Raw genomic sequence first — 57,671 nt, forward strand, 5'->3', positions numbered from 1 at the left:
CGTCGCGCTCGCTCCCTTCCTGCCGTTCAGCTCCGAGCGTCTGGCGGCCGTGCTGGGCGTCGATCTGGGTGTCTGGCGGCGCCAGCCGGTCCCGGCCGGCCGCCGCCTTGAGTGGTCGGGCGCCCTGTTCACCAAGCTGGACCCCAAGGCCCTGGACGTGCCAGCGGCCTGAGCTCCCGATTCGCGAGAACGGCGTGGCTGCCCCTCGAGGGGCAGCCACGCCGTTCTCGTTTCGGGCTGGACGCGTCGCACCCGGGATACCCGGGACGCCCACGGAACCGTCACAATTCCCGACGACCGTCACCCAGGGTCTCCGGTAAAGCCGCCGAACGTAGCGATGGCGAGTACGGGCGGCCATGAGCGGGTACGTTGAGCAGCAACATGTGTTCGGAGGGTATCTACCTGCCCGTGTAATCACCCGGGCGGGGGTGGGAGGTGCTGGCACGGTGACCGAAGCACCGCCCAAACCCCCCATAGACGTTTCTCTTGGTCTTCCCCCCGACCTCAACCCACGCGGCCGGCCACCGGCGCGCCGCGCCGACGCCGCCCGTGGGCGGGCGCGCCGCGCGCTGGTGGTACTGGCCACGACGCTGTCCTGCCTGATCTTCGTCGCCGCCACCGGCGGATACACGGTCTATCGCTACTTCGACGGGCAGATCTCCCGCATCAAGCTCAACCTCGGCGGCGACCGCCCCACGGAGAACGCCGGCGGCGCCGTGAACTTCCTGCTCGTCGGCTCGGACAGCCGGGCCGGCACGGGCAACCAGTTCGAGAGTGAGGGCGCGGTCGACGGCGAGCGGTCCGACACGACCATGATCGCCAACCTGGCCCCGGACGGGACGACCACGCTGGTCTCCTTCCCCAGGGACACGCTGGTCGCCATCCCTGGCCACGGCAGGGGCAAGCTGAACTCGGCGATCACGACCGGCGGCCCGTCGCTGCTGATCAGGACGATCGAGCGGATGACCGGGATACGCATCGACCACTACGTCTCGGTCGACCTCGACGGCTTCCGCCGGATGACGAACGCGATAGGCGGGGTGACGGTCTGCCTGCGGCAGCTGCCCGACGGCTCGACGGCGAACCTGCGCGACCCGTGGTCGCAGTGGCGCGGGGTGGTCGGCGCCAACCATCTCGACGGCGAGCAGGCACTGGCGTTCGTCCGCCAGCGCCATGGGCTACCCAATGGCGACTTTGACCGGATCCACCGCCAGCAACAGTTCATCGGCGCGGTGTTCGAGAAGGCGACGAGCACCGGCGTACTGGCCAACCCGGCCCGCCTGGAAGGCCTGCTGCAGGCGGCGCTCAGCTCGTTGACCGTCGACGACTCCACCAAGATCGATGATCTGCAGCGGCTCGCGACCAGGCTGCGCGGCCTGAGCGCCGACCAGATCCGCTTCGAGACGATCCCGGTCCGGCCGCCGACGCCGGCGGAGGGCGCGAACGCCCTCGGCGAACTACCGGTGTACGGGTCGGTGCAGATCTACGACCAGAGCGCCCTGGCCGCCTTCCTCGCCCCGTTGCGCGGCGACCGAGCCCAGGGCGGCTCCCCCACCGCGACCGCCGGCCCCGGCGGCGCCCCCGCGGGGCCCGTCTCGCCGCGCTCCGGCGTGCGGGTGAACGTGTACAACGGCACCGGCGTCGCGGGGACGGGCGAGACGACGGCGACCTCGCTGGCCCGCGCCGGCTTCGAGACCAGCGCCGCGCGCACCTGGACCGGCGGGTCCCTGGCCGCGAGCGAGATCCGGTACGCGCCGGGGCGGGAGGCGGACGCGCGGGCGGTCGCCGCGGTCGTCCCCGGAGCACGCCTGGCCGTGGACTCGGCGCTGCGCGCCGGGACCGTCACGCTGATCCTCGGCACCGGTTTCACCGGCCTCGACCGCGCGGCCATCGTCGCGAACGCGGGTTCCGGGGCGTCATCCACGGCGCCGGGCGCCGCTGGCGCGGGCGGCACCGGCTCCCCGGCGCCGGCCGCCCCGCCGCGGACAGCCTCCGACCTCACCACGAGCTGCACGTACTGACCCCCGCCGGCGGGGCCGCGGCCGCGAGGGGGTTGGGGCGCCGTCGCCAGGCCGAGGCGCCTCGGCCTGGCTTGCAGCGCCGACGCTCGCCATCCCGGTGTCCGCCATCCCGGTGTCCGGCCTCGAGCGGCCCCGCTTTGTCAGCGCCTCCGCGCGGTGGCCCTCCGGAGGCCGCTCGCGGCCGTTACCACCGCCACGAGACCAGGTAGACGCCACAGAAACACCAAAGGAACAACAGACTCGGCAGCCAGCCAGTGGACACCAACGGGAGCCAGAGCGCGCTCCCACCAGCCATGGGCCAGCGCAAGGCCGCCCGTACGAGTCTGTGATGGACCTCACGACGAGTCAGCCCGGCCACACTCGGCACCCGCCCGGCCGACCTGCGCACCAGCGCGCCACGGCGCGATACCGCCTGCGCCCCGGCGCCGAAGCACCAATGTTGTCGCGGTGTGTAGCAACAACGTCACATCTGTCCGTTGTCTTTCTGCTCGCACGGCCGGACGGCAACGCCCAAGCGGAGCGACGCGTCCTAACTCGGGACAACGACACTGGTCTGGGGTCGCTCCGCCCACGGCGCGCCGGAGCGATGGCCGCCCCGCGCATGGGGGACGCGGGCAGCCCGCGGACATGTCCCGTCGGCCCAGCCGACGGGGCCGTCCCAGCCATCTGGTCTGTCCGGTCTGTCTGGTTGTCCGACCCGCCAAGGAGGGCCGCACCGCCGGTGAGCCACGCAATCCTGCCGCGCCCGGCCCTGCCGCCGGAGCTCGACCCCCGGGCCCCCCGCCGCCGCCGCTCCTCCCTGCGGCGGCTCTCCCTGGTCAGCTGCTCGTTGCTGTCGACCCTCGTGCTCGCGCTGAGCGGGGTCGGCTGGTTCCTCTATAACCAGTTCGACAGCAACATCACCCGCAACAGCGGCTGGAACGTCGGCGGGAACAGGCCCGCGGAGGTGCCGGGCAGCCTCAACATCCTGCTGCTCGGCGACGACAGCCGCGATGGCACGGGCAACGAGTACGGCGGCGAGGCCGTCGAGGGTAACCGGTCGGACACGACGATCATTGCCCACTTCGACAAGGACGGCACCGCGACGCTGCTGTCGTTCCCCCGTGACGAGCTGATCAAAGTGGTCGTCCCGGCATCCGCGGCGAAGGAGGTGCCGCGGGACGGCAAGGACAAGCTCACCAACGTCATGACCTACGGCGGCGTGCCCGGCCTGATCACCACCCTCGAGGCGCTGACGGACCTGCACATCGACCACACCGTCAAAATCGACCTGGCCGGCTTCAAGCAGATAACGGATGCGATCGGTGGTGTTACTGTCTGTGTCACGCGGATGCCTAACGGCAGCACCACCAATCTGAATGACAACTATTCGCAGTGGCACGGCCAGCTGGGGGAGAACCACCTGAACGGGGATCAGGCGTTGGCCTTCGTGCGGACCAGGCACGCCCTCGGTGACGAGCGGCTGCGGATCCTGCGGCAGCAGCAGTTCCTGTCCAAGCTGCTGACACAGGCGACCAGCACCGGCGTGCTCACCAACCCGGCGAAGATCACCTCGCTGCTCGGCGCCGTGGGTGGCGCGATCGAGATGGACTCGAGCCTCGACCAGACAGAGCTGATCAAACTCGCCGACCGGGTCAGCAAGCTCGGCTCCGGCAAGGTCAAGTTCGTCACCGTGCCGACCCACATCCCGGTCGACGGCGAGGGCGGCGCTACCGGCGGCAACGGCACGGTCAGCTACCACGGCGCCGTTCTGTTCATCAACACCGAAGAGTTCGAGCAGATCCTCGCACCGCTGCGCCCCGCGTCGCCGCAGGACGCGGCGGTCGCCAGTGCCGCGCCCGTGGCGCCCGCCCAGGTCGTCGTCGCCTCGATCGCCAACGCGTCGGGCCGCCAGGGGCTCGCCGCCGCCACGGCGGCCGACCTGCGCAAGCTCGGGTTCGGCGGCTTCATGGCCGCCAAGACGGCCACGGCCGACCAGAGCGCGACCGAGGTCCACTACGCGCCGGGCCAGGAGAGTGCCGCCAAGACCCTCGTCGCCCGCATCCCGGGCGCGCGGGCGGTGGCCGATGCCACGCTCACCGGCAGCGGCCTCGAGCTCGTGCTCGGCTCGTCGTTCACCGGTGTCACGGGCGCCGCCGGGCCGACGGCCGCCAGCGCCGCTACCGGCGCGGCTCCCGCGGCCGGCGCGGCGGGGACGGCCGCGCCGACGACCACCGCGCCGCTGGGGTCCGGAGGCATCCCGGCCGACACGTCGTGCACGCCGTGACGAACGGCGCGCCGCGACTCACCACGGTCGAGGAGCTGCTCGGCCCGCCGGGGCCGGGCGGCGCGGGCGGCGCGGCGCCGTTCCCGGGGGTGGCTGCGGCGCTGGCGGCCCGGCTGCGCGCCGACGGGGCGAGCCCGATGGTCACGTTCTATGACGACGCCACCGGCGAGCGGGTCGAACTGTCGGGGGTGACCCTCGACAACTGGGTGGCCAAGACGGCGAACCTGCTCGTCGACACCCTCGGCCTCGGCCCGGGCGACCGAGTCGGCGTGGACCTGCCGGCCCACTGGCTCGCCGTCGTCATCCTGCTGGCCGCCTGGTCGGCCGGTCTCGAAGTGCTCGTCGCCCCCAGCTCCGAGGACCGGGCGGACGGGGGCGACGAGGCGGACGGGCCTGACGACGACGAGCCGGCCGGCGACGTCCAGGCGGTCTTCGTCGCCGAGAGCCGGATCGACGCGGCGCTGGCGCTCGGCGCCGACGAGGTCGTCGCGCTGTCGCTGCGCCCGTTCGGCGCCCGGATGGCCCACCCGGTGGCCGGGGTGCTCGACTTCGCCGCGGAGGTGCCCGCGCACGGCGACCGGTTCGCCGCGCCCGCGCCGCCCGCCGCGCAGACCTCCCTGCTCGCCCGCGCCGCCGGCGCCGCCGAGGCGGCCGGCCTCGGCCCCGGCGACCGGCTGCTGTCCACCGCCGGGCCTGGCGGCGCCGAAGGCCTGCTGGCCACGGTGCTCGCGCCGCTGGTGACCGGCGCGTCGGTGGTCGTGTGCCGCCACCTCGACACTCACCTCGACGACGGTGCGCTCGCCCGCCGGATCGCGGCGGAACGGGTGACGGCTGTCTGCGGCACGAGCCGCCCGCTGCCCGCGGGTGTGCGTCGGCTGTTCCTCGCGGACGCCGCGGCGGTCCAGGGGCACGTGCCGGAAGCGGGCTGAGCGACGGCCCGGGAAGGTGGGCGGGCACTCCCGAGTGGGTATTTCACAGCGTGACCGCCGGCCCGCCTCCGCGCCCGGATCATCCCGTTTCGGGCGGCGAGGTTCGTCCTGGGCGAATGATTCCGTAACACGGGGTTACTACCAGCGGACAGGATGACGGACGGCGCAAACCAGTCCGGCCAGGCCCGGCGGCTCCGGCTACCGTCGACGGACGGACGGGTGCACCTGCCGGATTGACGACGATCCGGAACTGTCCGGCATGACTGGCGGACAGGCCCGCGGCGGGCCCGCCTGGTCCCGGGAGGCGGGCCTGGCGGCGCGGCAGCTCGGCGGCCCGGCGGCCGGCACGGCGGCACCACGGCCCGGGGCGGTTGACGGGCGAGCCGAGCGGGCCCGCCAGGCGCGGCGGGCACGTCGATGACACAGAGAGGCAGCGAACCGTGAGCAGGTCCAGGGTGGGCAGGTCGAGCACATCCGAGCGGCCCACGACGCCGCCTGGGGATCCTGCCGGCGCGGCAGGCGAGACCGGGCCACGGATCGCCGTTCTCGGCACCGGCTACCTCGGCGCGACACACGCCGTGTGCATGGCCGAGCTCGGCTTCACCGTGATCGGCTACGACGTCGACGCGACGAAGGTGGCCCGGCTGTCGGTTGGTGAGGTGCCGTTCTTCGAGCCCGGTCTCGAGGAGCTGCTGCGCAAGAACCTCGAGTCGGGGCGCCTGTCGTTCACCGCCGAGATCGATGACGTCGCGACCTGGGCCGACGTGCACTTCATCTGCGTCGGCACCCCGCAGCGCCCCAGCGACGGCGGCGCCGACCTCACCTACGTCGACGGGGTCGTGGACACGCTGATCGACACGGGTCTCGCGCCCGGTGCGCTGGTCGTCGGCAAGTCGACCGTGCCAACGGGCACGGCGGCGGCGCTGGCGGCCAGGATCCACGCCGCCGCGCCCGACGTCGAGCTCGCCTGGAACCCGGAGTTCCTGCGGGAGGGCTTCGCCGTCAACGACACGCTGCGCCCCGACCGGCTGGTTTTCGGTGTCATGCCGGATGGCGCCGCCGAGGCCCGTCTGCGTGCGGTGTACGCGCAGACGATCGAGGCGGGCACCCCGGTCGTGGTCACCGACTACGCCACCGCCGAGCTGGTCAAGGTCGCCGCGAACGCCTTCCTCGCCACCAAGATCTCGTTCATCAACGCGATGGCGGAGATCTGCGACGTGGCCGGCGCCGACGTGCTGCAGCTGGCCACCAGCATCGGCTACGACGCCCGGATCGGCAGCCGGTTCCTGCGCCCCGGCATCGGATTCGGCGGCGGTTGCCTGCCCAAGGACATCCGCGCGTTCCAGGCCAGGGCGACCGAGCTGGGCGCGTCGGACTCGCTGGCCTTCCTGGCCGAGGTCGACGCGGTGAACCTGCGGGCGCGCGGGCGGGCGGTGACGCTGACCCGGTCGGCGCTCGGCGGCAGGGTCGACGGCCGGCGGCTGGGTGTGCTCGGCGCCGCGTTCAAACCGAACTCCGACGACATCCGCGACTCGCCGGCGCTCGACATCGCCGCGGCGCTCGCGGCCGACGGCGCGCTGGTGACCGTGTACGACCCGGCGGCCGTGCCGAACGCGCGCCCGCGCTACCCGTCGCTGAACTACGCGTCCTCGGTGCGCGAGGCGGTCACCGGTGCCGACGCGGTGCTGGTGCTCACCGAGTGGGGCGAGTTCCGCGAGCTCGACCCGGCGGCGTTGCTGTCCTACGTCGCCGGCGCGGTGGTGGTCGACGGCAGGCACGCCCTCGACGCGGCGCGCTGGCGTGCCGCGGGCTGGGCGTACCACAGCCTCGGCCGCCCCAGCGACGCCGGAGCGCCGGCGGCCGAGAAGCCGGCGGGCCAGGAACCCGTATGGTAGCCCGCCGCGGTGACCGCCGGTTAGCGCCCAGTCACGACCTCACGCGGGGCGCCGGTGGCGATGTCGTCGACGAAGCCGCGGACCGACGTCGACCGGCGCAGGTAGGGCGAGGCGGCCAGGGCCTCGACCGAGGCGCGGACGTTCCCGTCCAGATCGCTGAACGCCAGCACCGGCCACCAGCGGTGGCGGTGCGCCAATGCGCTGTCACTACTGATGGCTGGGTTGTGCTGGCGGCTCACCAGAACGGGGCACGTCCGACCGCGTGGCCTGACAGTTAGGTGGGATGTCCATGGGGACATGCGGCGCCCGGTTCGGGACGAAGGACCGGGTCCGACGGGCGGCGCGGGAGCTTGGTCCTGGGGGCAGGCCCGGCCGCCGCGGGCTCCCTCTACAGTGAAGAGACCGACGAGATGCCGGCCCACAAGGACATCTGGCCGTCCGCTGGTAGGGGACAAGGGGAACGGTGTCACCGACAGCAAACGAGGGCAGACCGTCTGTCGACACAGTCCCCCCGTGGCTCCTAGGAGGATCTTTGCCTTCCGTCGTCGATCCGACCGCCTCCGCGTCGGCCCCCCACCGTGCCCGGCGACGCGGGCGGGGGCGGTCGAAGGCCCGCCGGATGGCGTCGGTAGTCTCAGCGGGTGACAGAAATCAACCAGGGTCGCCTGTCATGAAGCATCGGGCACGGCCTTCACGGCTGACGCTGCTCATCCACGAGCTGGGCAAGTTCGGCGTCGTCGGTGCCCTCGCCTATGTGGTCGACGTACTCGTCTCGAATCTGTGCCACTCACAGTTCCACATGGAGCAACTGACCGCGAAGACCGTTTCCACGATCGTGGCGGCGACGATCGCCTACATCGGGAACCGGAAGTGGTCGTTCACCCACCGTGCACGTACCGGTGTGCGACGCGAGTACACGCTGTTCATCATTTTGAACGCGATTGGCCTTGGTATCGCCCTTGCCTGTCTGGGCTTCGGCAAGTATGTGCTGGGGCTGCAGGGCGCGCTTGCGTTCAACCTGTTCGGTAACGTGCTCGGCACTGGCTTTGGCACGGTCTTCCGTTTCTGGGCCTACAAGCGCTGGGTGTTCCTGCACCCGGATCACCCCCGAGCCGTCTCCAGCCCCGCCAACCAGCGGTCGGCCCGCGTGCCCGAGCCAGCCGGGCGCTGACAGGGACATCCAGACGGCTCGGATACTCGGCGACTCGGGTACCCGGCGACTCGAGAACCAGGGCACGATTGCCGACCGATCGAGTATCGGGAGCAAGGGCTTACGTTCCGTCGCCTCCTGGTAATCCCCTGACGGAAGATGGCCGGCGCGGCCCCAACCACGGCCCGCGGCCGCAGCGCCACTTCCGGAGTTCGCCCCCTCCCGCCTTCACGGCCACCATCCCCGCGTCACCCGCGGCGCTGGGACAACCAGGCCGGGCCCCGGCCGGCCCGCCTCCTCCGCTGCCCGGCGATACCAGCCCAGGCGCGGCACGACGCAACAGACGCCCAAGAGGGTCACTCGACTATCAACTTCCGGCTGGTCGCGGGCGCCGCGGCCCGCCCGGTCGGGATGAATCCATAACTGGCTCCATACGCCGGTCGACCGTCATTTTTCGTCGGTGCCGACCGGCCATGGCATGCCGGCGTGACGGGCTAGCCGGCCCGGTTCCACCCGCCGCCACCACACCGTAATGTCATACGCACGACGTCCGATGTCCGACAACCGACCGCGAGATGCCGCAAGACGGCACGACCTCCTAACATCGGACACCGGCCCCGGGGATGGAGAGTGGGGCACCCGGGGACCCTTTGGGAGGGAAAGTCATGCAGCCAACAGGCCACGAGCCGGACAACTCGGACGACGAGACCCAGCTCGTCGGTGGGTCCGGGGCGGCGCCGGGCCGGTCGCCATACGGGCAGGGCCCATCCACGCCCGCCGCGGGCGGCCCGCCGGCGGACGACGCGGACGCGGTGACCCGGCTGGTTGGCGGTGGCACCGCCGACCCCTACCGGGCAGGCACGCCAGGGGCCACGCCGCCAGGCGGCGCGCCCGGCTACCAGCCGACCACGCCCTACCCGCAGCAGGGCGGCTACGGCACGCCGGCCGGTTACCCCCCGCCGCCGCAGGCGCCCGCGCCGAGTGGATACCCGAGCCAGACGCCCGCGCCGAGTGGATACCCAAGCCAGACGCCCGCGCCGAGTGGATACCCAAGCCAGACGCCCGCGCCGAGTGGGTACCCGAGCCAGACTCCGGCGCCGACGCCGGGCTACGAACAGCAGGGATATACCCAGCCGGGTTATGGAACCCCGCAGGGCTACCAGCAGCCGGACTACAGCGCGCAGCCAGGCTATGACTACGGCCAGCAGACCCAACAGGCCCAACAGGCCCAGCAGGGCTACGGCGGTTACCAGCAGCCCGGGTACGGCCAGCAGCCCGGCTACGACTACGGCCAGCAGGGCTACGCGCAGCAGCAGGGCTATGGCGGCACCGGCTATCCCGGCGGCGGCCAGCCGCAGCCGCCGCGCAACAACAACCGCCGCAACCTGATCATCGGCGGGGTGGCGGCCGGTGTCGTGCTGATCATCCTCATCGTCGTGCTGGGAGTGACCCTGGCCGGCGGCGACGACAAGCCGAAGCCGGTGGCGTCGGGCACGCCAAGCGTGACGCCGACGGTCTCCGCATCCGCGACGACGACCCCATCACCGCTGCCGACCAGCTCGTCGCCGTCGCCGTCGCCCACGGCTTCTGGCGCGCTCAGCCTGGCCGAGCAGGCACTGGTGGGACGGCTGGACCCGGACGAGGTCTCGGACTGCGAGTCCGCGGCCGACCAGGAGGACAGTGATGTCCAGGCCGCGGTGCTGTGCACGGCGACCGGTGACGGCCGCGGCATCTTCGCGTTCAGCTACTTCGACGCGGACGCGCTGAAGCGCGATACGGACGCGCGCAGCAAGACGATCACGGACAAGGGCGACTGCAAGGACGGCAAGGACCAGGTCGGCACGTGGAACTTCACGGACAGCGAGGTCGACGAGGGCGCGCTGCTCTGCGGCCACCTCGACGACGGCTCGTTCTACATGCACTGGACCTACGACGACGACCTCCTTGCCTTCTTCGCCACCGACAACGACGGGGTCACCCTCTACCAGTGGTGGGTGGACTTCGACCCGCTGGCCTGACCCGTCAACACCCTCTGGCTGGCCGAGGGGCCGACCCGCGCCCGCGCTGATCGGCCCCTCCCGCACCCATCGGCCAGTCGGGACCTGGGGACCGTCACGGGCGGGTCGGCCTGAAAGAGGGGCCGGGGCGGGTCTCGGCGCCGATCGGCCCGTTCCACCCATAGGGCACCAGTGGTTGAAAATCGACGGCCGCGCGACAATGGGCAAACCCGTGGCGGAGGCCTGCCCGTGGAAATGCGATCAGGCCGGCCCGGCCGGGCCTGATGTCAGTTTCATCAAGACCGCGCGTGGCCGCGGCCGCAACCGGGGGAGGAACGGTGGCAGGCCCATCCGACGATCGGCCGCCGCGGCCCGAGGGCCTGACCTCGGCCGCCAGCGCCACCGGTCCCCCGGCGGTCCGCGCCGCGCCCGCCGAGCCAGCCTCACTTCCCGGCAAGGCGGTGCCCGCGCGGGCCGAGGCCCCCGACGAGGAAGCCCGCTGGACGTCGCTCGCCGGCTGGGCCGATATCACCCCGACCAACCTGCGTCCCGAGGACATCGACCCCGACACCACGCCGCGGGGCGGCCTGCGCCTGGCCCCGCTCACCCCGCTGGCGCCGTTCGGCCCATCGGCACCGCCAGTGGGCGCTGCCCCTCCCGTGCCCATGGCGCCGCCAGCGGCCGCGCGCCGGCCATTCGTGCCTCCGGCGCCAACCGCTACTCCTCTGTCCGCCAGGTTGCCGCCCCGGCGATTCGTGCCTTCGACGCCAGTCGCCACTCCCCTGTCAGGCCGGTCCGCGATGCCGGCGGGCCAAGCCGGCCCGCCGCCCGCCGGAGCGGGACCGGGGCCGTGGCGCTGGCCAGCGCCCCAGCCCGGCGCACCCGTCGGGACGACGCACGGCGCCTGGGCGGCGGCCGCCGGCCCGCTGACGCCCGCTGTGCCGTTCTGGCGGCGCCGGCCCGCCCTGAGCGCGGCGTTGCTGAGCCTGGTCATGCTGCTCGTAGCCGTCGGGATCGCCTGGGTCGCGGTCGCGCCAAGCTGCTGCACGGACGGCGCCGCGGCGCCTCTGGCCGGGGCCACGCCCGCCGCCGCTGTCCCGTCACCCACGGCTGGCGGGGGCTGGACGCCCGCGCAGCGCGCCCTCGCCGACCGGCTCGACCCGGCGGTGATGCTCGGTTGCCGGCCCAACACCAGCCCCGCCGGCACCGGCGTGACGGCGTCGCTGTTCTGCGCGACGCCGGAGGGCCGGCAGGTGGCGGTGTACGCCTACCAGGACGCGGACGCGCTGCGCTCCGACGTCACCGAGCGCGCCAACGGCGTGCCCAGCGAGGGCCGGTGTGAGCGCGGCGAGAACGAGGTCTTCTCCTGGGATACCGGCCCCGGCACACCAGCCGGTGGGACGGTGGTCTGCCATCATCGCGATGGCAGGGCCTTCCTGTTCTGGAGCTCGGACGCCGACGTCGTCTCCTTCCTCGCCTACGACACCGACCCTCGGGCCCTGGTCAACTGGTGGGAGTCGTTCGAGCCCTTCCCGGACCGCGCCGGCCCCACCGCCGCGCCCCGGCCGGCCTGAGCCACCGGCCGCCGCGGGCGAGGACCGGCCGGCTCACTCGCCGCGCCCGTAGGCCGGCGGCCTGGCACAACGAACCGCGCACAGCGGGCGTCGCACACCACGCGCACTGGGCATGGGGAAGTCCGGACACGGGGAAGGGGACCGCGATGCGGCGTGGGCAGGTCGCGGCGCTGGCGGCCGGCGGGACGGTTGTGGTGGCGGCCGGCGTCACGGCCTTGCTGCTCACCACGGGCGGCGGCGGGCCGACGCCGGCAGTGGGCACGTCCCCCGCGGCGGTGACCACCCAGGGGGCGCCGCCGCCGGCCGCGAGCTCCCCGGCCGACAACCTGACGCCGGCGCAGCGGGCGCTCGCCTCCACGCTCGGGCCGCTGCGGGTGCGCGACTGCGTGCCGGCGCCGCCCGACCGGGTCACCGAGCCGCCAGGCCAAGGGCTGAGCCCGGACCAGGGCGTCGACGCCGCGATCCTGTGCCAGACCAACGTCATCGCCGGTGAGCCCGGCCCGGCCGAGGTCGTCGCGCGGCACTACCGCGACGCCGCCGCCCTCAAGGCCGACGCCGACCGGCGCGCCGGCGCCGTCAACGACGTCGGCAGCTGCGCCGCCGGCGAGCCGAGCACCGAGACCTGGGGCCGCTCGACGCGCCAGCTCGGCACCTTCCTCTGCGACCGTGTCGCCCCCGGCGCACCGGATGCTCGCTTCGCGGTCTTCTGGACGGTCACCGCCGACCAGACGGCCCTGTCCGCGGCGTCCCCCGACTCCGCCGGCCTGATCGCCTGGTGGCGCGACTTCACGAAGCCATAGCCGCTTTCTCGGGGGGATCACCGCGGTCGTCGGCCAGGCTGTCCTCGCGTCTGAGTGGACGGCCCGGCGGCCGGCGTAGGACGGTGGCGTCGGGCAAGGCGCGCACGGGCGTCGGCGTGAGCGTGGGCGAACCGGCGCCGCGGTGCGGTCCGGGGAGCGCGGAGCCTGGCGAGCCACGCGACGATCACGGGCGAACGGTGCAGGAGGCGGCCATGGGCATCCAGCAGACCCTCACCGAGCAGGAGCGGCTCGCCCGGCTGGATCCGGAGCAGCTGCGACGGCTGGTCGGGCTGGTGGAGCATGACGCCGCCGACGACCCGTTTCCGGTGACCGGATGGGACGCGCTGGTCTGGGTCGTGGGAAACGCGACCCAGGCGGCCGTCTACTACCAGCTGGTGTACGGAATGGAGCTGGTCGCCTATTCCGGCCCGGAGACCGGCAACCGCGACCATGTCGGCTACGTGCTGCGCTCGGGGGCGGCGCGGTTCGTGCTGACGGGCGGCGTGGACCCGGCCAGCCCGCTGCTGGAGCATCATCGCCGCCACGGCGACGGCGTCCGGGACATCGCCCTGGAGGTGCCGGACGTCGACCGGTGCGTCGCCCATGCCCGCGCGCAGGGCGCCGTCGTGCTGGACGAGCCGCGCGACGTCAGCGACGAGCACGGCACCGTGCGCCTGGCCGCCGTCGCCGCCTACGGCGACACCCGGCACAGCCTGGTGGACCGTTCCCGCTACACCGGCCCCTACCTGCCCGGATACCGCGCGCTCCAGCCCTCGGAGGCGACGCCACCGGCGGCTCCGACCCCGGCGCCGCTGTTCCAGGCCCTCGACCACGTCGTCGGCAACGTGGAGCTGGGCCGGATGGACCGCTGGGTCGACTTCTACAACCGGGTCATGGGTTTCACGAACCTTGCCGAGTTCATCGGCGACGACATCGCCACGCGGTACTCGGCGCTGATGAGCAAGGTGGTGGCCAGCCTCGACCACCGGGTGAAGTTCCCGCTCAACGAGCCGGCGGCCGGTCAGAAGCGGTCACAGATCGACGAATACCTGCAGTACTACGACGGCCCGGGCGTTCAGCACCTGGCGCTGGCGACCGACGACATCGTCCGCGCGGTGGACGTGCTGCGCGCACGCGGCGTCGGGTTCCTGGCCACGCCCGACTCGTACTACACCGACCCGGCGCTGCGGGCGCGGATCGGCGAGGTACGGGTGCCGATCGACGAGCTGCGCGCCCGCGGCATCCTGGTCGACCGCGACGAGGACGGTTACCTGCTGCAGATCTTCACCAGGCCCACAGGCGACCGGCCGACGGTGTTCTTCGAGCTGATCGAGCGGCACGGCTCGCTCGGGTTCGGCAAGGGCAACTTCCAGGCCCTGTTCGAGGCGATCGAACGGGAGCAGGCCAGGCGGGGCAACTTCTAGGGACGGGTGTCCCAGGGACCGGGTGTTCCGGGGACCGGGCCCCGCGTGCCGGGCGCGCGCGGAAGCCGGGCGCCCGCGAAAGGGGTGACAGGACATGGCGTACTACCGGGCAGTCGGCTCGATCCCGCCCAAGCGTCATACCCAGCACCGCTCACCCGGCGGCGGTCTCTACTACGAGGAGCTCATGGGAGCCGACGGGTTCTCGTCGGACTCGTCGCTGCTCTACCACCGCGGCATCCCATCGGCGATCGTCGACGCGACGCCCTGGGAGCCGCCGGACCAGACGCTCGCCGAGAACCGACCGCTGCTTCCCCGGCACCTGCGGCTACACGCGCTCTTCCCGGAGGAGAGCTGGAAGGATGCCGACCCGGTCACCGGGCGGCGGCTGGTGCTCGGCAACACCGACGTCCGGATCTCCTACGTCGCGGCCGGCGTTTCCTCGCCGCTCTACCGCAATGTCGCCGGAGACGAGTGTGTGTACGTCGAGTCCGGCACCGCGACGGTTGAGACCGTCTTCGGAGCACTGACCGTCCGGCAGGGCGACTACGTGCTGCTGCCCCAGTCGACGACGCACCGCTGGGTACCCACCGGCGAAGGGGCGGCCAAGCCGTTGCGGCTCTATGTGATCGAGGCGAACTCGCATATCGCGCCGCCCCCGCGCTATCTCTCCCCCCGAGGGCAGTTGCTGGAGCACGCGCCGTACTGCGAGCGGGACCTGCACGGCCCGACCGAACCGCTCCTGGCCGACGGCGGCGACGTCGAGGTGCTGGTCAGACACCGCGGCGCCCAGGCAGCCACCGGCACCCGGTACGTCTACCAGACACATCCGTTCGACGTCGTCGGCTGGGACGGCTGCGTCTACCCGTACACGTTCAACATCGCCGACTTCGAGCCGCTGACCGGCCGGGTGCACCAGCCACCGCCGGCCCACCAGGTGTTCGCCGGGGACGGGTTCGTCGTCTGCAACTTCGTGCCGCGCAAGGTCGACTACCACCCGCTGGCCGTGCCGCTGCCCTATTACCACTCCAACGTCGACTCGGACGAGGTGATGTTCTACTGCGGCGGCGACTACGCCGCCCGCCGGGGAGCCGGCATCGGCCAGGGCTCGGTCAGCCTGCACCCGGCCGGCTACTGCCACGGCCCGCAGCCCGGCGCCGTCGAGCGCTCGCTCGGCACGGAGTTCGTCGACGAGCTCGCCGTCATGGTCGACACGTTCCGCCCGCTCCAGCTCGGCGAGGACGGGCGCGCGGCCGAGGACCCGGCCTATGCCTGGACCTGGTCCGGCCGCGGCCCCACCCGCCGGACCGGGCCCACCGGGCCCACCGGGAGCGAGCTCCGATGACGTCCGGTCCGGTATGCGGAGGTAGCCAGGAGTGAGCGTGGTCGAGGTCCCGGCGGGTTCGCCGTTCGGCCTGGAAAACCTTCCGTACGGCGTCTTCTCCACGGCGGGGACCGGCCAGCGGGTGGGCGTGCGGCTCGGCGACACCGTCATCGACCTCGCGCTCCTGCTGAGCGGCGACCCGCCGCGTGACCACGCGGACGACGACAACGACGACAACGACGACAACGACGACAACGTGTTCGCGGCGCCCACGCTGAACCCGTTCCTGGCCCAGGGCCCGGCGCGCTGGGCGGCCGTGCGCCGGCGAGTCTCGGAGCTTCTCGCCGGGGACGTCCCGGACGCGGTGTGCCACCCCGTCGACGCGGTCACGACGCACCTGCCAGTCCAGGTCGGCGATTTCGTGGATTTCTACGCCTCCGAGCACCATGCGTCGAACGTCGGCCAGATCTTCCGGCCGGGCGCTCCGCCGCTGATGCCGAACTGGAAGCATCTGCCGGTCGCCTACCATGGCCGGGCCGGCACGGTCGTCGTCTCCGGAACCGACATCGTCCGTCCCGGCGGGCAGCGCAGGCGGCCGGGCGAGGATGCGCCCGCCTACGGCCCGAGCCTCCGGCTGGACGTCGAGGCCGAGCTCGGGTTCGTGATCGGCGCCGGCTCACGCCTGGGCGACCGGGTCGGCGTAGACGAGTTCGACGAGCACGTCTTCGGCGTCGTCCTGGTCAACGACTGGTCCGCGCGCGACCTGCAGGACTGGGAGTCCAGGCCGCTCGGCCCCCACCAGGGCAAGAGCTTCGCCACGTCCGTCTCACCGTGGGTCGTGCCGATGGCCGCGCTGCGCGCCGCCCGTATCCCGCTGCCGGCCCAGGTTCCCGAGCCGCTGCCGTACCTGCGCGGGCGCGCGCCGGGCTGGGAGCCGTGGGGCCTCGACGTCGACCTGGCCGTCGGCTGGAACGGCGAGACGGTCTCCCGCCCGGCTGCCCGCGAGCTGTACTGGTCCCCGGCCCAGCTGCTGGCCCACCTGACGGCGAACGGCGCGTCCACCCGCACCGGTGACTTGTTCGCCTCCGGCACGGTCTCCGGCCCGGAACGGGGCCAGCGCGCCTGCCTCCTCGAGCTGACCTGGAACGGCACCGAACCGATCACGGTCAACGGCGAGCAGCGCACCTTCCTGCTCGACGGCGACCGGGTCACGATCTCCGCCACCGCCCCGGGCCCGGACGGCGCCCGCGTCGGCTTCGGCGAGGTGACCGGCGCGATCCTGCCCGCCCGCCCCTGAGCGGCGCGCAGTGCCAGCCCAGGCCCGAGGTGCCAGCCCTATCAGCCGGAGTAACCGCGGAGGGCCTCGCTGAGCTCGTAGAGGCGCAGGTGGACGTGCTCGACGTGGGGGACGCTGGTCAGGACGACCTGACCGCGTTCCCCCGCGCTCTCGATCGTCAGCGTGCCCGAGCCGACCATCCGCTCGAAGAGCGTGTGCTCGAAGGTGACGTCGTTGAGCCGGACCAGCGGGATGTCGCGGCCCGACCGGGTGAGCACACCGGTGCGCAGCAGCACCCGCTCGTTGGTGATCACGTAGCGCGTCGTGATCCACCGCACCCAGGGCCTGATGGTCAGGTAGACCAGCAGGACCACCGCGACGATCAGCACCAGGTACTGCAGCGGTTTCTGCAGTACGCCGTTCGGCGCGAAGAAGACCGCCAGCACGGCTAGACCGAGCACCACCACAGCGCTGAGCACCGGCCGCACCAGCCGGATCCAGTGCGGGTGCAGGTCGAGCACCACCACTTCGTCATCCGTCAGGATGTCTTCGGGAAAGGCCACGCGACGATCGTCGCACTCCCTGTGACACCGGGGCGAGATGCCCCAGAGCAGGCGCTCAGGGCGTGGTGGGCGCCGGCCTGAGGTGGACGACGTCGGCGGCGCTGAAAGCCCGGCCGTCAACGACCAGCCGGCCGACCTCGTCGACATCGCCGGCCACGCCGACGACCGTCTCGCCGCCCGGCAGCTCGACCCGGACGTCGCGGCCGAGGGTCGCGCACACCTCACGGTATTCCTGCCGGGCGGCCGCCGGATCCGCGTCGAAACTGGCGAGAGCGCCGGCGAGATCCGTGAGCAGCGCGGCGAGCAGGTCGGTCCGCCGCGGCGCCTCGCCGGGGCCGGCGGCGGCATCGACACGTCCGGCGCGGCCGCCGTCGACGCCGGTGGCCGCGGGGCTTCCGGCCTGGCCCGTCGTCGCGGCGGCCAGCACGGCCAGGCTCGTGCCGCCCGGGGGCAGCTCGGCGGCGGTGGTGTGCACGTTCAGCCCGAAGCCGATCACCAGCCCCGGCTGTGCCGACGGCCTCGACGCGTCCGACTGGCCCGGCGCGGCGCGGATCAGCTCGACCAGGATGCCGGCGAGCTTGTCCCCACCGACCTGGACGTCGTTCGGCCACTTCAGCCAGGCGGGCACCGCGAACCGGGAGCGCAGCGTCGCGACGAGCGACGTGCCGACGACCATCGGCACCCAGCCGAGCCGGGCCGCCGGCACAGCCGGGCGGGCCAGCAGGGACACGGTCAGCCCGGAGCCTGGCGGAGACACCCAGGAGCGGTCGAGCCGGCCCCGCCCGGCGCTCTGCCGCTCGGCGGCGATCACCAGCCCGGCCGGCTCGCCGGCGCGGGCCCTGGCCGCGACGTCGGCGTTGGTGGAGCCGGTCTCGGTGACGACGACCACCCGCAGCCCCACGGGCCGCCCGGCCTCGGCGAGCACGGCGGCGTCCAGCGGGTCCGCCAGCGCGGGCCCGCCCAGCGCGGGCCTGTTCGCCGCGGACGGGCCCGGCCCACCCGATGCCGCGCTTCTGGGGTCAGCCACGGCCACAGCCTGCCAGCACCCGCCGCCGGCGCCCACCGGGGCCACAACCGCTCGCCGAGGGTGTGAGACAGAGTGCACTGTTGCTCGCACCTCAGACCACGGTGGCCGTACGCTGCCGCGCATGGCACTTCCGTCGCCCGCCTCCGACCCCACGCCCGACCCGCACACCACAGCGGGAAAGCTCGCGCAGCTTCAACGGGTGAATGACGACGCCGTGCACGCCGGCTCGCAGCGAGCGGTCGACGCGCAGCACGCCAAGGGCAAGATGACCGCCCGCGAGCGGATCGCCGCCTTCCTTGACCCGGGCTCCTTCGTCGAGACCGACGCGTTCGTCCGCCACCGCGCGCACGACTTCGGCGTCGAGGCGAACCGGCCCTACGGCGACGGCGTCGTGACCGGCTACGGCACGGTCGACGGCCGCCAGGTGTGCGTGTTCAGCCAGGACGCGACGGTCTTCGGCGGCAGCCTCGGCGAGGTCTTCGGCGAGAAGATCGTCAAGGTCATGGACCTCGCGGTGCGGACCGGCTGCCCGGTCATCGGGATCAACGACTCTGGTGGCGCCCGCATCCAGGAGGGCGTCGTCGCGCTCGGCCTGTACGGCGAGATCTTCTATCGCAACGTGCTGGCGTCCGGGGTCGTGCCGCAGCTGTCGCTGATCATGGGGCCGTGCGCCGGCGGCGCCGTCTACTCACCGGCGATCACCGACTTCACCCTGATGGTCGACAAGACCAGCCATATGTTCATCACCGGGCCAGACGTCATCAAGGAGGTCACCGGCGAGGACGTGGGCTTCGAGGAGCTCGGCGGCGCGCACACGCACAACAGCAAGAGCGGCGTCGCGCACTTCCAGGCCACGGACGAGACCGAGTGCTTCGAACTGGCCAAGGCGCTGCTGTCGTACCTGCCGCCGAACAACATGGACGACGCGCCGGTCTACGACGAGGTCGCCGACGTCGAGGCCGAGGTGGACCCGGAGCTGGACACCTTCATCCCCGACTCGCCGAACACGCCGTACGACATGCACAAGGTGATCGAGAAGATCCTCGACGACGGGGACTTCCTCGAGGTGCACGCGCAGTTCGCGATGAACCTCATCGTCGGTTTCGGCCGGGTCGACGGCCGGTCCGTCGGCGTCGTCGCCAACCAGCCGATGCAGTTCGCCGGCACCCTCGACATCGACGCCAGCGAGAAGGCCGCCCGGTTCGTCCGGACCTGTGACGCGTTCAACATTCCGGTGCTGACGTTCGTCGACGTCCCCGGGTTCCTGCCCGGCACCTCGCAGGAGTGGACCGGCATCATCCGCCGGGGCGCGAAGCTCATATACGCCTACGCGGAGGCGACGGTCCCGAAGGTCACGGTCATCACCCGCAAGGCCTACGGCGGCGCCTACGACGTCATGGGGTCCAAGCACCTGGGCGCCGACATCAACCTCGCCTGGCCGACCGCCGAGATCGCCGTCATGGGCGCCCGCGGCGCCGTCAACATCGTCTACCGCCGCGAGCTGGCCAAGTCCGACAACCCGGACGCCCGGCGCGCCGAGCTGATCGCGGACTACAACGACCACTTCGCGACGCCGTACATCGCGGCCGAGCGCGGCTACCTCGACGCCGTGATCCCGCCGTCGGTTACCCGCCGCGAGGTGATCCGCGCGCTGCGGCTGCTGCGCAACAAGCGCCAGACGCTGCCGCCGAAGAAGCACGGCAACATCCCGCTCTAGAGGGCCAAAGGAGGTGCGAAAATGCTCTTCCCTCGCACCTCCGGCGGCCGCTCCCCGGAAGCACCAGAGGGCCAAAGGAGGTGCGAAAATGCTCTTCCCTCGCACCTCCGGCGGCCCGCTCCCCGGAAGCACTAGAGGGCCAAAGGAGGTGCGAAAATGCTCTTCCCTCGCACCTCCGGCGGCCCGCTCCCCGGAAGCACTGACGGCGCGTGGCCTCGGCCGCGATGCCAACCGCGCCGGCCCTGACGGCCACGCGGGTCGGCCACCCGGATCGCACAGTGACACAGAGATCCGCACAGTGACGCAGAGATCTTCGAGGAGGTGCTGGTGGCCGAGAGCGAACCGGCCGAGCCACGCCGGCCGTTGCTGAAGCTGGTGCGCGGCGACGCGACGCCGGAGGAGATCGCGGCCATCGTCGCCGTGCTCGCGGCGCACGCCGCCGCGGCGGCGGTGCCGGCACCGCGCGCTCCCCGGTCGGTGTGGGCCGACCGGAGCCAGGGGCTTCGGGTCGCGAGCGGTCCGGGTGCGGGCGGCTGGCGGCGCGCGGGCATCCTCGGCGGCATGCGGACCGGGTGATTGTCGTCACCGACGGCCCGCCCGCCGGCCGGCGGGGGCCGGCAACCGGATGCTCCTGATGGAGCTAGGACGCAGGGTGCTCATCAGCCCCCGGCGCGGGTACAGATCAACAGGCACATCGACGGGCAAGCAGGACATTCCAGGTAGCAACCTCAGCGGCCGTAGTCGCCCTAGACTCGGGCAGGCCGAACGAGGACGGGAGGAACGTGCGCAAGATCCTCATCGCCAACCGCGGCGAAATCGCCGTCCGGGTGGCGCGGGCGTGCAAGGACGCGGGCTATGCCAGCGTCGCGGTGTATGCCGAGCCCGATATCGACGCCCTGCACGTTCGCGTGGCCGATGAAGCGTACGCACTCGGCGGCTCCACCCCGGGCGACTCGTACCTGCGCATCGACAAGATTCTCGACGCCGTCGCGAAGTCGGGCGCCGACGCGGTGCACCCCGGCTACGGCTTCCTCTCGGAGAACGCCGACTTCGCCGAGGCCGTCATCGCCGCCGGGCTGACCTGGATCGGCCCGACGCCGGACGCGATCCGCCGGCTGGGCGACAAGACCGCCGCCCGCCACATCGCGCTCGCCGTCGGCGCCCCGCTCGCGCCCGGCACCGCCGACCCGGTCGCCGGCGTCGACGAGGTCGTCGCGTTCGCGGAGGAGCACGGCCTTCCGGTCGCCATCAAGGCGGCGTTCGGTGGCGGCGGCCGCGGCCTGAAGGTCGCCTGGACGATGGACGAGCTGCCCGAGCTCTTCGACAGCGCGGTGCGCGAGGCGGTCGCGGCCTTCGGCCGGGGCGAGTGTTTCGTCGAGCGCTACCTCGACCAGCCGCGCCACGTCGAGACCCAGATCCTCGCCGACACCCACGGCAACGTGGTCGTCGTCGGCACCCGCGACTGCTCGCTGCAGCGCCGCTACCAGAAGCTGGTCGAGGAGGCGCCCGCGCCGTTCCTCACCGACTCCCAGCACGCGTCGCTGTACGAGGCGTCCAAGAAGATCGCCAAGGAGGCCGGCTACGTCGGCGCCGGTACCTGCGAGTTCCTGGTCGCCAAGGACGGGATGATCAGCTTCCTCGAGGTCAACACCCGGCTGCAGGTCGAGCACCCGGTGACCGAGGAGACGACCGGCATCGACCTGGTACGGGAGCAGTTCCGCATCGCCGAGGGCGAGGTGCTCGACTTCACCGACCCGCCGGCCCGCGGCCACGCGATCGAGTTCCGGATCAACGGCGAGGACCCCGGCCGCAAGTTCCTGCCGGCGCCCGGCACCGTCACCAAGCTCGTGCTGCCGACGGGCCCCGGCGTGCGCGTCGACACCGGTATCGAGAGCGGCAGCGTCATCGGCGGGGCGTTCGACTCGCTGCTGGCCAAGCTCATCGTCACCGGCGCGACCCGCCAGCAGGCCCTGGAGCGGGCCCGCCGGGCCCTCGACGAGATGGTCGTCGACGGCATGGCGACGGCGCTGCCGTTCCACCGGGCCGTGGTACGCGACCCGGCGTTCGCCCCCGCCGCCGCCGCCGAGGCGTTCACGATCCACAACCGCTGGATCGAGACCGAGTTCAACAACACGATCCCGGCGTTCACCGGCGGGGCCGACACCGACACCGACGAGGCCGCGCGGGAGACCGTCGTGGTCGAGGTCGGCGGCAAGCGGCTGGAGGTCGTGCTCCCGGCCGGCCTCGGCGCCGTGGCTGGTGGTGCCGGCGGCGGGCGCGGCGCGGCTGCCCCGAAGCGCAGGGCCAGCGCCAAGAAGGCCGGCGCGGCCACCGGCAACTCGCTGACCAGCCCGATGCAGGGCACGATCGTCAAGGTCGCGGTCGCCGACGGTGACACCGTGGCCGAGGGCGACCTGATCGTCGTCCTGGAGGCGATGAAGATGGAACAGCCCATCACCGCCCACCGCGCTGGCACCATCACCGGCCTCGCGGCGGCCGTCGGCGCCGTCGTCCCCAGCGGCACCGTCCTCTGCGAGATCAAGGACTGACAGGCGCCACACACCGAAACCCGTCAGTCAGACCGAAGCCCTGGGCCGCCCATCGGCCCAGGGCTTCGTCCTGCCGCGTCCATCACGCTCGAACACGAGCCGCGCCATCGAGAGCGGAGAGGCAACTGCGGCAACTGCGGCGACTGCCGCTTCGTCACGCTCCGGCTTGACGAGCCGGCGCGGGGCGGTCAGGATTTGTGTGCCGCTTCGATGCGTTTGGGGGCACTCGCGGCGGCTGGGGGTGGACCCTGGGGACTCTGCTGGGGGCACGGTCCCCAGGGTTCCATGCTTTCTGGCCCCTTCCGGGACGACGAGCGCCCGGGGCCCTGGTCGCGTGACGCGGCCGGCAGCGCCGATGCCGCGCACGATTCGTAGGCTCGGACGTATGGACGTTGGCAACGAAGCCCGGACGGGTACCGCCGAGGCCGAGAGGCCGGTCGGCGCGGCCTCGAGGCCGGCACCCGCGGGCGGGCTCGAGGCCCCGCCGCTGACGGGACGGGTCGCGTACGTGTTCGGCGTGGCACTGCCCGCGCGGTACAGCACGTGGGTGTCACGGGACCTGACGGGTCCGGGGTGGCGGCGGCGGCAGGCGCTGCGGCCGGTGCTGATGATGCTGCCGTTCGCGGTCGTCTTCGCGCTGCTGCCGGGGCCGGTCGGCACCCGGGCGCTGCTGGTCGTCTTCCTGCTGGTGGCGGCCGGTGGGCTGGGGGTGGGGCTGAGCGGCCACTTCCGCAACCGCCGGCTCGTCCAGCACGGTTTCCCGCCCGTCATCAAGCCGAACGCAGAGGACGTCGAGAACGGGGAGCCCGCGCCGGCCGCCAGCTCCGGCGACAAGACCGGCGTCACGCCCGCCCGCCTCACGACGCCGTCCACCGACCCCGACGACGACCCCGACGACGACCCCGACGGCGTCAACGCCTGACCGACTCCCACCGCATCACGCGCCAAACCCGCCGAAATGGCGGCGAGGCCTGATGCCGATGCTAAATGTGGTCAATGAGACACGGATCGCGGCATGATGGCCACCACGAACGTCAACTTGTGGTTGAGTGGTCCCGTGCCAGCGGCTACCACCGGCGTCTTCCCGACGGTCCACGCCTCCGGTGCGCCATATGGTCAGCTATTCGAAACGAACTGCCGCGAGCAGATCAGTATCGCCTACGCTCAGGCGGTCGTGACCGCCGCGCGCTGCAAGCTTGAGCATGTTCGCATTGACGACGAGAAGGTGGACGCCGTCATTCGGCAGGTTGCCGAGCACGACCTGTATGACGGTATCCAGATCGACATCCAGCTCAAGTGCACGTCGCAGGCCGTGCTCGGTCCCAAGGACGCGAGGTGGCCGCTTGAGCGCGACACGTACAACCGGTTGCGCAGCCCGAAGCGGCTCTGCGCGCGACTGCTGGTCCTGATGGTCGTCCCGCCGGACCTGGAATCGTGGGTGACACAAGACGAGGACGGGCTGCGCGTGGTCAGGTGCGCGTACTGGCGGGACCTCCTAGGCGAGCCCGAACTGCCGCCGAACGTGGGCCGCAGGACGGTCGATCTGCCCCGATCGAACATCTTCAACGTGCAACAGCTCCTCGGCATCCTTGCTCGGGTCGGGAGGGGAGAAAATCCATGAGCGCATTGCGTCGACCGGAAGACTGGGACATCTCCCCGCAAAGCATCGCCAGCTTCCTCGGCACCTCCGGATGGACCCTGCAGAACGCAGACGAGGCCAAGGAGATCTGGGGTCTCAGCGAAAACGGCAGCCCTCGCGCGCGCCTGCTGCTCCCGTTGGACCCGACCTACATCGACTACGACATCCGGTTTCAGGAAGCGGTCGAAAGACTCTGCAGGGTCTTTGACTGGGACGTCGAGGAGCTAACGGCCAACGTGCTGAGCGCCCGGACAGACGTGGTGCTCATCAGGACAGACCAGGCCATGCAGGACGAATCGATCCCGCTGGTCCAAGCCCGAGACGTCATCAGCGGTGCCGTCGACATGATGGAAGCTGCGGCCAGAGCGTCGCTCGAGCCCAGGGCCCAGTACGTGGGCCAGCGGCCGAACGCGGTGCGGGACTTCGTCGACGGCGACGTCCGGATGGGGCACACCCAACGCGGCAGTTTCGTCGTCACCGTGCTCACCCGCCTGGCCGAGGACGACGTCATCCACACGGACGAGTTCGGCGACGCGGCGGAGGCTCCCCGCTCTCAGCGCGGCCGAGCGTGGACGGTTCCGGCCGCGCGGGCCGGTAACGGCATCCGCCAGTACGCGCAGGGTCCTAGCGGCGGACCGGCCATGGTGCGAATCCCACCCTTTCAACGCCGGGTCATGGCCACCCTGGCGCTGGCGCTGAGCGAGACCCGCGACCTCAGCCTGCGGCAGACCGCCGACGCGGACCTGGACCTGGCCGTGTCGCGGGGCGTGAGCGCGAACCTGTGCGAGTCGCTGCTGACCATGACGCGGTTCGAGGGTCTGCGAGCACTCGACGTCTCCTTCCGGTGGGCACCGGCGGAAGCCGTGCCGCCCCCGACGGTCAACCAGGTCGTCTTCGACCGCGATGTCATCGCCGGAATCGGCGCCATCGGCAGGAGCCTCCGCCGGGCTCCCGAGAAGGTGAAGTCGACGATCTACGGCCGGGTCACCCGCCTGGAGCGCGGTGAGGACGACGACGATGGGGTGGTCACCATCAGCGGCGTCGTCGGAAGATCGACCCGACGGACGGTCCGCATCCCGGTGCGCGGCGAGCAGTACGACCTCGCGATCGTCGCCCACCGGCAGCGCCAGCCGGTCACGGTCACCGGCGAACTCCGCAAGGTGAAGAACACCTACACCTTCGACGGCCCGGTCGTCATCGAGTACTCGTAAGGCGTGCGGGCCGGGGTTCCTGCCGGATCGGCGGAGCTTGCGGAGCCGATCTGGGAGGTCCGGGACGCGCCGCACTGCCTGTCGGACGCTGAGCGTCCTCCCTACGTGGTACGGGGTATCTGCGTATGGCCGTGGCTGGCGTGGAGCCGGGTCGAGGACGTGGTTGCGCTGGCGCTGCGCTTAAGGCGCCGTCACCACACGTGAGCGGGTAGCGCTGACTGGTCGCCAGCTCGCCAGTCATCTGGGCCTTACGCCGTCGGGCGGGCGCGCAGGTCGGCTACGTAGTCGCTGGGGGCGCCGGCCTTCTCAGCTCCGTCGGCGATCCCGGCCAGGTGGCGGGCGGAGGGCAGGCCGCCCTCGTAGGCGTCCAGCACGTAGGTCCAGGCCAGCACGTCACCGTCGAGCGTGGAAAGGCGTACCCGGATGCGGGTGTACAGGCCGGTGTCAGCGCCTTCCCAGACGTCGAGCCGCTCCAGGTCGTAGCGGTCGATGTCGTAGAGCATCACATACACCCGCCCCGCCGGGTACGGCACGATCGTCGCGAGCGCGCCGTCCCAGCCGAAGTTCTCCCCGCCAAAGGTGAGCCGCCAGCCGCTGAGCCAGCCGGTCCCGGTCACCGGCGAGTGGGGAGCGTGCTCCTTCATCTTCGCCGGGTCAAGATTGCTGGCATACGCTGCGTACAGGTTCATGTCGGCGTCTCTCATCCCATGGCCCGAGCCTGGATGGCGCGGGGGCCGGTGCAAGGCCGGTTGCGCACGGCGTGAGCACCGCCAATGCGCGTGACGGCTGGGCCGGTTCGCCTCGCCATTATGCGACCGATGACCCCCTTGATCACACGGGCCTTTCCGTAGAGCCTGACCACACCGGCTAAGCATGGCCCTGCCGGGGAATGGGCGAGTCGAGCACCAGGCGCGAGACAGGCGAGACCACTCACGTTCCGTTCACCTGGCGCTCGCGGACCGCTCGCCGAGCGGTCGTCGTCCGCTCCTCGGTGGTCCCGCGTCCGAGGGACGTGCGGGCGCGGTTCGGGTGTCGGTGCCCGGTCACCGGACCCGGCTCGATGGCGGATGCGGGCAGAGCGGCAGGCAGGATGGACAACTGGACGGCCGGCCGTCAACCGGTAGTGCCCGCGGCGTCCAGGCGGCCGCCCGGACGCCGGGCGCGGCGAGCGGCCACGATGGCATGGGCACAAGACTCGACAGGGCAGGAAGCGCGTGGCAGGGACCAGGAGCAGCAAGGAGGGGACCGTGAGCCGGATCGTCATCCTCGGCGGGGGGCCCGGCGGGTATGAGGCGGCTCTGGTCGCGGCATCGCTGGGCGCAACCGTCACGCTGGTCGACTCGGACGGGGTCGGCGGTGCCTGCGTACTCACGGACTGCGTGCCGTCCAAGACCCTGATCGCCACGTCGGAGACCATGACGTCCGTCGCGGCGGCACCAGCACTCGGGCTCTCCCGCAGGGGAATGCCGACTCCTCGGCCCGCCAGCTGGGAGGGCGAGGGGCCGCACCTCACCCCGCCCGAGGTGCTCACGTTCGAGGCGAAGCGCGTCAACAGCCGGGTGATCGAGCTGGCGCAGGCGCAGTCACGTGACATCGAGACCCGGCTCAAGCGCGAGAAGGTGGACGTCATCCGCGCGAAGGGCCGGATCGTCGGGCCTACGGCGGTCGAGACGGACACCGGTGACAGCTTCATCGGCGACGTGGTGCTCATCGCCACCGGCGCGACCCCGCGCATCCTGCCGACGGCAGAGCCCGACGGCGAGCGGATCCTGACCTGGCAGCAGCTCTACGAGCTCCCGGAGATTCCCGAGCACCTCATCGTGATCGGTTCCGGCGTCACCGGCGCCGAGTTCGCCAGCGCCTACCGGGCGCTCGGCTCGGCGGTGACGCTGGTCTCGTCCCGGGAGCGGGTGCTGCCCGGCGAGGACCCGGACGCCGCCATGGTCATCGAGGACGTGTTCCGCCGCCGCGGCATCGAGGTGCTGAACCGCTCCCGGGCCGCCTCCGTCCGCAGGATCGGCGACGGCGTGCTCGTCGAGCTGACCGACGGACGGACGGTGACCGGTTCGCACGCGCTGATGGCGGTCGGATCGGTACCGCGCACCAAGACCATCGGGCTGACCGAGGTCGGGGTCCGGCTCGGCTCCGGCGGGCATGTGGTGGTCGACCGGATGTCACGGACCTCGGTGCCCGGGGTGTACGCGGCGGGCGACTGTACCGGCGTCCTGCCACTGGCCTCCGTCGCCGCGATGCAGGGCCGGATCGCCATGCGGCACGCGCTCGGCGAGGCGGTGACGCCGCTGCGGCTGGGCACCGTGTCGTCGAACATCTTCACCGATCCGGAGATCGCCACCGTCGGCGTCACCCAGCGCATGAAGGACTCGGGCACGATCGCCGCCGAGGTCGTCACGCTACCGCTGGCCCGCAACCCGCGGGCGAAGATGCTCGGCATCGCCGACGGGTTCGTGAAGCTGTTCTGCCGGCCGGGCAGCGGCAGCGTGCTCGGCGGGGTCGTGGTCGCCCCGCGGGCCTCCGAGCTGATCCTGTCGATCTCGCTCGCCGTCTCCAACGGCCTGACCGCCGAGCAGTTGGCGAACACCTTCTCGATCTACCCGTCGCTGTCCGGCTCGATCACCGAGGTCGCCCGGATGATGCGCTCCGAGGACCTGTTCGCGGCCTTCGACGACACCCTGTGAGGCCGTCCCGCGGCAGACGCTTCGCGCCCCAGACCTCCCAGCAGACCTCCCAGATCGCTCCGCGATCCGGCAGGGACCCCGGCTTCGCGATCCGGCTGGGACGCCGGCCGGCCGCCTCGCCACCGGCCCGCGCCAGTAGGCCGCGCCCGCGGAGACCTTCATCCATGATCTGGTGGGATTTTGGGGCCTGGGCGCCGAAGATTCCACCGGATCATGGCAGGCACCAGTCCGTTCAGACCCGGCGGTAAGACCGGCGGTCAGGCCTGGCAAGCCGAGGTGGCCGGCGCGACCAAGACGGCCGGGACGGCTTCGCGTACTAGGCGACCACGGAACCCGGCTACCGTGCCAGCACGTAGGGGTCCCCGTGGATTCGATCCGCCCCAACGGATCGAATCCACGGGGCTATGCCTAGCTCCCCAACACCGACCCCTGAATCCGGGTGAAGGCCTCTACGGCGGCGCCGGCCAGGAGGCGGACGCCGACGCCGATCGCGCGCTCGTCGACGGCGTAGTCGCCCTGGTGCAGGTCGTAGGTCGGGCCGCCGGGAGTGCGGGTGCCAAGCCTGGCCAGGGCACCGGGAACGTAGGTGAGGTACCAGCCGAAGTCCTCGCCGCCGAGCGACTGGGCGACGGTCGTCGCGGCGTCGTGCCCGAACGTCTCGGACACGGCGGCGTCGAGGACGTCGACCATGTCCGCGGTGTTCACGACCGGCGGCACGCCCCGGCGGTAGTCGACGACGATGTCCGCGCCGAACGGCGCGGCGATCTGGTGGGCGAGCTCCTCGACCAGCTCGGGGGCCGTCTCCCAGGTGTCGCGGGACAGGGTGCGCACGGTGCCGCGCAGCTGCCCGGCGCGCGGGATGGCGTTCGCCACCGAGCCGGCCTGCACCTGGCCCCAGACCAGCGCGAACCCGGACCGTGGGTCGATCCGCCGGTTCAGCGCCGCCGGCAGCTGGGTGATCAGCGCTCCCATGGCATAGACGAGGTCGACGGTGTTCTGCGGGCGGGAGGTGTGGCCGCCGGGGCCGGCCAGCATGATCTCGACGAGGTCGGCGGCCGACGTGATCGGGCCGGGCCGCAGGCCGACGGTGCCGACGTCGAGGGCCGGGTCGCAGTGCACGGTGAGCGCCGCGTCGACCGGTTTGAGGACGCCCGCGTCGATGACCTCCAGGGCGCCGCCCGGCATCGTCTCCTCGGCCGGCTGGAACACCAGCCGCACGGTGCCCGCCAGTGTGTGGGTCCGGGCGTACTCGGCGAGCGCTAGGCCCGCCCCGAGCACCACGGTCGTGTGGACGTCGTGCCCGCAGGCGTGGCAGACACCGGGGACGGTGGACGCGTAGGGGACGTCCTTGGCGTCCTGCAGCGGCAGCGCGTCCATGTCGGCGCGCAGCATCACGACCGGGCCTTCGCCCGGGGTCCCGCCCGGATCGGGGCCGATCCGGGAGGCCCGGCTCGCGTCGCCCGGGCCGCCGGTGGCGATGTCGCACCAGATGCCCGGGATGTCGGTAAGCCGCTGGGGGACCAGGCCCGCCGCGGTCAGCCGCTCGGTGATCCGCTCGGCCGTGCGGTGCTCCTGGCGACCAAGCTCGGGATGCATGTGCAGGTCGCGGCGGAAGGCGATGAGCTCGTCCTCGTGCCGGGCGAACCAGTCCCGGACGAATCCGGTGACGTCCGCGGCGCCCTCGCCCCGCGCGCGCGCCTGCCAGGCTGCCTGCACGGTTCTCGCCGCCGAATCGGCGGGCTCCGCGTCCCCCGACGGCGCGTCAGCCGACATCGCGTCGGCCGGCGCCATCGGCATCGCACTCACGTTGTCCGACATCCCGAAAAAGACCTTCCCCCGGCTGCACCGGCTTGTCCGTTGAACAAACACCGGCGCACTCGCCAGGAACTGCCCGAAGGTCAGCCAGCCGACCTGTCCAGCTGTAGGGGACGGCCGGTGTTCATCTCCTCTAGCAGAGTATCGACGACCCGGCTAAGGTCGCCGCCGGCCCGCCGGGCGACGGCGCGTTGCCGCTGGTAGCTCGCCCCCGTCGCCATGATTTCCGGCACGGCCTCAAGCTCGGCGGCGCAGCCGAGGCGGCGGGCGACCGGCAGCAGGTCGTCGACCAGGTCGGTCAGCTCCGCCCGGACCGGACGGGTGGTGCCGCGGTCGTCCACCAGGATCTCCGCGTCCAGCCCATAACGGGCGGCCCGCCACTTGTTCTCCTGGACGACCCAGCGACGCGGCACCGGGAGCGTGTAGCCACGGTCGAGCTGGTTGTTCATCCGGTCGACGAGGCACTGGGCGAGCGCGGCGACCGCACCCACCTCCTGCAGTGTCGGCAGTCCGTCACAGATCCGCAGCTCGACGGTGCCGAAGTTCGGGTGCGGGCGGATGTCCCACCACACCTCGCGGATCGTTTCGATCGTTCCGGAGGCGACGAGAGTCTCCATGAACCGCTCGAACTGCGACCAGTCCGCCAGCTGGTAGGGCAGCCCGGCCGTCGGCAGGCTCTCGAAGACCTTCGACCGGCTGGAGGCAAGACCGGTGTCCCGCCCGAGCCAATATGGCGACGACGCCGACAGCGCCAGGAAGTGCGGGATGTAGCTCATGAGCGCGTTGACGATCGGGAACGCCTTCTCCTTCGATCGAACACCGACGTGGACGTGCACGCCGAAGATCAGCAGCCGGCGTGACAGCCACTGCATCTGGTCGACGAGTCGGTAGTAGCGCTCGTTCGAGCTGATTTCCTGCGCGGTGTACTCGCTAATCGGATGCGTGCCGCTGCACATCAACCCGATACCGCGTCTTTCCGCCAGGCCGCGCACCACGTCGATGGTCCCGGTCAGGTCGGCGAGCGCCTGCGGCACCGAATCGCAGACACCCGTAATGACCTCGATCGTCGACTCGAAGAGCTCGTGCTTGGCCTTGGCCGCGTCCTCCTCGCCGACCTTGGCCGCGAGCTCCTCGAGGATCTCGGTCGAGGCGCCGCGTAGCTGGCGGGTCCGGAGATCGACCAGTTCCAGCTCCCACTCGATGCCAAGGCTGGTGCGCGGCGACGACGAGAAGGGAATGTGCACCCTGCCTCCTCCTGTGTCAGCGGTCGGCGTGGGAACCGAGACGACGCGATCACGCGATCACGCGGGTCGCTGCGCGTCCGGGATCTCCTAACGACGTGGGGGCTTCAGGACAGGTAGGCGGTCATGGCGCGTCGGTGGCATCACGCCGCGACGGGAGAGCTGTGCCCGGTGGGGGCCTCGTCGAGGCGATGCCCCCACCGCGGGCCACGCACCCCTGATGACCTGCTGACGCGGGTCATCAGGGACCCCTGCGGACGCGCCGACGGACAGACGAGGTCGGTCCGGCCGGCCCGGCTGCCGGCGAATTACCCGCTTGACCCGTCGATATGCACAACAGCGGTCAGACATCACCCCCGATGAGGTAACGGTAAGTCGCCCCAGCCTCGTTTCGGGACTAATTCACCGAAACAGGCCGTGCGCACCCCGGCGCGGAGCGTCCGGCAGGCATCCCAGGGCCACTGCCAAGCCGCGATGTGGGTGTGACGTTGTACTGGCGATCCGTTCGTGCAGCCCATCCATCGCTGGTGACGGCGCATCAGCGCAGCGCCAACGCAACCACCTCGGCGCCCCGAACCAGGCCAACCACCGCCATATGCCTCAGCCCCGAATCACGCGGAGAGGGCGCTCAGCGCCCGACAGGCGGGCGCGGAGCGTCCACCACACGGACGCCCAGCTCGCGCAGCTGGCGCTCGTCCACCGAGGTCGGGGCGCCGGTCATCGGGTCGAGACCGGACTGCGTCTTGGGGAACGCGATGACCTCGCGGATGTTGTCCTCACCGGCGAGGATCGCCACCAGCCGGTCGATGCCGAAGGCGAAGCCGCCGTGCGGCGGGGCGCCGTACCCGAACGGGGTCAGGAAGAACCCGAACCGGGCGTTCGCCTCCTCCGGAGTGATCCCCAACAGGCCGAAGATCCGCTGCTGCAGGTCCGGCTCGTGGATCCGGATCGAGCCGGAGCCGAGCTCCCAGCCGTTGAGGACCAGGTCGTAGGCGCGGCTGCGGACCTCCAGCGGGTCGCTCTCCATCTTGTCGACGTCGTCCGGGTGCGGCCGGGTGAACGGGTGGTGCCCCGGCTTGGGCCGCCCTGTCTCCTTGTCGATGCCGACGAACAGCGGGAAGTCGACCACCCAGACGTAGCGGAAGCCGCCCTCGCCGGCCGGCGGGCGCCCCAGCTGGTTGCGCAGCTGGCCGAGCACCTCGCAGGCCGTCATCCACTCGTCGGCGACGAGCAGCAACAGGTCGCCCTCGGCCGCCTCGGTCCCCGCGACGATCCCGGCCAGCTCCTCGGGCGAGAGGAACTTCGCCACCGGCGACTCCAGCGCGCCGCCGGCGCCGACCCGCATCCAGACCAGGCCCTTGGCCCCGAGCTTCTTCGCCGTGTCGGTCAGGGTGTCCAGCGCCTTGCGGTTGTGCGTCGCCGACCCGCCCGGCACCCGGATGCCCTTCACGGCGCCGGCGCCCGCGAACGCCTTGAAGCCGCTGCCGGCGAAGACGGAGGTGAGCTCGACCAGCTCCATGCCGAACCGCAGGTCCGGCTTGTCGACGCCGTAGCGGTCCATCGCCTCGTGCCAGGTCATCGTCACGACCGGGGGCACCGGGACGCGGGCGGCCGCCTCGGTCGCGGCCAGCACGGCCGCGGTGACGACGTCGAGCACGTCCTGCTGGTCGACGAAGCTCATCTCCAGGTCGAGCTGGGTGAACTCGTACTGCCGGTCGGCGCGCAGGTCCTCGTCGCGCAGGCAGCGGGCGAACTGGAAGTAGCGGTCCATCCCGCCGACCATCAGCAGCTGCTTGAACAGCTGCGGCGACTGCGGCAGCGCGTAGAAGCTCCCCGGGAACTGCCGGGAGGGGACGATGAACTCGCGCGCGCCCTCCGGCGTCGACGGCATCAGCAGCGGCGTCTCGACCTCGGCGAACCCCAGCGGGGCGAGCGCCGCGCGGATCGCCGACAGCGCCGCCGAGCGGATCCGCAGGTTGCGCTGCATCCGCTCGCGGCGCAGGTCCAGGTAGCGGTAGGCGAGCCGGGTCGACTCGTCGACGTTGTCCGCCCGGTCGTCCAGCGGGAACGGCGGCGGCTTCGCGACCGAGAGCACCTCGACCTTGCAGTCACGCAGCTCGACCCCACCGGTCGCGAGCTGCGGGTTGACGGTGCCCTCTGGCCGTTCCGTGACCGTGCCGGTGATCTTCAGCACGTACTCCGACCGCACGTCGACCGTGCCGTCGACGACGCACTGCACGACGCCCGAGTAGTCCCGCAGGTCCAGGAACTGCAGCGACTGCCCATGCTGGCGCCGGTGGGCCACCCATCCGCACACCGTCACGGTCTCCCCGGCATCAGCCAGCCGAAGGTCCCCGCACCGATGCGTACGCATCGCGGTCTGCCGCACCCGCGGCGTCCCCGGCTCGCCGTGCCCGTCTGCCGTCACCATCGCCCTGCCGTCCCGTCGTGTGTCCTCGTCGCTCACGTCAGCTCTGTACGAGCAAAAGGGAGCGATAAAGCGTCTAGGTGTGCTGTCAGGCCGCACATTGGTGAACCGTCAAACCACACACGTAGAGACCCTACCGGCGTGGCGCCGGGTCCCCCGCGTGCTCTGTACGGGCTTCCCATGCCGTTCGGCCAGGAGGTGAGACGGTTGTGCCGGCGAACGGTTCGACCTGGGGACTCGGCGCGCTACCGGCGCAGCGCCTTGATGAAGCGGCTGGCCTCGGAACGGATCCTCGCGGATACGCGCAGGACCTGGGGGCCGCCAGGGGTGGCGAGCTGGACGCGGATCACGTCGCCGTGCTTGACGCCCTGGGCGGCGGTCACCTCGCGGCGGTCCCAGACGATGTCGAACCAGTCCCCCTCACGTGGGAACGGCGCGACGACGAGCAGCCGGCGGCTGGTCAGCAGGATCCAGCGGGACATGCCGAGCCGGTGGCCGATGAACCGCTCGGCCTTGGCGGTGATCCGGCCGCCGCCGGCCGGGTCGGTGAGCCGGCCGCGCAGCACCACCTCGGTGAACTCCCCAGGCTCCAGGGGCACGTCGGGTGGGAGTGAGCGACGCGGGATGGCCACGTCGCCAGTCTGCTCCCCCCTGGCCGGCACGTGCTGTCCCCGCTGTCCGCGTGGCGGGCGCCCCCGCTGTCCGCGTGGCGGGCGCGTCAGGGTCGGTCAGCGGCGGCACCACCTGGGCGGTCCACAGGGGCCCGCGAACGGTAGCGAACGTTCACCGGTTGGCCCAGGTCAGGACCGTCCGCCGTCAGGCAGGTCTACAAGCCTGTCGAGGAGGAGTACGGGGACGGGCTGGGGGACCCAGAACGGCTGAACGCGAGCCATACCGGACCGAAAGGAACTGCGATGCCGCAGCTGCCCAACATTCCCGCCATGAGCCGACGAGATCTCCTCCGGGGTGGCGTCGTCCTGACCGCGGCCGGGGCGGCCGCGGGCACGGGTGTGCTGTCGAGCGCGCCGGCCTGGGCCGGCGGGACGAACCTCGGTGGCCTGCCGTCGTTCACCTCCGGTGTGCAGTCGGCGGACGTGACCACGAGGAGCGGGGCCATCTGGGCACGCGCCGACCGGGCCGCCCAGATGATCGTCGAAGTGTCCACCTCGGCGGACTTCCGGCACGCCCGGCGCGCCGGCGTCAAGAAACTGACGAGCGCCACCGACTTCACCGGCATGGTCGAGGTCAACGGCCTTCCATCCGGCAGTGAGGTCTACTACCGGGTGCTGCTCGCGTCGGCCGACGATCCGTCCCGCGTCGGCGAGACGACGGTCGGCAGGCTGCGCACGGCCCCCGACAAGCCGCGCGACGTCTCCTTCGTGTGGTCCGGCGACATGTGCGGCCAGGGCTGGGGTATCAACCCCCACCTCGGCGGCATGACGATCTACGAGACGATGCGCGGGCTCCGGCCGGACTTCGGGCTCTGGTCGGGCGACACCATCTACGCCGACGGCCCGCTCAAGGAAACCGTCCCGCTCGCCGACGGCAGCACCTGGTACAACGTCGTCGCGCCGGGCAAGGAGAAGGTCTGCGAGACGCTGGACGAGTTCCGCGGCGCCTTCCGCTACAACCTGCTGGACGCGAACTTCAAGGCCTTCAACCAGGAGATCTCCTGGTTGTACCAGTGGGACGACCACGAGACCCACAACAACTGGTACCCGGGCCAGATCCTCACCGACGCGAACTACACCGAGAAGCGGGTCGATGTTCTGTCCGCGCGCGCTCGGCAGGCATTCGGCGAGTACGCCCCGATCTCGGGCGCCTCGCCCGACCGGGCCGGCCGGATCTACCGGAAGATCTCCTACGGCCCGTTGCTCGACGTGTTCCTGCTCGACATGCGCAGCCACAAGAACCCGAACAACGTCGGCCAGAACGACCCTGCCGGCGCCGCGATCCTCGGCAAGGAGCAGACCGACTGGCTGATCAGGGAGCTCGGGCGCAGCAGAGCCACCTGGAAAATCATCGCCAACGACCTGCCGCTCGGCATCGTCGTCCCCGACGGCGCCGCCATCGAGGGCGTCGCGCAGGGCGACAACGGCGTCCCGCTCGGCCGCGAGGTCGAGTTCGCCCGCATCCTTTCGTCGATCAAGCACAACAAGGTGCGCAACACCGTGTTGCTGACCGCCGACGTGCACTACACGGCGGCCCTGCACTACACGCCGGACCGCGCCGCGTTCAAGGATTTCGACCCGTTCTGGGAGTTCGTCGCCGGGCCTGCCAACGCCGGGACCTTCGGGCCCAACGGCACAGACGGGACGTTCGGGCCGGAGATCGTGTTCCAGAAGGTGCCGCCGGCCGGTCAGTCGAACCTGCCGCCGTCGGCCGGGTACCAGTTCTTCGGGCGTGTCGCGATCGACGGCTGGTCGCGGGCGCTTACCGTCGAGCTGCGGGACGCTGCCGGCACCGTCCTCTGGTCGAACCAGCTGCCGGCCGCCAGATAGCCGCTCCTGACGGGGTGTCGTGGCGCGTCACGCGGTACCGCCCAACGCGCCACGGCGCCGCGTATCGCCCTGACTCCTGGTGGCGGCGGCAACGAGGCCGCCGCCACCAGGTACTTACCTGCCCGTGCTCTCCGCCGAGGCTCGCCACGGCAATCCGCGACGCCTGGCCGGCCAAGCGGTCCCGTCCACGGCCTCTGAAGGTCGATCCGTGGCAGCTGGGCCTGCCTATTGGCAGGGCCAGCTGACACGCTTCACCGATCGCCTTCGGATGTGTGTCAGATGACCATGTCTATAGACAGGCTGAGACACCACAGTTCGGCCGTCAGGTAAGACCTCGGCGGGGCGGTGCCTCGGGGTGCGGTCGGTCGGACCCAGGGGATCAGTCCAGCCGCCCTTGACCGGCCGTCAGCGGCCATTTCAGCGGTGTCCCCAGCGTCACCCTCTGTGTTTTACATAACGCCTATGGCCTGAGGCGACCTGTCGCGCCAGTAGACGGCGTCGCCTGCGCGGCCGCGGTCACGCCGTACAGTCGGGCCCGTGACGCAGCTTGCCGGCAATGCTGACCATTCGGCCTCCGAGGGCGCGAGCAGGAACATCCCCGCACCTTCATCAGCCGGGACGGCAACGGCCAGACCCGACGCCACCGCCTCCGCCGCCCGCCTCGCCGCGGCCACCGGGGCCGACCGGCACGACGTGGCGGTGGTGCTCGGGTCGGGCTGGAAGCCCGCCGCCGACACCCTCGCGGCCAAGGGCCGGGTGCTCGCCGAGGTGCCGTTCACCGAGCTTGGTGGCTTCCCGGAGACGACGGTGCCGGGGCACGGCGCCGCTGTCCGCTCCGTCGAGGTGAACGGCCGCCGGTTGCTGCTGTTCCTCGGCCGGGTGCACGCCTACGAGGGCCACGACCTCGCCCACGTCGTCCACGGCGTGCGCACGGCCTGCGCGGCGGGTGTCGGCACGGTGGTGCTCACCAACGCGGCCGGCGGCCTGCGCGCCGACATGCACGTCGGCCAGCCGGTGCTCGTCAGCGATCACCTGAACCTGACCGGCCGCTCGCCGCTCGTCGGCCCGGCGTTCACCGACCTCACCGACGCCTACGCGCCCCGGCTGCGGTCACTCGCCCGTGAGGTCGAACCGACGCTCGCCGAGGGGGTGTACGCCGCGCTTCCCGGCCCGCACTTCGAAACCCCGGCCGAGATCCGGATGCTGCGCACGCTGGGCGCCGACCTCGTCGGCATGTCGACCGTGCACGAGACGATCGCCGCCCGCAACGCCGGCGCCGAGGTTCTCGCGATCTCCCTGGTTACCAACCTCGCCGCCGGCATGACCGGCGAACCGCTCGACCACCTCGAGGTCCTCGCCGCCGGCGAGGCCGCGGCCACCCGCATGGGCGCCCTCCTCGCCGAGGTCGTCTCCCGCCTCTAGCGATCAGTGCCGGCCTGGCCGGGCCACGTGTGGCGATGGAAGGTCACCGGCGGCCGGCGGCGCGGGAGGCCGCCGGTGATCTGGTGGAATCCTCGGAGTTCTGCCCCGAAAATCCCACCGGATCATGAGCCGGCCCATGATCCGGTGGGATTGTCTGCGCCGTCCCGATCAACTCTCACGAGGTCTTCTCGGGCCGCCGCCGCGTCGTCGGGTCGTCGGACCGGGCGAGTCGTCACAGGGTTTTGATCAGGCCGCCGTCGATGGTGATGTCGGCGCCGGTGACGTTGCCGGCGCGCTCGCCGGCGAGCAGGACGACCAGATCGGCGACCTCGTCGGGCCGGCTGAACCTGCCCGTCGCCGCGTCGGCCGCCGCCCCGGCAGCCACGTCCTTCGCCGCGACACCGTTCTTGCGCCCGATGCGCGCGGCGACCCCGTCGGAACCGAGCCACAGGTCAGTGGCCACCGGGCCGGGGCTGACGGTGTTGACCCTGATCCCGTGGGCGGCGACCTCCTTGGACAGGGACTTCGAGAAGTTCGTGAGCGCGCCCTTCGCCGCGCTGTAGTCGATCACCGCCGGGTCGGGCAGGAAGGCGTTGACCGAGCTGACCGTCACGATCGAGCCGCGCCCGGCGGCGAGCATGTGCGGCAGCACCGCGCGGGTCATCCGGACCGCCGCCATCAGGTTCAGGTTGATCGAGTCGAGCCACTGCTCGTCTGTGACGGCGAGGAACCCGTCGAGCCGCGGCGGCGCCCCGCCGACGTTGTTGACGAGAACGTCGATCCGCCCGCCGGCCCGCTCGGCCACCTCGGCCGCGCGCGCGACCAGCTCCGCCGGGCCCTTCGGGCCGGCGAGGTCCACCAGCACCGACTCGGCCTGGCCGCCCGCCACCAGCTCGTCAAGCTGCGCGGACGACGCCCGCGACCCCGCCACGACCATCGCGCCCTCGGCCACCAGTGCCCGCGCCACGGCGAGGCCGATCCCGCGGCTCGCGCCGGTGACGACGGCGGTTCTGCCCCGCAGTCCCATGTCCACGATGTCTCCCCTGACGCTGCGTCGATACGTTCTGGCACGCGGATCCGCGCGTGGGGGCACCGTAGACTCGCGGAAGCGGCCAGGCCATCGGTCAGCCGACTGTCCGGACGACCGTCGCGACCGCCCGGCGGACCCAGCCGGCAGCATGGGGACCGTGGAGAACAGCGCGGCACGTTCGGAGCCCGGTTCCCTGCCCGAGTCGCTGATCGCGGCGGCGCGGGCTTGGCTCGCCGGCGACCCTGACCCGGCGGACCGCGCCGAGATCGAGGCACTGCTGTGGGCGGCGGCGGCCGACACCCATGCCGACGCCGCGGCGGGTGCGGACGAGGCCGGCCGGAACGGGGCCTCGGCGACGGTTCGGGCAGAGCTCGCGGACCGGTTCGCCGGGCCCCTGCGGTTCGGGACGGCTGGGCTGCGCGGCCCGCTGCGCGCCGGTCCCAACGGGATGAACACCGCCGTCGTCCGCCGCGCCGCCGCCGGCCTCGCCGCCTGGCTCGCGGGGAGCGCGGGCCGGGCCGACGAGCCGGCGCTTTCGCGTGGTGGCACGCGCGAGGGGGCCGACGGCTCGGCGGCCGGGCCGAGGACCGTGGTCATCGGGTTCGACGCGCGCCACCGCAGCGACGCGTTCGCGGTGGACAGTGCGCGGGTGTTCGCGGGCGCGGGACTGCGGGCGCTGCTCCTGCCGGGGCCGCTGCCGACGCCGGTGCTCGCGTTCGCCGTCCGCCATCTCGACGCGGACGCCGGCGTCATGGTCACCGCCAGCCACAACCCGGCGACCGACAACGGCTACAAGGTCTATCTCGGCGCTCCGCCCGGCGACCCAGGCCGCGGCGCCCAGCTCGTCTCGCCCGCGGACGGGCAGATCGAGGCCGCGATCGCCGCCGCCCCGCCCGCCGCGGCGGTCCCGCTCGCGGACACCTGGACCCGGCTCGACGACGGGATCGTGGCCGCCTACGTCACCGCCGCGGCGGCCACGCTGGCGGAGGTGACGCCGACGCTCCCACCGAGCCGGGCGGGCGCGGCCGCCGCGGGCCTCCGGATCGCCTACACCCCCCTGCACGGGGTCGGGCACGACGTTCTCCGGCGGGTGTTCGCGGCGGCCGGCCTGCCCGAGCCGGCCGCCGTCGCCGAACAGGCCGAGCCCGATCCGGACTTCCCGACGGCCCGGTTCCCGAACCCCGAGGAGCCGGGCGCGATGGATCACGTGCTCGCGCTGGGCCGGCGCATCGGGGCGGACGTCGTCCTCGCCCACGACCCGGACGCGGACCGCCTGGCCGTGGCCGTCGGCCGGGATCCAAGGGTTCTCACGGGTGACGAGCTTGGCCTGCTGCTCGCCGACGAGATGCTGCGCCACAGCCCAGGCCCGCTCGCGGCCACCGTCGTCAGCTCCACGGCGCCGCGGATGCTCGCGGCCCGCCGAGGCGTCCCCTACACCGAGACTCTCACCGGCTTCAAATGGATCATGCGGGCGGACCCTGGCCTGGTCTTCGGCTACGAGGAAGCTCTCGGCTACGCCGTCCGCCCCGATCTGGTCCGTGACAAGGACGGCATCACCGCCGCCGTCGCCGTCGCGCGCATGGCCGCCGCCGAGCGCGCCCGCGGCCGCACTCTGCTCGACCGCCTCGACGACCTCGCCCACGAGCTGGGCGTCGTCGCCACCACCCAGGTCTCGATCCCCATGCCCGGCCTCGCCGCGAGCACCGCGCTCCTGCGCCGCTTCCGCGAGTCCCCGCCTAGCCAGGTCGCGGGCCTGCCCGTCCTGGCCGTCCGCGACCTGCTGGCTCCGGTGCGGGACGGCCTGCCCACGTCCGACGTCCTGGTCCTCAGCCTCGCCGACGGCGCGCGCGCCGTCCTGCGTCCCAGCGGCACCGAGCCCAAGATCAAGATCTACCTCGAGACCACCGAGCGGGTCGGTAGCGAGCCGGGGAGCCTCGCCGACGCGCGCACCGCGGCCGCCGCCCACCTCGCCCGCCTGACCGCCTGGGCCCGGACACTGCTAGACACAACCGTCAAGAGCCCCCGTTCTGGTGAGGCGCCAACGCAACCTAGCCACCACTAGCGACAGCGCATTGGCGCACCGCCAACGCGACCCAGCTTTGGACCCCGCCCCACGCCAGCCCCGGCCGTACACCTCAGCCCCGGAACCAGGCCGGGAGGGCGCCCTGGCGCCCGACAGGCGCCGCGGGACGGCGATCGCGCAAGCGATCTTCCGGCCCAGCGGCGCCCTAGGCGGCCGACGGGGTCAGACGGAGAGTGACGGTGCGGTTGCGCGCACGGTCGGCCGGCGTGTTCGGGTGGAGGGGGACGGCGCTGCCGGCGGCGGAGACGGTGACCTGGGCTGGGGACAGGCCGGCGCCGGTGAGCACCGTGGCGGCCGCCGCCGCGCGGGCCTGGCTGAGGGCGGTGTTGTCGGCGTAGAGGCCGCCCGGCGGAACCGGCAGATCGTCGCTGTGGCCGACAATCTCAACCGCCACTCCGGGGATGCCGGCAATCCGGGCGCCGACCCCGGCGAGCGCCGCGGCGCCGTCCGGGCTCAGGGTCGCGCCGCCCGTGAAGAGCTGCCCGTTGAAGAGCAGGACGACCTGGCCGCCGGCCCTGGTCACCGTCACCTCGGGGCCGGCGACCCGGGCGGCGAGCGTCTGGAGCGGCGAGGCCGCCGCCGGCCCCGCGGACGGTGCCGCCGACGCGGCGGCCGTCTCCGCTGACGTCCCGGGACCGGTCGACGCTGTGCCGGGGCCGGCCGACGCGGGCATGGCTGTCGGCACCACACCCACCATCGTGATGGTGTCCGGGCCGCTCTCCGTCGCGTCGGTGACCGCCCAGCCGGTCACCGCCCCGGCGCCGAGCAGCGCGACGGCCGCGAGCACGGCGATGGCGGCCCGGCCACGGGTCGTGACGTGCCGGCCTTCCAGGGCCGCGATCCTGCGCAGCCCGGCGACGGCCTCGGCCTCGTGCCCGCCGAGCTCGGCGGCGCGCCGCCAGTGCTCGGCGGCGGCGGCGAGCCGGCCCTGCTGGGCGTGGATCCGGGCCAGCAGGTCGTGCTCGGGCGCGGTGTGGGCACGCCGGGCGCCAAGATCGTCGAGCACGGCCAGGGCCCGCGTGTGCTGGCCCGCGCGGGCGAGGTCGGTGGCCCGGGCGACGGCGGCCTCGTCGACGAGCGCCGCGAACGGGTCCGCTCCATCGGGTATGTCGGCCTTATCGCCGGAAGTGGCCGAACGGGTCATCGGAGCCCTCCGTCCTGGGCAGCAGGTCGATGAGCTGACGGACGACGTTGCGCAGCCGGTCCAGGTTGCCGCTCTCCAGAGCCCGCTCGCCGTCCTCGAACAGCCGGGTTGCCAGGGCCTGGTCGCGCATGCTGCCGCGGTGCTCCTTGAGGGCCTCGAACCGGGCCACGTCGAGGCCGCCCGTCTTCTTGTTGAACAGCACCATGAGGAAGCCGCGCAGCTCATCGGTCCGGGTGCGCAGCAGCTCGACGTCGCTGGAACCCATCGCGGCGCGCAGGTCGGAGACGAGCAGCTCATAGCGACGCCGGTCGCCGCGGTCGGCGAACTCCTCGACGACCCGGGGAGCCTGGGCCAGCAGTTCCTCGGCGTCGCGCGTCGCCCGCGGCCAGGCGAGGGCCCGCTCCACCTGGTCGAGCCGCGCCTGCAGGTCCAGGAGCCGCTTCGCGGCGGTGCCCGCCGCGTCCGCGTCGCCGTTGCTGTACGCGGCCAGGTCGTCCTCGAGCTGCTCCGCGACGCGCTCGTTGTCGAGCTCCGCCAGCCGGGCCAACGACTCGGCGTCGTCCGCCTGCCGGGCGGCGTCCTCCAGCTCGCGGCGGCGGACCTGCTCGGCGCGCACCGCGCCCCGCAGCTCACCCGCGTTCGGCGCGGACTCGGCGCGCAGGTCGAGCTGGGTCTCGAACTCCTCGTCGAGAAGCGGCACGTAGGCCCTGGTCGCGACGATGCGGGAGGCGTCGATCTCGATCGTCACCTCGACCTCGGTGTTGACCGGGAGGTCACGGCGCACCTGGCTGGCCAGGATCTCCAGGTCGCCGACGTGGCGGTTGCGGTCGGCCCGGTCGTACTCGCCCTCCAGGACAGGAATGCGCAGGAGCCCCCCGGACTGGCCCCGGCTCAGCGCCACCGTCGTACGCAGCACGTCACTGCCGCGGCCCGGGATCCGGGAGCCCTTCGTGAGCAGCCACACCACCTTGTTCCCCTCCAGGGCGATGCCCACGGAGTGGGTCAGCGCCGCCTCCGGCGCGACGGTGCCGATGGTGTAGGGCAGGCTGTCCGGCTCGACCTGCTGGGAGCGCCCCGTGGAGTCCTCCAGGAGGATGGCGAACTCGTTGCGCACCCCGGGCGCCGCCGACAGCGCGGTGATGAACCCGCCGGCCGCCGACAGCGGGATCTTGCCGCTGCGCCACGGCGGGCGCGCCGCGGCATTGGCGAACTCGATCGTGAAGCCGGCCAGGCTCGCGCCGGCCGGGCCGCGGACGATGCCGCCGACCTGTGGCTCCGGGTCGGCGCCGATCGGGCTGTACTCCAGCTCGACCGTGTAGGCGCCGGCGACGGCCGGCGCGGGAACGGCGGCGTCGAGCCGCTGGGTCCCCGCGAAGATCGCCGCGCCGCGCGCGACGACCGTCATCGGGTCCTGGGTGATGTCGACCGAGATGCCCAGTCCTTCGGAGACCCGTTCGCGCAGGTAGGGCATGAGGGTCGGGCCGCCGACGAGCAGCACCCGGTCGATGTCGCGGGGCGCGAGTTTCGCGTCCCGCAGCGCCTTCTGGCAGATGTTGACCGCCCGGGCGGCGAAGGGGTCGGTGAGCCGCTCCACCTCGTCGCGGCGCAGGTCGTGGACGAACTCGACCGGCTGCCCCCGGTCGTCTACGCACAGGGGCGGGTCGTCCAGCTCGACGGTCGCGGCCGCGGCCGTCGACAGCGTGATCTTCGCTTCCTCGGCGGCACGCTTGAGCCGGGCGATGGCCGCCGCCCAGCGTGGGTTTCCACGGGCGAAGCCGGTCAGCGGGTGCTGGGCCAGCAGGGGCGGAATCAGCAGCTGCTCGACGATCGCCCAGTCGATCAGCTTGCCGCCGAGGAAGTTGTCGCCCTCGTGGTTGACGATGTCGAACTCGCCGTCACGGACGTGCACCACGGCGGCGTCGAACGTGCCACCGCCGAAGTCGAAGACCAGCCGGTAGATGTTGTCCTCGTCGCGCTGGAAGCCATAGGCGAGGGCGGCGGCGGTGGGCTCCTGCAGCAGCGGCGCGTGGGCAAGGCCGGCGTCCCGCGCGGCGCGGCGAGTCGCGTCGCACTGGTTGAGGTCGAACGCCGCCGGGACGGTGATGACGGCCGCCTGGATGTCCTCGCCCGTCCGAGCCTGCGCGTCGGCCTTCAGCCGGCGCAGCACCTCCGCGGACAGCGACTCCGGGGTCATCGTCAGCTGGCCGTCGCGGAATCGTTTCTCCGAGCCGCGCTGGCCCATCTGGAGCTTGAACTCGGCGGCGGTGTTGTCGACGTCGTGCTCGACGCGTTCCCGGGCGCGGTCGCCGACGTGGATGCGGCCATGCCGGTCCACGTAGACGGCCGACGGTGTGGTGTCACGCTGGGCCGCGTTCTTGATGATCTGAGCCTCGGTGCCGACGAGCATCGCGATCGCGCTGTTCGTAGTGCCGAGGTCGATCCCGAAGTCCACGGTTGACCGTGCCATCAGGTCCTCTCCTGCTGATCCCGCGCGCGTCGGCGCTGGGGCGCTGTCCGTCCGCGCCGCCTTTGCTGGCCTGTCCGGGTGGTCTGTCTGGGTGGTCTGCCCGCCTGGTGTCCGGGGCCGTCGTGGCGGTCAATCGGGACGCGGCGGGGTGCCGACGATCACCTCACCGGCCTGCGCCAGGCGTCCGCCCAGGTAGACCGAGGGACGCAGCGTCTGGACGACGCGTTCGTCCGTGAGGCCGTCGGTCTGCTCGAACGCCAGCACCATCAGGTTCTGGCCGCTGTCGTAGGGGGCACCGTCGTGGTCCTGCACCTCGACGCCGGCGGCGGCGAGCACGTCGCCCACCGCGTCCAGGCGCCGCAGCGCCCGGCGGGCCTCGGGGGCGACCGGGGCACCCGCCGGAGTGAGCTGGCGGCGCAGCCGCCACAGCTCGGTCGCGACCCGGGCGATGTCCCTGGGCTCGAGCGCCGCCACGTCGGGGGCCGCGGCGGGAGCGGCGTCCCGCCCGGGTGAGACCGCCGGGCGTGCCAGCGTGTCGGACAGGGCCGCGAGTGCGGACGGCCAGCGCGGCGGCGGGATCCGGAACTCACGCGGGTAGCGCCACTGGCGCGCCGTGGCCGCGATGCCCGTGACCCGGCGCTCGGGTCGCGGCGGCTGTTTGGGGCGGGCGCCGTCACGAGCGGCGGCCATCACTGCCCCGCGGGCTTGGCGCCCGGCTGCCACTTGTCGACGAGCAGCTCCACCAGCGGCGGGAAATGATCCGTCTTGCTTTTGATCGTCATGCGCACCCACATCATGGAGATGAAGAACACGACCACGCCAGCCAGGACGCCCCATCCGGCCGCCCCGAGCACCGTGGCCACCGCGACGATCGCCACGAAGGCCGAGATGCCGCCGAGCCAGGAGAAGATCCGTCGCTCCTCGTGCCCGCGCGCGCAGTCGCGGCAGCGGGGGATGGTCACCGTCGCCGACTGGTAGTGGATCCGCCGGCCGTTCCACGTCGTCTCGGTGTGGCTGACACGGTGCAGCGGGCGCGATATCGAGGAGGCCTTGTCGTAGCGGCGGCGCTGGCAGTACCAGCAGGCGGCGGCGGTGGCCTGGCGCTCGACGATGCCAAGGTTCTCGCTGATGCGCTGGGTGAGGGCCGCCGACTCGACCATCGGGGCGACCCGGCGCAGCAGCTCGCCCATGCGGAAGTGGTCGGGGACCTCGGTGGTCGACGGCTCGCCGGACGCGTCGACGAAGGTCTGGTCATAGAGCAGCACCGCGGTCAGCACCGTCTGGCCGAGCTGGTCGCGGATGCCGATCCGGGTCAGGTTGCCCGGCGGCAGCAGCTCGTCGATCCGGGCCATCGTCGGCTCGGCGTCGGCGAGCAGGCGCTCGGCGATGTCGGGACCGGTCGCCGGCGTCTTCTGGGCCGCCCGGTCGGCGTCCGCGCACAGTGACCGGACTCGGGTAAGCCACGGCTCGCAGGCGGCCCGCAGCGCGGCGTCCAGGTCCCCCGCGCCGAGCTCCCGAAGCGCGGCGAGGTGGGAACGGGCGGCCGGCAGGTCCGCGGCGTCCACGGCGGCGGCGACGAGCGTCGCGCCGCCGGCGAGCAGGGTGTCCGGGAGCGCGGAGCGGATCCCGGCAGCCAGCCCGACACCGAGCCGGGCGTCACCGGCGGCGGCGATGCGCGCTTCGAACGCCTCCCAGCAGGCCTCGTCGCGCAGCACGGCCGCCCACAGCCAGTACACCTCGCGCCAGTCCGGCCGGGCCGGCGCGCCGGCGTTCCCGGAAGCGGCGCTCGGCGGGCCGGTACTGGCACGTTCGGTGTCGAGGGCCCCCAGATGAGCCAGAACGGCCAGGTTGTGCCGAGCGGCGCCGTCGCCGGCGGCCGCCTCGGCCCAGCGGCGCCGAGCCCCGTCGATGTCGCCCGCGGCCAGCGCGGCCAGCGCCGGGTCGTCGGCGGTGGCGACCGTGGCGGCGCCGTCGTCCGCGGACGCATCAGCAGACGTAGCCGCTTCGGCGGGCGTAGCCGCTTCGGCGGGCGCGGGCGACACGGCGGACGGCCAGAACCAGAAGAACTCGTCAACGAGGCGCAACCGGGGATCGCGCAGGCGGTCGAGCGCGGTGGTCAGCGCCGCCGCGGTCACGGGGACCAGCGGGGCCAGCGCATGGGCTGGGGTGGCGACCTCGCCCAGCCGCTCGGCGATCTTCACCCGGTCGGAGACCCGGCGGATGTCGCGGCGGCTCGCCGTCACCGCCAGGCCCGTCACCCGGAACGCGTTGGTGTCGTACAGCCACGGCGGGCTGGTCTGGCCGAGGATCTCCCGTCCCTCGCCGACGGAGGTCACGTCACATCACCACACCCCTGCGCGACAGCCGTTCCCGGTTTCCATGCCGGTCCCGCAGGGCGGGAACCAGGTCGTACGCGGCGGTCAGGCGGCTGGCGGCGGCCATGGACCGGCCCTCCCGCGCGAGCCGCAGCGCCTCGTCGACGAGCTGTGCCGCGGCCCCGGCCACGTCGTCGGCCGCGGCGCGCGCGGGGACGTCGGTCAGGGCGGTGGCGACGCCCGGCTCCGCGGTGCCGAACTCCGCGGCACTGACCGCCGCGGGGCCAGGGCCGCTGGCCGCCTCCCCCCCGTTCCAGGCGTCGGCGTCCACCGTGCCTGCAGTCGCCGCGGCGGCGGTTGCGCCCGGCGGACCGGCGTCGGAGCGCGGGCCCCGCGCCGCGGCGGCGGCGCCCGATGCCTCGGCGAGCTGAGCCGAGCCGTCCGCGGCCGGCCCGGCGCCCTCCGGGCCGGCCCACTTCTCGCGGGGCGACGGCACGCGCGTGTGCGGGCTCTCGGACGCGGCCGGCTGGGCGGACGGGACGGCGGAGGGAGCAGCCGGGGTCCGCCACGCCTCGAGGTCGGCGAGCAGCTCGGGCGCGGAGGCGTAGCGATGAGACGGGTCCAGCGCCAGCGACCGGGTCACGATCTTCTCGAGGTCCTCGTCGACGACGTAGCGCAGCTCACGAGGCGGGATCAGGCGGCCCGTGTACCAGGCACCCGCGAGGGGATCCGCCGCCACCAGCTCCGGGTGCGGCATCTGGGCGGTGAGCAGCAGGTAGAGGACCGAGCCGATGGCCCAGACATCGCCGGCACGGGAGTCGCCGCGCGGGTCGAGGAAGGTCTCCGGCGCCTTGAACGCCATGGTGCCGCGGGTGCTGGCCATCAGCGTCCACGGGTTCACCGCCCGGGCCAGGCCGAAGTCCGAGACGAGTACCCGGGTGGCGTCGCCGTCGTGCCCCATCAGCAGGTTCTGCGGCTTGATGTCACGGTGGATGATCGGCGGGTTCTTCTGGTGGGCGACGGCGATGCCACGGCACACCTGGATGGCGATGTCGACGGTCTCGGCGACCGGCAGGAACCCACGGTGAGCAGCGAGATGGTCGGCCAGCGTGCCACCGGGGACGTATTCCATCGTGAAGTAGCCGAACATCCCGGACGATGTCGAGAGAGTGTTCGCGTCGAAGACACGCACGATGTTGGGATGCCCGAGCCGGGAAAGCAGCACGGCCTCCCCCAGCGCCTTCTCTATGTCGTTGGCCGACAGACCGGGACGACGGAACACCTTCATGGCCTGCCGGCCGAGGAACGGATGCCTGACTCGGTAGACCTCCGCGAAAGCGCCCTCGCCGAGAAACCGTTCCACGCGATAGGTGTCGCGGATGACCTGCCCCTCGCCCAACAGCGGCATATGATGTCCAGACGCGGTCAGGCCTCGGAACCTGACACAGCGGCCGAGGCGCCATCGAGCAAGAACGGCGTCTTCTGGAAAGAACGGGTGATCAGAGACAGCTTACCGCGAATCGACTGCCGCGCAACTTAGTCGGCGTGGAGGCGAGACTGTCGCGCACACGACCATCCGCGCGGCGCTGGTCGGAAAGCGGCGGCCGGCTCTCGACGCGGCAACCTCGGCGTTCCGCGCGCGGAAGCCCTTGACCTCGGCGTTGGCCGTGCCCGTGGCTGTGGCCCGTGAACACGAGGCGGACGGCCGGGCCCGCGGGCGAGGCACCGCGGGTGCGGAGCGCTCCCATGGGCGAGCCCCGGCCGCCCGGGAGGTCGAAGGTCCGGGACGGGGCACGGCGTCCGCGGCCGGGGTTCCTGCCGGATTGGCGACAGGGTTCTTGCCGGATCCGGGGTTCCTGCCCGATTGGCGACAGGGTCGCTGCCGGATCGACGGACGGGGTCCCCGCCGGATTGGCGAAGCCCGGGGTCCCTGCCGGATTGGCGAAGCCAAACTGGGAGGTCTGCTGGGAGGTCGTGATCTGGGAGGTTAGCGATCGGGGAGGTCTGGAAGCCGATTTGGTAGGTCGGCGATCCGGGAGGTCGTAGGGTCGTCGGCACGGGCGATGTGACGCCGCCGGGGGAGCAGACAGATGTCGATCTACGAGGCGGCGGTTCAGGCCGCGGTCCAGGCCGCGCTGCCCGACTACGAGGTCGGCGACGAGGTCGGCGCGGGCGGTTTCGGCGTCGTCCTGGGCGGACACCACCGGGCGATGGGCCGCCGCGTCGCCATCAAGGTCCTCACCCAGCCCAGCCAGCAGGACCGGTTCAGCCTCGAGGCCCGCGTCCTCGCCAGTCTCGACGCCCACCCGCACGTCGCCCGTGTCTACGACTACCGCGTGGTCCCGGGCCAGCGCATCCGGCTGCTCATCATGGAGTACCTCGCCGGCGGCACTCTCACCGCCCGGCGCCGGGCGGGCCTGTCCCCCGAGGAGATCTGCGCCGTCGGCATCGCCGTGGCCGAGGCCCTGCACCACGCGCACGCGTCCCGCATCCTGCACCGCGACGTCAAGCCCGACAACATTCTCTTCGCCGCCGACGGCACACCCAAGGTCACCGACTTCGGCATCGCGAAGATCCTCGAGAACGCCGAGGGTGAGGCGAGCTACGTCATCGGCAGCCCGGTCTACATGGCCCCCGAGCAGCTCCAGGGCGGCATTCTCAGCCCGGCCACGGATGTCTTCGGCCTCGGCGTCGTGCTCTACCGCCTCCTGGCTGGCCGTCTTCCGTTCCCGCAGCGATGGTCCGTGACCGCCGCCGTCCCGCCGGCGCCGCCCGTCCCCGAGCCCCTCGCCCGGGTGGTGATGAAGGCGCTCGAGCGGGAGCCCGCCGAACGCCAGAGCACCGCCCGCCAGCTCGCGCTCGAGCTCGCCGAGGCGGGCGCCCGGGTCTTCGCGCACGACTGGCTCGACTACTGCCGCATCCCCGTCGCCGTCGGCATGTCCGTCAGGGCCGCCGCCCGGGCGGCATCACCCGCGACGCGCCGGATCGACCCGCGTGAGGCCCACGCGCCTGGCTGGGACGACGGGGGTCCCGAGCAACTGAGGGAACGGGCCAGGACGGCGGGAGACCTGGCCGATGCCGGCGACCATCTGGCGGCCCACGCCATCTACGAGGACCTGCTGCCGCGGCTTCGCCGCGTGATCGGGGACGACGATCCCGACACGCTGACCGCCATGGGGCTCGCGGCCCAGAACCTGCGCGAGTCCGGCGACCACACCGCGGCTGCGGCCCTGTTCGACGACCTCGTCCCACGCCTGCGCCAAACACTCGGCGAAAACGAGGCACGGACGTTGTTCTTCTCCGGGGAGGCGGCACGCAACCTTGCTGACTCCGGCAGCCATGAAGCGGCTCGCGGCCTATACCAGGATCTCCTGCCGCGCGCTCGCCAGGTGTTTGGGGAAAACCATCGGACGACGCTGATCGACACCGGGCTGGCGGCGCGGAACCTGCTCGACCACGGCGACCACGAGACGGCCCGGGCCTTGTTCGACGGCCTCGTTCCACGCCTACGCCAAACACTCGGTGAAAACAATCACAACACGCTGTCACTTTCCGGGTTCGCCGCGCGGAACCTCCACAGGTGCGGCGACCGGAGAGCCGCCCGCGCCCTCTACGAGGAACTCCTCCCTCGACTGCGCCAAACACTCGGCGAGGACAACCACACGACACTGACCATCAGCGCCGACGCCGCGCTCAACCTGCTCGACGCAGGCGACCGGCGGGCTGCCCGCACCCTCTACGAGGACCTTCTCCCCCGGGTCCGCCGGGTGTTCGGCGACACCGCTCCCATCACGAAGGCCGTCAGCTCCAACTATCAGCGCGTCCTTTCCGACGAGTAGAGGCGTCAGACGGCGCCGAAGATGCGGTCGCCGGCGTCGCCCAGCCCGGGGACGATGTAGGCGGTGTCGTTCAGGCCCTCGTCGATGGCGGCGGTGACGACGCGGATATCCAGGCCGCTGGCGTCAAGCGCGGCGATCCCCTCCGGGGCGGAGACGACCGACACGACGACGGTTCCCCGTGCGCCGCGGGCGGCGAGCAGCCGCAGCGCGTGCAACGCCGAACCGCCGGTCGCGAGCATCGGGTCGAGCAGCAGCACCGGCCGGCCGGACAGGTCTGCCGGTACCGACTCCAGATAGACCGTCGGCTGGAAGGTCGTCTCGTCCCTGGCCAGGCCGATGAACGCGCTGACGGCGTCCGGCACGAGCGCGTGCGCGGCCGGCAGCATCCCCAGCCCCGCGCGCAGGACGGGGACGACGACCGGCTCGCCGGTAAGCCTGGCCCCGGTGGTCTCGGCCAGCGGCGTGCGCACCTGGACCGCGGCCGTCGGCAGCTCGCGGGTGGCCTCGTAGATCAGCATCGTCGCCAGGTCATGCAGGGCCGCGCGGAAGCCGACTCGGGGCGTCTTCTCGTCCCGCAGGACGGTGAGCGCGACCGCGGCGAGCGGGTGGTCGATGACGTCAACCTGCACGAGAATGCTCCTCGGGATGTACCGCGCTGGCCGCGGGCGGTGGACCGCGCGCAACGCGGGTCAAAGGACGTGTACCACCGTTTCACCGGCATCCAGGGCGCAGGGGTCTCGTCCGCGGGCGAACCGCGCGGAAAGATAGGGCCATGACGACGGCCGACGAACCTGACCAGCCAGCCGGCACCTCGGGTGCGACCAGCCCGCGGGAGTTCCCGCCGGCACCGGAGTCGCCGCCGCTGCCGCCGGTGCCGACGAACCGGAGGGAACTGGCGGCGATCATCGACCACACGCTGCTGCGGCCCGAGGCCACCGACGAGGACGTCCTCAAACTGTGCGCGGACGCGGCGAAGTTCGGAGTCGCCGCCGTCTGCGTCGCCCCGACCCACGTCTACCTGGCGGCCGCCAGCGCCCGCCAGGAGGCGCGGTCCGCGGGCAACAGCGGGCCGCCGGCGTACGCGGTCGCCTCGGTCGTCGGCTTCCCCCACGGCAACCACCTGACCGCGGTCAAGGTGGACGAGGCGCGCCGCGCCGCCGCGGATGGCGCGACCGAGATCGACATGGTGATCGACCTCGCGAACGCGATGGACGAGAACTGGGCCGCGATCGAGTTCGAGATCCACCAGATACGCATCGCGGTGCCGGCACCCGTCGTCCTCAAGGTCATTCTCGAGACGACGCTACTGCCGGACGCGACGATCCGGTCGGCCTGCCGCGCGTCCCTGGCCGGCGGCGCGGACTTCGTCAAGACATCGACCGGCTTCCATCCGGGAGGCGGCGCGAGCCTGCGCGCCATCCGCGCGATGCACGCCGCCGTCGGCGGCCGGCTCGGTATCAAGGCCTCCGGCGGGATCAAGACCGCTTCCCAGGCGCTGGCGTTCGTCCAGGCCGGCGCCACCCGCCTGGGCCTGTCCTCCACAGCCGACGTCCTCGCCGAAATGGAACCTTGAGTCACCTTTCGTTGTTGCGTCACGTTGCGCTTTCGCTTGCGTTTCAGCCATTCGGATAAGGCTGGTACGCAACGCACAGCCCCTCCCAACTCAGGCCCGCTGGCCCCGGGGCCGGGGTGGGCAGGGGCGACCCCGGGGGCGCCTCGCTCCGCTCGTCGAAGGGCGCCACTGGCATCAGCCATCCGGATAGAGCTGGGCCGCAACGCTCTGCCCGGGCCAACTCAGGCCTGGCGCCCGAGAGACGGACTTGCGATCATGGTCCGGGCATGATGCCGGCCCGCCTGGGTGAGCCAGGCGGGCCGGGGTGGTCGGTGACTGGGGCGGGGGTCAGGCCTTCGCGGTGCCGGTGAGCTCGTGCTTGCCGAGGCTCAGGCCGGCGAAGGCGATGATCAGCCAGATGGGGCCGACCATGCCGGGGAAGCCCGCGATCGACATGGTGCAGGCCATGAACAGCACCGCGAGCGGCGGGATCAGGCTGACGATGCCCAGCCACTTCGAGACGAGGCGGTCACGCAGCCCGAGCCAGGCGACGGCGCCCGCCGCCACGACGACGCCCAGGTAGCCGATCCAGGGGCCGAAGTCGCAGAGCATGTAGTACACGAACTGTCCCTCGCGGGTGAAGAGCTTCTCATCCATCCCGCCGGGCATGTAGTCGGCGAGCGCCAGCTTCCAGCCATAACCGAACGTCAGGGCCGCGGCCGAGGCGACGAACGCGTCCGCCACCACCCGGGCCGCCACCTTGTCCGGGAACGCCTGAATGATCTTTGAGCGCCAGCAGGCGGCCAGCACCAGCAGGAGCGCGACGGCCACGTACCCGATCGCGCCGCCGATCTGGGTCGAGGTCCGCGAGATCTTGTCGATGACCGCGGGGCCGACCTCCTTGTCGGACACGCCGGTGGCGGTGACCACCGTCGCGACGAAGCCGAGCACGCCGGCGCCGACGCCCAGCCAGGTCCAGCGGGGGCGGGCCACCGCGCCGGCGGTGGGAGCGGCGTGGCGGGCGGGGGCAGTTGCGGTTGTCATGTCATCCGTCCTTTCGTCTGCCGGCGGCCTCGTCGCCATCGGCGTCTGGAAGCAACGGTCGTGCGCCCGCTGTCCCGGATACGAGGGACAGCGGGCCCGCACCCGGGACGCGCAGCCGACACGATTCGGGCCGTCCGCGGCACGACTACCAGCGGTATCGCGCACGATCGTGCGCGATCCTGGGCACATGGGGGCACCGACATCGACGGTCCAGGACCGCGGCACGCGTGCTGGGGACGCCGCTGGGGACCACCGCCTCGACCGGGGTGGCTGGAGCGACCGGGGCGTCCCGGCCGCCGGCCCGCTGGCCCTCGCCCCAGGCACCATGCCGGCGACGCGGGCCGTGGTCGCGGCGTCGGTCATCGCCGTGGGACTGGCGCTGCTGTCGATCGGCTGCGCGGCCGGCGCCATCGCCCTGCACGGTTACGTCACCGGCCGGACCGCGCACCGGACCGTGCTCTCGAACGCCGACCTGGTCCTCGCGACCGCGTTCCCGCTGGTCGCGGCGCTCGTGCTCGTCTACCAGCCGCGTAACCGGGTGGGCTGGGTGCTGCTGTCGACGGCGCTGACCGGGCCATACCTGCTGGCGACCCAGTACGCGGCGCTCGCCCTCGTGCCCGGCCAGGCCGGGCTGCCGGGGCAGGAGGTGGCCACCTGGTTCGCGGTCTGGGGCTACATCCCGTACTTGGTGCTGTGGGGCCTGGTGCCGCTGCTCTTCCCGGATGGCCGGCTTCCGTCCAGACGCTGGCGCCGCGTCGCGGCGATTGTCGCGACGCTCATCGGCTGCCACCTGGCGGCACGGATGTTCTCCCCCACGAGCACGGATGTCTCCCACGAGCTGACGAACCCGCTGGCCATCGACGGCGCCACCTGGCTACTGATCACCACCCTCGTCACCGCCTATCTGATCATGATAGGCGGCGGCCTGGCCGGGCTGGCCGCGGTCGTGACGCGGCTGCGCCGCTCGGCCGGCGTCGAGCGCGCGCGGCTGCAGTGGCTGGTCGCCGGGATGGTGGGTCTCATCGGTGCCACCCTCGTGGGCCTCGTCCTGGAGGGCAGCTCGGACTCCGACGGCCTGAGCATGGGCGTAGGCATGCTGCTGCTGGTCGCGGCGATCGGCGCCGGCGCCGTCCGCCACCGGCTGTTCGACATCGGCGGCGCGCTCAGCCGGACCGTCGTCTACGGCCTGCTCACCGCCTTCCTGCTGTTCGCCTACGCGGCGACGGTCGCCTCCGCCGGGGCGCTCGTCCCCGGGCAGCGCGTCGCCTACGGGGTGCTCGCCGTCGCCGCCCTGGTCGCGGCGGCGGCTCGTGACCAGGTGCAGCGGTTCGTGGACCGTCTGCTGTTCGGCTCCGCGCGTGACCCGTACGCGGTGCTCGCCGTCCTGCAGGGCCGGCTCGACCTGGCCACCGGGCCGATCGACGCGCTGACGCAGCTCGCGGAGGGGGTGCGCGGCGCGCTCAAGGTGCCCTACGTCGCCATTCATCCGGCGGACGAGCGGCTGCCGGTGATCGAGACGGGAACGCCGGTCGACGCGGTCGAGCGCGCCGCGCTACACGCCAGGACCGGGCGGGCCGGCACGCTGGTGGTCGGCTGGCGCCACCCGGCCGACGAGTTCAACGGCGCCGAACGGGCGATGTTCGACGACGTCGCCCGGCGGGCCGGCGACCTGCTCGACGCCGCCGCGCTGCAGCACGACCTGCGGCGCAGCCGGGACCGCCTGGTGACGGCCCGCGAGGAGGAGCGCAGGCGGCTGCGCCGGGACCTGCACGACAGCATCGGCCCGCAGCTGGCGGCCATGGCGATGCAGCTCGACAGCCTCACCGACGGGCTCGAGGAGCGGGCCGACCCCGCCGCGGAGAAGGCGGCTCTGATCCGGGACCGGCTTCGCGGCACCGTGCGCGAGATCCGCCACGTGGTGGAGAACCTGCGCCCGCCGGCGCTCGACGACGGCGGGCTGACCGTCGCGCTGGGTCAGCTGGTGGCGCCGTTCGCGCCGGTCGTGGCGCTCGACCTGCCGGACGGCGCGGCGGGTGGCCTGCCCGACAGCCTGCCCGGCGGCACGCTGCCGGCCGCGACCGAGGTGGCGGCCTACCGCATCGTCGCCGAGGCGGTGACGAACGCGGTGCGCCACTCCGGCTGCGAACGGTGCACGGTCCGCGTTCGCCAGGAGCCGCCGTGGCTGGTCGTCGAGGTGATCGACGACGGCGTGGGGCTTCCCGTGGACGCCGTGCCCGGAGTCGGGCTCCAGAGCATCCGGGAGCGCGCGAGCGAGGTCGGCGGACGCCTCGAGGTCCGCCGGACCGCGGCGGAGGGCGGCGGGACCGTGGTGCGCGCGCGCCTGCCACTCGGCCCAGAGGCCTCTGTCAGGTCGGTGAAGGCCGGGGTTCCTGGTGGGCTGGTTTCGCCGATTCGCCAGGAACCCCGGAAGACCGACCGGGAGAGCGGCGGTCGGGTCTCGGACCTGGCCGGCGTCGCCGCTCGACCGGCCGGTCCGGCGGACGAGCGAGGGGCGGCATGACGCCGGTCCGGGTCGTCATCGCCGATGACCATCCCCTGTTCCTGGACGGCCTGCGCGGCCTGCTGGCCGAGCTGGGGGCGACGGTCGTCGCGGAGGCGGACGACGGCCGCGCGGCGCTGGACGCGGTGCTGCGCCATCGGCCGGCCGTCGTCTTCATGGACCTGCGCATGCCGGGTCTCGGCGGCATCGAGGCGACGGCCCGGATCGCCGAGCAGGCTCCCGAGACGGCGGTCATCGTGCTGACCATGAGCGAGGACACCGCCTCGCTGCAGGCCGCGCTGCAGGCGGGGGCGCGGGGCTACCTGCTGAAGGAGTCGTCGAAGAAGGACGTCGCGCGGGCGCTCGAGGCCGTGGCCCGCGGCGAGCTGGTCATCGGGACGGGTGTGGCGAGCAAGGTCCGCCACGCGGTCGGCGGATTTTCCCCGCAGGTGTTCCCGCAGCTGTCCGAGGCCGAGGTCCGGGTGCTGGAGCTGGTGGCCGACGGGCTGGACAACCGGTCGATCGCCGCCCGCCTCTTCCTCGCCGAGAAGACCGTTCGCAACCGGGTGTCGTCGATCCTCGCCAAGCTCGACGTCACGACCCGAGCCGAGGCCATCGTGCGCGCTCGCGACGCCGGCCTCGGTACTGGCCCGACCAGCCCGTCCGTTTGAACCAGCCCGTCCGTCTGAACCAGCCCAGCCGTCCGGAGCGAGCCCAGCCCTCTGAGCCAGCCCAGCCGTCTGGGAGGCGTCAGCCGTGGAGGGTCTCGAGTTTCGGAGCCGTGAGCGCGTCGACGGCCGACTCGACGGCCGACGTCACGCGTGGCCCATCCCCTGTGCCGAGCAGGTCCAGCAGTCCACCACGGAGCACCGCGAGCACGGCGCTTCGCTGCCGCTCACCGTCAGAGGTGCGGGCGAGGCCGGGATGCTGCCCCTTCTCGAACAGCTCCAGCCAGTCCCGGACGGTGCGTTCGGCGAAGCCGGCCCAGGGCCCGCCTGGCTGGATCAGCGAGTTCGCGTAGGACTCGACCCACAGCCGCAGGATCTGCACGTTGGACGGATCCGCGAGCCAGCGCCAGACGGCCTTCGCGACCACGGCCAGGTCCGCGTCCTTGGGAACGACCTCCATGAGCCGCAGCTCATCGGCGCGCGCCCGCTCCAGAAGGGCCGCCACCAGGCCCTCCTTCGATCCGAACACGAAGCGCAGGACGCCGGTGCTCGATCCGATGGCATCGGCCAGCGGCCGCAATGAGAGGTCCACGAGGCCGTGCTGGAGCACGTAGCCATAGGCGGCTTCGAGCAGTTCCCGCCGGCGAGACGTGGTCACGGTCACCACTCTACTGATACGGTCGTGTCACTGACACGGTCGTATCAGTTGAAAGGAACCACGGGTGGGCATGCCGACGTCCGTACGCGAGATCGACGCGCCGGGTGACCTCGGATGGGTCATTCAGCGCCACGGCGAGCTCTACGCCAGCGAGTTCGGGTGGGACTCCTCGTTCGAGGAGCTCGTCCTTTCCCTGGTCGCCGAGTGGAAGACCCGACGCGCCCCGCGTGACCTGGGCTGGATCGCGGAGGTCGACGGCGAGCGCGCCGGCTGCGTGTTCTGCTTCGAGACGGACGAGCACACCGGTCAGCTCCGGATGCTCCTCGTCGAGCCACGATTTCGGCGTTACGGCGTGGGCCGGGAACTCGTCGGCATCTGCCTGGCGCACGCCCGCGCCGCCGGGTACGAACGGCTGACGCTCTGGACCAACGACGTCCTCGCCGCGGCTCGCGCGCTCTACGAGCGGTCCGGCTTCGCGCTGGTCGCCCGCGAACCGCATCACAGCTTCGGCGTAGATCTGGTCGGGGAGACGTACGCGCTGGACCTCGGACCGTCGAACCCCGACCTCAGCCCGGGCTGACGCTCATTCGGCGCGCGCACCGACGGTCATCCCCCGGCCGCGCCCCGGGCGAAGCAGTCGGCGAGGTGGTCGTTGACGAGGCCGCAGGCCTGCATCAGGGCATAGCTCGTCGTGGGGCCGACGAAGACGAGTCCGGCCTTGCGCAACGCCTTGGCGAGCGCGACGGACTCCGGCACCTGCGCCGGGACGTCGGCAAGCATGCGCGGGACAGGGCGGGCCGAGGTGTCCGGCTGGAAGGACCAGATCAGCTCCTCCAGCGGGCGTTCCAGCGCGAGGATGGCCCGCGCGTTGACGACCGTCGCCTCGATCTTGCGCCGGTTGCGGACGAT

General features: G+C 72.4%; 45 protein-coding genes (2 of these 45 cut by a window edge). 27 read left to right on the top strand and 18 right to left on the bottom strand.

The window, feature by feature from the left end; all coding sequences use genetic code 11:
- The 5 genes from metG to BCD48_RS35085 form a co-directional block, all read left to right on the top strand.
- A protein-coding gene (gene metG / locus BCD48_RS35065) for a methionine--tRNA ligase (protein WP_083419669.1) crosses the window boundary here: on the top strand, nucleotides 1-172 show its 3' portion. 1,535 nt of this gene lie to the left of the window's left edge; 172 of the gene's 1,707 nt are visible here — the last part of the coding sequence; its start codon lies off the left edge, out of view; the stop codon is at nucleotides 170-172.
- A 274-nt stretch (nucleotides 173-446) separates the two neighbouring features.
- The gene (locus BCD48_RS35070) at nucleotides 447-2,021 is read left to right on the top strand and encodes an LCP family protein (protein ID WP_071052704.1); all 1,575 of its coding nucleotides are present in this window, start codon (nucleotides 447-449) and stop codon (nucleotides 2,019-2,021) included.
- 721 nt (nucleotides 2,022-2,742) lie between these two features.
- Entirely contained in the window at nucleotides 2,743-4,287 is a 1,545-nt protein-coding gene (locus tag BCD48_RS35075) for an LCP family protein (protein WP_071052705.1), read from the top strand.
- On the top strand, nucleotides 4,284-5,216 hold the full coding sequence (locus BCD48_RS35080; RefSeq protein ID WP_071052753.1) for a TIGR03089 family protein: 933 nt from the start codon (nucleotides 4,284-4,286) through the stop codon (nucleotides 5,214-5,216). The genes BCD48_RS35075 and BCD48_RS35080 overlap by 4 nt, the downstream gene beginning before the upstream one ends.
- Nucleotides 5,217-5,656: 440 nt before the next feature.
- Complete coding sequence (locus tag BCD48_RS35085; protein ID WP_083419670.1) at nucleotides 5,657-7,111, top strand: UDP-glucose dehydrogenase family protein; 1,455 nt, start codon at nucleotides 5,657-5,659, stop codon at nucleotides 7,109-7,111.
- A gap of 20 nt (nucleotides 7,112-7,131) precedes the next feature.
- Here BCD48_RS35085 and BCD48_RS50890 read toward each other — a convergent pair whose 3' ends face one another.
- Nucleotides 7,132-7,350, bottom strand: a complete 219-nt coding sequence (locus BCD48_RS50890) for a carbonic anhydrase (RefSeq protein ID WP_131804164.1) — start codon at nucleotides 7,348-7,350, stop codon at nucleotides 7,132-7,134.
- Between the two features lie 431 nt (nucleotides 7,351-7,781).
- On the opposite strand from BCD48_RS50890, the gene BCD48_RS35090 reads away from it, so the two are divergent.
- The 7 genes from BCD48_RS35090 to fahA all read left to right on the top strand — a co-directional run bounded on the left by BCD48_RS35090 (nucleotide 7,782) and on the right by fahA (nucleotide 16,674).
- Entirely contained in the window at nucleotides 7,782-8,282 is a 501-nt protein-coding gene (locus BCD48_RS35090) for a GtrA family protein (RefSeq protein ID WP_071052706.1), read from the top strand.
- A gap of 644 nt (nucleotides 8,283-8,926) precedes the next feature.
- Complete coding sequence (locus tag BCD48_RS52635; RefSeq protein WP_071052707.1) at nucleotides 8,927-10,279, top strand: hypothetical protein; 1,353 nt, start codon at nucleotides 8,927-8,929, stop codon at nucleotides 10,277-10,279.
- A gap of 317 nt (nucleotides 10,280-10,596) precedes the next feature.
- Entirely contained in the window at nucleotides 10,597-11,832 is a 1,236-nt protein-coding gene (locus BCD48_RS50010) for a hypothetical protein (RefSeq protein ID WP_071052708.1), read from the top strand.
- A 146-nt stretch (nucleotides 11,833-11,978) separates the two neighbouring features.
- Complete coding sequence (locus tag BCD48_RS35105; RefSeq protein WP_071052709.1) at nucleotides 11,979-12,632, top strand: hypothetical protein; 654 nt, start codon at nucleotides 11,979-11,981, stop codon at nucleotides 12,630-12,632.
- 212 nt (nucleotides 12,633-12,844) lie between these two features.
- Entirely contained in the window at nucleotides 12,845-14,056 is a 1,212-nt protein-coding gene (gene hppD / locus BCD48_RS35110; protein WP_071052710.1) for a 4-hydroxyphenylpyruvate dioxygenase, read from the top strand.
- A 94-nt stretch (nucleotides 14,057-14,150) separates the two neighbouring features.
- Nucleotides 14,151-15,398: a homogentisate 1,2-dioxygenase gene (locus tag BCD48_RS35115; protein WP_071052711.1), complete on the top strand. Its 1,248-nt coding sequence runs from the start codon at nucleotides 14,151-14,153 to the stop codon at nucleotides 15,396-15,398.
- A gap of 31 nt (nucleotides 15,399-15,429) precedes the next feature.
- Nucleotides 15,430-16,674, top strand: coding sequence for a fumarylacetoacetase (gene fahA / locus BCD48_RS35120; protein WP_071052712.1), 1,245 nt, complete (start codon nucleotides 15,430-15,432; stop codon nucleotides 16,672-16,674).
- Between the two features lie 41 nt (nucleotides 16,675-16,715).
- Here fahA and BCD48_RS35125 read toward each other — a convergent pair whose 3' ends face one another.
- Both BCD48_RS35125 and BCD48_RS35130 read right to left on the bottom strand, forming a co-directional pair.
- On the bottom strand, nucleotides 16,716-17,216 hold the full coding sequence (locus tag BCD48_RS35125; RefSeq protein WP_071052713.1) for a PH domain-containing protein: 501 nt from the start codon (nucleotides 17,214-17,216) through the stop codon (nucleotides 16,716-16,718).
- Nucleotides 17,217-17,271: 55 nt separating this feature from the next.
- Complete coding sequence (locus BCD48_RS35130) at nucleotides 17,272-18,243, bottom strand: biotin--[acetyl-CoA-carboxylase] ligase (protein WP_491677192.1); 972 nt, start codon at nucleotides 18,241-18,243, stop codon at nucleotides 17,272-17,274.
- A gap of 121 nt (nucleotides 18,244-18,364) precedes the next feature.
- On the opposite strand from BCD48_RS35130, the gene BCD48_RS35135 reads away from it, so the two are divergent.
- The 6 genes from BCD48_RS35135 to BCD48_RS35160 all read left to right on the top strand — a co-directional run bounded on the left by BCD48_RS35135 (nucleotide 18,365) and on the right by BCD48_RS35160 (nucleotide 25,359).
- Nucleotides 18,365-19,960: an acyl-CoA carboxylase subunit beta gene (locus BCD48_RS35135; RefSeq protein WP_071052714.1), complete on the top strand. Its 1,596-nt coding sequence runs from the start codon at nucleotides 18,365-18,367 to the stop codon at nucleotides 19,958-19,960.
- A 327-nt stretch (nucleotides 19,961-20,287) separates the two neighbouring features.
- Nucleotides 20,288-20,536, top strand: coding sequence for an acyl-CoA carboxylase epsilon subunit (locus BCD48_RS35140; RefSeq protein ID WP_071052756.1), 249 nt, complete (start codon nucleotides 20,288-20,290; stop codon nucleotides 20,534-20,536).
- Between the two features lie 206 nt (nucleotides 20,537-20,742).
- Nucleotides 20,743-22,509 carry an ATP-binding protein gene (locus BCD48_RS35145; protein ID WP_071052715.1) on the top strand — a complete coding sequence of 589 codons (1,767 nt, stop codon included), beginning with the start codon at nucleotides 20,743-20,745 and terminating at the stop codon, nucleotides 22,507-22,509.
- 385 nt (nucleotides 22,510-22,894) lie between these two features.
- On the top strand, nucleotides 22,895-23,431 hold the full coding sequence (locus BCD48_RS35150) for a DUF5313 family protein (RefSeq protein ID WP_071052716.1): 537 nt from the start codon (nucleotides 22,895-22,897) through the stop codon (nucleotides 23,429-23,431).
- Between the two features lie 93 nt (nucleotides 23,432-23,524).
- Nucleotides 23,525-24,130: a DUF4365 domain-containing protein gene (locus tag BCD48_RS35155; protein ID WP_071052717.1), complete on the top strand. Its 606-nt coding sequence runs from the start codon at nucleotides 23,525-23,527 to the stop codon at nucleotides 24,128-24,130.
- Nucleotides 24,127-25,359 (top strand): hypothetical protein, encoded by a 1,233-nt coding sequence (locus BCD48_RS35160; RefSeq protein ID WP_071052718.1) that lies wholly within the window; start codon nucleotides 24,127-24,129, stop codon nucleotides 25,357-25,359. The genes BCD48_RS35155 and BCD48_RS35160 overlap by 4 nt, the downstream gene beginning before the upstream one ends.
- Nucleotides 25,360-25,607: 248 nt before the next feature.
- Here BCD48_RS35160 and BCD48_RS35165 read toward each other — a convergent pair whose 3' ends face one another.
- Nucleotides 25,608-26,048 (bottom strand): gamma-glutamylcyclotransferase family protein, encoded by a 441-nt coding sequence (locus tag BCD48_RS35165; RefSeq protein ID WP_071052719.1) that lies wholly within the window; start codon nucleotides 26,046-26,048, stop codon nucleotides 25,608-25,610.
- Between the two features lie 558 nt (nucleotides 26,049-26,606).
- Here BCD48_RS35165 and BCD48_RS35170 point away from each other — a divergent pair.
- Complete coding sequence (locus BCD48_RS35170; RefSeq protein ID WP_071052720.1) at nucleotides 26,607-28,055, top strand: NAD(P)H-quinone dehydrogenase; 1,449 nt, start codon at nucleotides 26,607-26,609, stop codon at nucleotides 28,053-28,055.
- A gap of 408 nt (nucleotides 28,056-28,463) precedes the next feature.
- Here BCD48_RS35170 and BCD48_RS35175 read toward each other — a convergent pair whose 3' ends face one another.
- The 4 genes from BCD48_RS35175 to BCD48_RS35190 all read right to left on the bottom strand — a co-directional run bounded on the left by BCD48_RS35175 (nucleotide 28,464) and on the right by BCD48_RS35190 (nucleotide 34,201).
- The gene (locus BCD48_RS35175) at nucleotides 28,464-29,873 is read right to left on the bottom strand and encodes an amidohydrolase (protein WP_491677193.1); all 1,410 of its coding nucleotides are present in this window, start codon (nucleotides 29,871-29,873) and stop codon (nucleotides 28,464-28,466) included.
- An 80-nt stretch (nucleotides 29,874-29,953) separates the two neighbouring features.
- Nucleotides 29,954-31,114: a glutamate--cysteine ligase gene (locus tag BCD48_RS35180; protein WP_071052721.1), complete on the bottom strand. Its 1,161-nt coding sequence runs from the start codon at nucleotides 31,112-31,114 to the stop codon at nucleotides 29,954-29,956.
- Nucleotides 31,115-31,739: 625 nt separating this feature from the next.
- On the bottom strand, nucleotides 31,740-33,542 hold the full coding sequence (gene aspS / locus BCD48_RS35185) for an aspartate--tRNA ligase (protein WP_071052722.1): 1,803 nt from the start codon (nucleotides 33,540-33,542) through the stop codon (nucleotides 31,740-31,742).
- 242 nt (nucleotides 33,543-33,784) lie between these two features.
- The gene (locus BCD48_RS35190; RefSeq protein WP_241842241.1) at nucleotides 33,785-34,201 is read right to left on the bottom strand and encodes a hypothetical protein; all 417 of its coding nucleotides are present in this window, start codon (nucleotides 34,199-34,201) and stop codon (nucleotides 33,785-33,787) included.
- Nucleotides 34,202-34,453: 252 nt separating this feature from the next.
- Here BCD48_RS35190 and BCD48_RS35195 point away from each other — a divergent pair, with 252 nt between their 5' ends.
- On the top strand, nucleotides 34,454-36,040 hold the full coding sequence (locus BCD48_RS35195; RefSeq protein ID WP_071052724.1) for an alkaline phosphatase D family protein: 1,587 nt from the start codon (nucleotides 34,454-34,456) through the stop codon (nucleotides 36,038-36,040).
- Nucleotides 36,041-36,634: 594 nt separating this feature from the next.
- Complete coding sequence (locus BCD48_RS35200) at nucleotides 36,635-37,462, top strand: purine-nucleoside phosphorylase (RefSeq protein WP_071052758.1); 828 nt, start codon at nucleotides 36,635-36,637, stop codon at nucleotides 37,460-37,462.
- A 232-nt stretch (nucleotides 37,463-37,694) separates the two neighbouring features.
- Here BCD48_RS35200 and BCD48_RS35205 read toward each other — a convergent pair whose 3' ends face one another.
- A complete protein-coding gene (locus BCD48_RS35205; RefSeq protein WP_241842247.1) occupies nucleotides 37,695-38,489 on the bottom strand; it encodes an SDR family NAD(P)-dependent oxidoreductase in 795 nt (264 codons plus the stop codon).
- 151 nt (nucleotides 38,490-38,640) lie between these two features.
- Between BCD48_RS35205 and BCD48_RS35210 the strand changes: the two genes are divergently transcribed.
- Complete coding sequence (locus BCD48_RS35210) at nucleotides 38,641-40,554, top strand: phospho-sugar mutase (protein ID WP_071052726.1); 1,914 nt, start codon at nucleotides 38,641-38,643, stop codon at nucleotides 40,552-40,554.
- A 166-nt stretch (nucleotides 40,555-40,720) separates the two neighbouring features.
- Here BCD48_RS35210 and BCD48_RS35215 read toward each other — a convergent pair whose 3' ends face one another.
- From BCD48_RS35215 to BCD48_RS35235, 5 genes are all read right to left on the bottom strand, one after another.
- A complete protein-coding gene (locus tag BCD48_RS35215) occupies nucleotides 40,721-41,719 on the bottom strand; it encodes an OmpA family protein (protein ID WP_071052727.1) in 999 nt (332 codons plus the stop codon).
- Nucleotides 41,691-44,186 carry an Hsp70 family protein gene (locus BCD48_RS35220; protein ID WP_071052728.1) on the bottom strand — a complete coding sequence of 832 codons (2,496 nt, stop codon included), beginning with the start codon at nucleotides 44,184-44,186 and terminating at the stop codon, nucleotides 41,691-41,693. The genes BCD48_RS35215 and BCD48_RS35220 overlap by 29 nt, the downstream gene beginning before the upstream one ends.
- Nucleotides 44,187-44,315: 129 nt before the next feature.
- On the bottom strand, nucleotides 44,316-44,876 hold the full coding sequence (locus BCD48_RS35225) for a hypothetical protein (protein WP_116271769.1): 561 nt from the start codon (nucleotides 44,874-44,876) through the stop codon (nucleotides 44,316-44,318).
- The gene (locus tag BCD48_RS35230; RefSeq protein WP_071052729.1) at nucleotides 44,876-46,522 is read right to left on the bottom strand and encodes a hypothetical protein; all 1,647 of its coding nucleotides are present in this window, start codon (nucleotides 46,520-46,522) and stop codon (nucleotides 44,876-44,878) included. The genes BCD48_RS35225 and BCD48_RS35230 overlap by 1 nt, the downstream gene beginning before the upstream one ends.
- 1 nt (nucleotide 46,523) lies before the next feature.
- Nucleotides 46,524-47,909 carry a serine/threonine-protein kinase gene (locus tag BCD48_RS35235; protein ID WP_071052730.1) on the bottom strand — a complete coding sequence of 462 codons (1,386 nt, stop codon included), beginning with the start codon at nucleotides 47,907-47,909 and terminating at the stop codon, nucleotides 46,524-46,526.
- Nucleotides 47,910-48,591: 682 nt separating this feature from the next.
- On the opposite strand from BCD48_RS35235, the gene BCD48_RS35240 reads away from it, so the two are divergent.
- Nucleotides 48,592-50,340: a serine/threonine-protein kinase gene (locus BCD48_RS35240; RefSeq protein WP_071052731.1), complete on the top strand. Its 1,749-nt coding sequence runs from the start codon at nucleotides 48,592-48,594 to the stop codon at nucleotides 50,338-50,340.
- A 5-nt stretch (nucleotides 50,341-50,345) separates the two neighbouring features.
- Here the strand turns inward: BCD48_RS35240 and upp are convergent, their stop codons facing one another.
- Nucleotides 50,346-50,969 (bottom strand): uracil phosphoribosyltransferase, encoded by a 624-nt coding sequence (upp, locus tag BCD48_RS35245; RefSeq protein ID WP_071052732.1) that lies wholly within the window; start codon nucleotides 50,967-50,969, stop codon nucleotides 50,346-50,348.
- Nucleotides 50,970-51,112: 143 nt separating this feature from the next.
- Between upp and deoC the strand changes: the two genes are divergently transcribed.
- On the top strand, nucleotides 51,113-51,913 hold the full coding sequence (gene deoC, locus BCD48_RS35250) for a deoxyribose-phosphate aldolase (protein ID WP_071052733.1): 801 nt from the start codon (nucleotides 51,113-51,115) through the stop codon (nucleotides 51,911-51,913).
- 327 nt (nucleotides 51,914-52,240) lie between these two features.
- Here the strand turns inward: deoC and BCD48_RS35255 are convergent, their stop codons facing one another.
- Nucleotides 52,241-52,936, bottom strand: a complete 696-nt coding sequence (locus tag BCD48_RS35255; RefSeq protein WP_071052734.1) for a hypothetical protein — start codon at nucleotides 52,934-52,936, stop codon at nucleotides 52,241-52,243.
- A gap of 187 nt (nucleotides 52,937-53,123) precedes the next feature.
- On the opposite strand from BCD48_RS35255, the gene BCD48_RS35260 reads away from it, so the two are divergent.
- Nucleotides 53,124-55,457, top strand: a complete 2,334-nt coding sequence (locus BCD48_RS35260; RefSeq protein ID WP_083419672.1) for a sensor histidine kinase — start codon at nucleotides 53,124-53,126, stop codon at nucleotides 55,455-55,457.
- Nucleotides 55,454-56,107, top strand: a complete 654-nt coding sequence (locus tag BCD48_RS35265) for a response regulator transcription factor (protein ID WP_071052735.1) — start codon at nucleotides 55,454-55,456, stop codon at nucleotides 56,105-56,107. The genes BCD48_RS35260 and BCD48_RS35265 overlap by 4 nt, the downstream gene beginning before the upstream one ends.
- 79 nt (nucleotides 56,108-56,186) lie before the next feature.
- On the opposite strand, the gene BCD48_RS35270 is transcribed toward BCD48_RS35265, so the two are convergent.
- Nucleotides 56,187-56,762 carry a TetR/AcrR family transcriptional regulator gene (locus BCD48_RS35270; protein ID WP_241842242.1) on the bottom strand — a complete coding sequence of 192 codons (576 nt, stop codon included), beginning with the start codon at nucleotides 56,760-56,762 and terminating at the stop codon, nucleotides 56,187-56,189.
- Between the two features lie 70 nt (nucleotides 56,763-56,832).
- Here BCD48_RS35270 and BCD48_RS35275 point away from each other — a divergent pair, with 70 nt between their 5' ends.
- Nucleotides 56,833-57,342, top strand: coding sequence for a GNAT family N-acetyltransferase (locus BCD48_RS35275; RefSeq protein WP_071052760.1), 510 nt, complete (start codon nucleotides 56,833-56,835; stop codon nucleotides 57,340-57,342).
- A 26-nt stretch (nucleotides 57,343-57,368) separates the two neighbouring features.
- On the opposite strand, the gene BCD48_RS35280 is transcribed toward BCD48_RS35275, so the two are convergent.
- Nucleotides 57,369-57,671: the 3' portion of a DNA-3-methyladenine glycosylase I gene (locus tag BCD48_RS35280; protein ID WP_083419675.1), read on the bottom strand. It continues 312 nt past the right edge of the window; 303 of the gene's 615 nt are visible here — the last part of the coding sequence; its start codon lies off the right edge, out of view — the gene reads right to left on this strand; the stop codon is at nucleotides 57,369-57,371.

The sequence above is a fragment of the Pseudofrankia coriaricola genome, from assembly GCF_001854805.1.
Classification (GTDB): domain Bacteria; phylum Actinomycetota; class Actinomycetes; order Frankiales; family Frankiaceae; genus Pseudofrankia.

Bases quoted from the DNA above. Each gene is read 5' to 3' on its own strand.
- BCD48_RS35215 (WP_071052727.1), bottom strand. From the start codon at position 41,719: ATGACCCGTTCGGCCACTTCCGGCGATAAGGCCGACATACCCGATGGA.
- BCD48_RS35275 (WP_071052760.1), top strand. From the start codon at position 56,833: ATGCCGACGTCCGTACGCGAGATCGACGCGCCGGGTGACCTCGGATGG.
- BCD48_RS35225 (WP_116271769.1), bottom strand. From the start codon at position 44,876: ATGGCCGCCGCTCGTGACGGCGCCCGCCCCAAACAGCCGCCGCGACCC.
- BCD48_RS35150 (WP_071052716.1), top strand. From the start codon at position 22,895: ATGGACGTTGGCAACGAAGCCCGGACGGGTACCGCCGAGGCCGAGAGG.
- hppD (WP_071052710.1), top strand. From the start codon at position 12,845: ATGGGCATCCAGCAGACCCTCACCGAGCAGGAGCGGCTCGCCCGGCTG.
- BCD48_RS35210 (WP_071052726.1), top strand. From the start codon at position 38,641: ATGGGGACCGTGGAGAACAGCGCGGCACGTTCGGAGCCCGGTTCCCTG.
- BCD48_RS35195 (WP_071052724.1), top strand. From the start codon at position 34,454: ATGCCGCAGCTGCCCAACATTCCCGCCATGAGCCGACGAGATCTCCTC.
- aspS (WP_071052722.1), bottom strand. From the start codon at position 33,542: ATGGTGACGGCAGACGGGCACGGCGAGCCGGGGACGCCGCGGGTGCGG.
- BCD48_RS35255 (WP_071052734.1), bottom strand. From the start codon at position 52,936: ATGACAACCGCAACTGCCCCCGCCCGCCACGCCGCTCCCACCGCCGGC.
- BCD48_RS35260 (WP_083419672.1), top strand. From the start codon at position 53,124: ATGGGGGCACCGACATCGACGGTCCAGGACCGCGGCACGCGTGCTGGG.
- BCD48_RS35105 (WP_071052709.1), top strand. From the start codon at position 11,979: ATGCGGCGTGGGCAGGTCGCGGCGCTGGCGGCCGGCGGGACGGTTGTG.
- BCD48_RS35115 (WP_071052711.1), top strand. From the start codon at position 14,151: ATGGCGTACTACCGGGCAGTCGGCTCGATCCCGCCCAAGCGTCATACC.
- deoC (WP_071052733.1), top strand. From the start codon at position 51,113: ATGACGACGGCCGACGAACCTGACCAGCCAGCCGGCACCTCGGGTGCG.
- BCD48_RS35205 (WP_241842247.1), bottom strand. From the start codon at position 38,489: ATGGGACTGCGGGGCAGAACCGCCGTCGTCACCGGCGCGAGCCGCGGG.
- BCD48_RS35160 (WP_071052718.1), top strand. From the start codon at position 24,127: ATGAGCGCATTGCGTCGACCGGAAGACTGGGACATCTCCCCGCAAAGC.
- BCD48_RS35235 (WP_071052730.1), bottom strand. From the start codon at position 47,909: ATGCCGCTGTTGGGCGAGGGGCAGGTCATCCGCGACACCTATCGCGTG.
- BCD48_RS35220 (WP_071052728.1), bottom strand. From the start codon at position 44,186: ATGGCACGGTCAACCGTGGACTTCGGGATCGACCTCGGCACTACGAAC.
- BCD48_RS35090 (WP_071052706.1), top strand. From the start codon at position 7,782: ATGAAGCATCGGGCACGGCCTTCACGGCTGACGCTGCTCATCCACGAG.
- BCD48_RS35165 (WP_071052719.1), bottom strand. From the start codon at position 26,048: ATGAACCTGTACGCAGCGTATGCCAGCAATCTTGACCCGGCGAAGATG.
- BCD48_RS52635 (WP_071052707.1), top strand. From the start codon at position 8,927: ATGCAGCCAACAGGCCACGAGCCGGACAACTCGGACGACGAGACCCAG.
- BCD48_RS35155 (WP_071052717.1), top strand. From the start codon at position 23,525: ATGATGGCCACCACGAACGTCAACTTGTGGTTGAGTGGTCCCGTGCCA.
- BCD48_RS35265 (WP_071052735.1), top strand. From the start codon at position 55,454: ATGACGCCGGTCCGGGTCGTCATCGCCGATGACCATCCCCTGTTCCTG.
- BCD48_RS35175 (WP_491677193.1), bottom strand. From the start codon at position 29,873: ATGTCGGACAACGTGAGTGCGATGCCGATGGCGCCGGCCGACGCGATG.
- BCD48_RS35240 (WP_071052731.1), top strand. From the start codon at position 48,592: ATGTCGATCTACGAGGCGGCGGTTCAGGCCGCGGTCCAGGCCGCGCTG.
- BCD48_RS35135 (WP_071052714.1), top strand. From the start codon at position 18,365: ATGGCACTTCCGTCGCCCGCCTCCGACCCCACGCCCGACCCGCACACC.